The 57,671-nt window shown below is 39.7% G+C and carries 51 protein-coding genes (1 of these 51 only partly in view); 39 read left to right on the top strand and 12 right to left on the bottom strand.

The window, feature by feature from the left end; translation table 11 throughout:
- Positions 1 to 312 (top strand): hypothetical protein (locus DKZ56_RS08640; protein ID WP_208649612.1); only part of this gene is annotated, 312 nt, incomplete at its 5' end.
- 59 nt (positions 313 to 371) lie between these two features.
- Here the strand turns inward: DKZ56_RS08640 and DKZ56_RS08645 are convergent.
- Entirely contained in the window at positions 372 to 1,757 is a 1,386-nt protein-coding gene (locus tag DKZ56_RS08645) for a DHA2 family efflux MFS transporter permease subunit (protein ID WP_208652214.1), read from the bottom strand.
- Between the two features lie 162 nt (positions 1,758 to 1,919).
- Between DKZ56_RS08645 and DKZ56_RS08650 the strand changes: the two genes are divergently transcribed.
- The 21 genes from DKZ56_RS08650 (at position 1,920) to DKZ56_RS08750 (ending at position 23,297) form a co-directional block, all read left to right on the top strand.
- Complete coding sequence (locus tag DKZ56_RS08650) at positions 1,920 to 3,524, top strand: spore germination protein (RefSeq protein WP_208649613.1); 1,605 nt, start codon at positions 1,920 to 1,922, stop codon at positions 3,522 to 3,524.
- Positions 3,521 to 4,624 (top strand): GerAB/ArcD/ProY family transporter, encoded by a 1,104-nt coding sequence (locus DKZ56_RS08655; RefSeq protein WP_208649614.1) that lies wholly within the window; start codon positions 3,521 to 3,523, stop codon positions 4,622 to 4,624. Before DKZ56_RS08650 ends, DKZ56_RS08655 begins: the two co-directional genes overlap by 4 nt.
- Complete coding sequence (locus tag DKZ56_RS08660) at positions 4,621 to 5,823, top strand: Ger(x)C family spore germination protein (RefSeq protein WP_208649615.1); 1,203 nt, start codon at positions 4,621 to 4,623, stop codon at positions 5,821 to 5,823. The genes DKZ56_RS08655 and DKZ56_RS08660 overlap by 4 nt, the downstream gene beginning before the upstream one ends.
- Before the next feature lie 200 nt (positions 5,824 to 6,023).
- Positions 6,024 to 6,578: a bifunctional adenosylcobinamide kinase/adenosylcobinamide-phosphate guanylyltransferase gene (locus tag DKZ56_RS08665; RefSeq protein WP_245989395.1), complete on the top strand. Its 555-nt coding sequence runs from the start codon at positions 6,024 to 6,026 to the stop codon at positions 6,576 to 6,578.
- An 11-nt stretch (positions 6,579 to 6,589) separates the two neighbouring features.
- Entirely contained in the window at positions 6,590 to 7,366 is a 777-nt protein-coding gene (gene cobS, locus DKZ56_RS08670; protein ID WP_208649616.1) for an adenosylcobinamide-GDP ribazoletransferase, read from the top strand.
- Positions 7,336 to 7,935, top strand: a complete 600-nt coding sequence (locus DKZ56_RS08675) for a histidine phosphatase family protein (protein ID WP_208649617.1) — start codon at positions 7,336 to 7,338, stop codon at positions 7,933 to 7,935. Before cobS ends, DKZ56_RS08675 begins: the two co-directional genes overlap by 31 nt.
- Positions 7,887 to 8,294: a bifunctional adenosylcobinamide kinase/adenosylcobinamide-phosphate guanylyltransferase gene (locus DKZ56_RS08680; protein WP_208649618.1), complete on the top strand. Its 408-nt coding sequence runs from the start codon at positions 7,887 to 7,889 to the stop codon at positions 8,292 to 8,294. The genes DKZ56_RS08675 and DKZ56_RS08680 overlap by 49 nt, the downstream gene beginning before the upstream one ends.
- A gap of 299 nt (positions 8,295 to 8,593) precedes the next feature.
- Positions 8,594 to 10,390, top strand: coding sequence for a carbon starvation CstA family protein (locus tag DKZ56_RS08685; protein WP_208649619.1), 1,797 nt, complete (start codon positions 8,594 to 8,596; stop codon positions 10,388 to 10,390).
- Positions 10,391 to 10,643: 253 nt separating this feature from the next.
- Positions 10,644 to 11,681: a DmpA family aminopeptidase gene (locus DKZ56_RS08690; protein ID WP_208649620.1), complete on the top strand. Its 1,038-nt coding sequence runs from the start codon at positions 10,644 to 10,646 to the stop codon at positions 11,679 to 11,681.
- 223 nt (positions 11,682 to 11,904) lie between these two features.
- Positions 11,905 to 12,585 carry a M15 family metallopeptidase gene (locus DKZ56_RS08695; RefSeq protein WP_208652216.1) on the top strand — a complete coding sequence of 227 codons (681 nt, stop codon included), beginning with the start codon at positions 11,905 to 11,907 and terminating at the stop codon, positions 12,583 to 12,585.
- Positions 12,582 to 13,376 (top strand): M55 family metallopeptidase, encoded by a 795-nt coding sequence (locus DKZ56_RS08700; RefSeq protein ID WP_208649621.1) that lies wholly within the window; start codon positions 12,582 to 12,584, stop codon positions 13,374 to 13,376. The genes DKZ56_RS08695 and DKZ56_RS08700 overlap by 4 nt, the downstream gene beginning before the upstream one ends.
- Before the next feature lie 12 nt (positions 13,377 to 13,388).
- Positions 13,389 to 14,456, top strand: coding sequence for a mandelate racemase/muconate lactonizing enzyme family protein (locus DKZ56_RS08705; protein WP_208649622.1), 1,068 nt, complete (start codon positions 13,389 to 13,391; stop codon positions 14,454 to 14,456).
- Between the two features lie 28 nt (positions 14,457 to 14,484).
- Positions 14,485 to 16,323: a peptide ABC transporter substrate-binding protein gene (locus tag DKZ56_RS08710; protein ID WP_208649623.1), complete on the top strand. Its 1,839-nt coding sequence runs from the start codon at positions 14,485 to 14,487 to the stop codon at positions 16,321 to 16,323.
- A gap of 103 nt (positions 16,324 to 16,426) precedes the next feature.
- Complete coding sequence (locus tag DKZ56_RS08715) at positions 16,427 to 17,371, top strand: ABC transporter permease (protein ID WP_208649624.1); 945 nt, start codon at positions 16,427 to 16,429, stop codon at positions 17,369 to 17,371.
- Positions 17,371 to 18,345, top strand: coding sequence for an ABC transporter permease (locus DKZ56_RS08720; RefSeq protein ID WP_208649625.1), 975 nt, complete (start codon positions 17,371 to 17,373; stop codon positions 18,343 to 18,345). Before DKZ56_RS08715 ends, DKZ56_RS08720 begins: the two co-directional genes overlap by 1 nt.
- A gap of 11 nt (positions 18,346 to 18,356) precedes the next feature.
- Complete coding sequence (locus DKZ56_RS08725; protein WP_208649626.1) at positions 18,357 to 19,412, top strand: ABC transporter ATP-binding protein; 1,056 nt, start codon at positions 18,357 to 18,359, stop codon at positions 19,410 to 19,412.
- Positions 19,402 to 20,349: an ATP-binding cassette domain-containing protein gene (locus DKZ56_RS08730; RefSeq protein ID WP_208649627.1), complete on the top strand. Its 948-nt coding sequence runs from the start codon at positions 19,402 to 19,404 to the stop codon at positions 20,347 to 20,349. The genes DKZ56_RS08725 and DKZ56_RS08730 overlap by 11 nt, the downstream gene beginning before the upstream one ends.
- Positions 20,346 to 21,278, top strand: a complete 933-nt coding sequence (locus DKZ56_RS08735; RefSeq protein WP_208649628.1) for a S66 peptidase family protein — start codon at positions 20,346 to 20,348, stop codon at positions 21,276 to 21,278. The genes DKZ56_RS08730 and DKZ56_RS08735 overlap by 4 nt, the downstream gene beginning before the upstream one ends.
- An 8-nt stretch (positions 21,279 to 21,286) precedes the next feature.
- Complete coding sequence (locus DKZ56_RS08740; RefSeq protein WP_208649629.1) at positions 21,287 to 22,069, top strand: serine hydrolase; 783 nt, start codon at positions 21,287 to 21,289, stop codon at positions 22,067 to 22,069.
- A complete protein-coding gene (locus tag DKZ56_RS08745) occupies positions 22,066 to 22,875 on the top strand; it encodes a C40 family peptidase (protein WP_208649630.1) in 810 nt (269 codons plus the stop codon). The genes DKZ56_RS08740 and DKZ56_RS08745 overlap by 4 nt, the downstream gene beginning before the upstream one ends.
- A 218-nt stretch (positions 22,876 to 23,093) precedes the next feature.
- Positions 23,094 to 23,297, top strand: coding sequence for a hypothetical protein (locus DKZ56_RS08750; protein ID WP_208649631.1), 204 nt, complete (start codon positions 23,094 to 23,096; stop codon positions 23,295 to 23,297).
- An 80-nt stretch (positions 23,298 to 23,377) separates the two neighbouring features.
- On the opposite strand, the gene qoxD is transcribed toward DKZ56_RS08750, so the two are convergent.
- Genes qoxD through qoxA form a run of 4 tightly spaced genes read right to left on the bottom strand, consistent with a single transcriptional unit; the run spans position 23,378 to position 27,141 of the window.
- The gene (gene qoxD, locus DKZ56_RS08755) at positions 23,378 to 23,659 is read right to left on the bottom strand and encodes a cytochrome aa3 quinol oxidase subunit IV (RefSeq protein ID WP_208649632.1); all 282 of its coding nucleotides are present in this window, start codon (positions 23,657 to 23,659) and stop codon (positions 23,378 to 23,380) included.
- Position 23,660: 1 nt separating this feature from the next.
- Complete coding sequence (gene qoxC / locus DKZ56_RS08760; protein ID WP_208649633.1) at positions 23,661 to 24,257, bottom strand: cytochrome aa3 quinol oxidase subunit III; 597 nt, start codon at positions 24,255 to 24,257, stop codon at positions 23,661 to 23,663.
- Positions 24,254 to 26,203, bottom strand: coding sequence for a cytochrome aa3 quinol oxidase subunit I (gene qoxB, locus DKZ56_RS08765; protein ID WP_208649634.1), 1,950 nt, complete (start codon positions 26,201 to 26,203; stop codon positions 24,254 to 24,256). Before qoxB ends, qoxC begins: the two co-directional genes overlap by 4 nt.
- Before the next feature lie 47 nt (positions 26,204 to 26,250).
- Positions 26,251 to 27,141, bottom strand: coding sequence for a cytochrome aa3 quinol oxidase subunit II (gene qoxA / locus DKZ56_RS08770; RefSeq protein ID WP_208649635.1), 891 nt, complete (start codon positions 27,139 to 27,141; stop codon positions 26,251 to 26,253).
- 364 nt (positions 27,142 to 27,505) lie between these two features.
- Between qoxA and DKZ56_RS08775 the strand changes: the two genes are divergently transcribed.
- Both DKZ56_RS08775 and DKZ56_RS08780 read left to right on the top strand, forming a co-directional pair.
- The gene (locus tag DKZ56_RS08775; protein ID WP_208649636.1) at positions 27,506 to 29,395 is read left to right on the top strand and encodes an ABC-F family ATP-binding cassette domain-containing protein; all 1,890 of its coding nucleotides are present in this window, start codon (positions 27,506 to 27,508) and stop codon (positions 29,393 to 29,395) included.
- A complete protein-coding gene (locus tag DKZ56_RS08780) occupies positions 29,392 to 30,510 on the top strand; it encodes a conserved virulence factor C family protein (protein WP_208649637.1) in 1,119 nt (372 codons plus the stop codon). The genes DKZ56_RS08775 and DKZ56_RS08780 overlap by 4 nt, the downstream gene beginning before the upstream one ends.
- 133 nt (positions 30,511 to 30,643) lie before the next feature.
- Here the strand turns inward: DKZ56_RS08780 and DKZ56_RS08785 are convergent, their stop codons facing one another.
- Positions 30,644 to 31,540 (bottom strand): DMT family transporter, encoded by an 897-nt coding sequence (locus DKZ56_RS08785; RefSeq protein WP_208649638.1) that lies wholly within the window; start codon positions 31,538 to 31,540, stop codon positions 30,644 to 30,646.
- Between the two features lie 240 nt (positions 31,541 to 31,780).
- On the opposite strand from DKZ56_RS08785, the gene aspA reads away from it, so the two are divergent.
- Together aspA and DKZ56_RS08795 are read left to right on the top strand one after the other, a co-directional pair.
- Positions 31,781 to 33,187, top strand: a complete 1,407-nt coding sequence (gene aspA, locus DKZ56_RS08790) for an aspartate ammonia-lyase (protein ID WP_208649639.1) — start codon at positions 31,781 to 31,783, stop codon at positions 33,185 to 33,187.
- Between the two features lie 691 nt (positions 33,188 to 33,878).
- Positions 33,879 to 35,057, top strand: coding sequence for a coiled-coil domain-containing protein (locus tag DKZ56_RS08795; RefSeq protein WP_208649640.1), 1,179 nt, complete (start codon positions 33,879 to 33,881; stop codon positions 35,055 to 35,057).
- On the opposite strand, the gene DKZ56_RS08800 is transcribed toward DKZ56_RS08795, so the two are convergent.
- Positions 35,032 to 35,442, bottom strand: coding sequence for a glucosamine 6-phosphate synthetase (locus tag DKZ56_RS08800; RefSeq protein WP_208649641.1), 411 nt, complete (start codon positions 35,440 to 35,442; stop codon positions 35,032 to 35,034). The genes DKZ56_RS08795 and DKZ56_RS08800 overlap by 26 nt on opposite strands.
- A gap of 164 nt (positions 35,443 to 35,606) precedes the next feature.
- Here DKZ56_RS08800 and DKZ56_RS08805 point away from each other — a divergent pair, with 164 nt between their 5' ends.
- From DKZ56_RS08805 to DKZ56_RS08825, 5 genes are all read left to right on the top strand, one after another.
- Positions 35,607 to 37,739 (top strand): type IA DNA topoisomerase, encoded by a 2,133-nt coding sequence (locus DKZ56_RS08805; protein WP_208649642.1) that lies wholly within the window; start codon positions 35,607 to 35,609, stop codon positions 37,737 to 37,739.
- 621 nt (positions 37,740 to 38,360) lie between these two features.
- Positions 38,361 to 39,716 carry an aspartate kinase gene (locus DKZ56_RS08810; RefSeq protein WP_208649643.1) on the top strand — a complete coding sequence of 452 codons (1,356 nt, stop codon included), beginning with the start codon at positions 38,361 to 38,363 and terminating at the stop codon, positions 39,714 to 39,716.
- 291 nt (positions 39,717 to 40,007) lie between these two features.
- Positions 40,008 to 40,580: a DoxX family protein gene (locus DKZ56_RS08815; RefSeq protein ID WP_208649644.1), complete on the top strand. Its 573-nt coding sequence runs from the start codon at positions 40,008 to 40,010 to the stop codon at positions 40,578 to 40,580.
- 87 nt (positions 40,581 to 40,667) lie between these two features.
- Positions 40,668 to 40,913: a thymidylate synthase gene (locus tag DKZ56_RS08820; RefSeq protein WP_208649645.1), complete on the top strand. Its 246-nt coding sequence runs from the start codon at positions 40,668 to 40,670 to the stop codon at positions 40,911 to 40,913.
- A 111-nt stretch (positions 40,914 to 41,024) separates the two neighbouring features.
- On the top strand, positions 41,025 to 42,641 hold the full coding sequence (locus DKZ56_RS08825) for a Na/Pi cotransporter family protein (RefSeq protein ID WP_245989648.1): 1,617 nt from the start codon (positions 41,025 to 41,027) through the stop codon (positions 42,639 to 42,641).
- A gap of 867 nt (positions 42,642 to 43,508) precedes the next feature.
- On the opposite strand, the gene DKZ56_RS08830 is transcribed toward DKZ56_RS08825, so the two are convergent.
- Positions 43,509 to 44,633, bottom strand: a complete 1,125-nt coding sequence (locus DKZ56_RS08830; RefSeq protein ID WP_208649647.1) for an IS4 family transposase — start codon at positions 44,631 to 44,633, stop codon at positions 43,509 to 43,511.
- 199 nt (positions 44,634 to 44,832) lie between these two features.
- On the opposite strand from DKZ56_RS08830, the gene DKZ56_RS08835 reads away from it, so the two are divergent.
- The 3 genes from DKZ56_RS08835 (at position 44,833) to DKZ56_RS08845 (ending at position 47,444) form a co-directional block, all read left to right on the top strand.
- Positions 44,833 to 45,600: a TSUP family transporter gene (locus DKZ56_RS08835; protein ID WP_208649648.1), complete on the top strand. Its 768-nt coding sequence runs from the start codon at positions 44,833 to 44,835 to the stop codon at positions 45,598 to 45,600.
- Positions 45,601 to 46,013: 413 nt separating this feature from the next.
- Positions 46,014 to 46,406, top strand: coding sequence for a VrrA/YqfQ family protein (vrrA, locus tag DKZ56_RS08840; RefSeq protein WP_208649649.1), 393 nt, complete (start codon positions 46,014 to 46,016; stop codon positions 46,404 to 46,406).
- Positions 46,407 to 46,472: 66 nt separating this feature from the next.
- A complete protein-coding gene (locus DKZ56_RS08845) occupies positions 46,473 to 47,444 on the top strand; it encodes a 4-hydroxy-3-methylbut-2-enyl diphosphate reductase (RefSeq protein ID WP_208652217.1) in 972 nt (323 codons plus the stop codon).
- 355 nt (positions 47,445 to 47,799) lie between these two features.
- Here DKZ56_RS08845 and DKZ56_RS08850 read toward each other — a convergent pair whose 3' ends face one another.
- The gene (locus DKZ56_RS08850) at positions 47,800 to 48,507 is read right to left on the bottom strand and encodes a response regulator (protein ID WP_208649650.1); all 708 of its coding nucleotides are present in this window, start codon (positions 48,505 to 48,507) and stop codon (positions 47,800 to 47,802) included.
- A 9-nt stretch (positions 48,508 to 48,516) separates the two neighbouring features.
- Positions 48,517 to 50,133, bottom strand: coding sequence for an ATP-binding protein (locus DKZ56_RS08855; RefSeq protein ID WP_208652218.1), 1,617 nt, complete (start codon positions 50,131 to 50,133; stop codon positions 48,517 to 48,519).
- A 53-nt stretch (positions 50,134 to 50,186) separates the two neighbouring features.
- Here DKZ56_RS08855 and DKZ56_RS08860 point away from each other — a divergent pair, with 53 nt between their 5' ends.
- Positions 50,187 to 51,242 carry a DctP family TRAP transporter solute-binding subunit gene (locus tag DKZ56_RS08860; protein WP_208649651.1) on the top strand — a complete coding sequence of 352 codons (1,056 nt, stop codon included), beginning with the start codon at positions 50,187 to 50,189 and terminating at the stop codon, positions 51,240 to 51,242.
- A gap of 259 nt (positions 51,243 to 51,501) precedes the next feature.
- A complete protein-coding gene (gene dctA, locus DKZ56_RS08865) occupies positions 51,502 to 52,761 on the top strand; it encodes a C4-dicarboxylate transporter DctA (RefSeq protein ID WP_208649652.1) in 1,260 nt (419 codons plus the stop codon).
- Positions 52,762 to 52,814: 53 nt separating this feature from the next.
- Here dctA and DKZ56_RS08870 read toward each other — a convergent pair whose 3' ends face one another.
- On the bottom strand, positions 52,815 to 53,387 hold the full coding sequence (locus DKZ56_RS08870; RefSeq protein WP_208649653.1) for a DUF2642 domain-containing protein: 573 nt from the start codon (positions 53,385 to 53,387) through the stop codon (positions 52,815 to 52,817).
- A 302-nt stretch (positions 53,388 to 53,689) separates the two neighbouring features.
- Here DKZ56_RS08870 and DKZ56_RS08875 point away from each other — a divergent pair, with 302 nt between their 5' ends.
- The 3 genes from DKZ56_RS08875 to dacB all read left to right on the top strand — a co-directional run bounded on the left by DKZ56_RS08875 (position 53,690) and on the right by dacB (position 57,432).
- Positions 53,690 to 54,982, top strand: coding sequence for a DEAD/DEAH box helicase (locus DKZ56_RS08875; RefSeq protein WP_208649654.1), 1,293 nt, complete (start codon positions 53,690 to 53,692; stop codon positions 54,980 to 54,982).
- A gap of 15 nt (positions 54,983 to 54,997) precedes the next feature.
- Entirely contained in the window at positions 54,998 to 55,885 is an 888-nt protein-coding gene (locus DKZ56_RS08880) for a deoxyribonuclease IV (RefSeq protein ID WP_208649655.1), read from the top strand.
- Positions 55,886 to 56,010: 125 nt separating this feature from the next.
- Complete coding sequence (gene dacB, locus DKZ56_RS08885; RefSeq protein ID WP_208649656.1) at positions 56,011 to 57,432, top strand: D-alanyl-D-alanine carboxypeptidase/D-alanyl-D-alanine endopeptidase; 1,422 nt, start codon at positions 56,011 to 56,013, stop codon at positions 57,430 to 57,432.
- Between the two features lie 103 nt (positions 57,433 to 57,535).
- Here dacB and DKZ56_RS08890 read toward each other — a convergent pair whose 3' ends face one another.
- A protein-coding gene (locus DKZ56_RS08890; RefSeq protein WP_208649657.1) for an isopropylmalate synthase crosses the window boundary here: on the bottom strand, positions 57,536 to 57,671 show its 3' portion. 113 nt of this gene lie beyond the right edge of the window; 136 of the gene's 249 nt are visible here — the last part of the coding sequence; its start codon lies beyond the right edge, outside the window; its stop codon occupies positions 57,536 to 57,538.

Below are 57,671 nucleotides of genomic sequence, written 5' to 3' on the forward strand. Positions count from 1 at the left end.
GGAGCAGTATCCGCACGAAATGAGGAGGTAAACGCACGAAACGGAGCAGTATCCGCACGAAATGAGGAGGTAAACGCACGAAACGGAGCAGTATCCGCACGAAATGAGGAGGTAAACGCACGAAACGGAGCAGTATCCGCACCAATTGGAGGAATAAACGCACAAAAGGTGGAAGTATCCGCACTAATTGGGGGAGTAAACGCACAAAAGGTGGAAGTATCCGCACTAATTGGAGGAGTAAACGCACAAAATGGAAATTCATCCGCACTAAATGAAAATCCACCCCACCAAATAAGAAAAAAGACCGAATAGTGAAACTCATTGTTTTCTCCATTCGATCTTTTTTAAAACTTTTAGACATCTCGTTCTTTTTAAGTGTTTGGCATTTTCTTCTTAGAAAGGAAGAAGGATAGGATGAAGCCAATGAATGCAAATATAAATGCTACGAAGAAGGCCGTTTTAATTCCGTTTGAAATTTCATAGCCAGCTACTTGTTGAGCATTTCCAGCACTCATCACTGTTACAAGGAGCGCTGTGAAGATGGAGGCGCCGACTGTCCGGATCGTGTTGTGCATAGCCGTACCATGGGCAATCAATTCGCGGTTCAATGAATTGATTCCAGCGGTCATCAACGGCATGGAAAGCAATGCAAAGCCGAGCATTTGGATTGTAAACATGATAGACACGGCAACAAATGGAGTATTTTGGTCGATGAAGTTATACAAAACGCAGGCCAATACGATACAACCAAATCCGCTGATGGCTAATCCCTTTATTCCGAATCTGTCAAATAATTTTCCTGAAACCGGCGACATGGCACCTGTGATGATGGCACCCGGCAAAAGCATAACCCCAGAAGTGAGGGCAGAACCTTGTTGAATCTTCTGTACGAAAATAGGCAAGATGGTTTCAATGCCGATCAGCAACCCGAATACAACGATGGAAAGAATCGTCGTCAACGTAAATTCCTTGGATTGGAACACGGTGAAATTCAACATCGGCTGCTGCAGCTTAAATTGTCTTCTGATGAAGAATATTAATGAAAAACTACCGATGACGATGGAAAGAATCACGTTTGTACTTGCCCATCCATATGATCCTACCAAACTCGTTGCATAAAGGATGCCGCCCCAACCAAAGGAAGACAATATCACCGACAATACATCCAGTTTTCTTTCATGTTGTGTGGTCACATTTTTCATTAAAAAGATGGAAAGAATGAACACAATCAGCGTAAATGGCAAGACGGTAAAGAATAAAAATCTCCACGAAAAGTGATCAATAATCCATCCTGCAAGAGTCGGTCCAATAGCTGGAGCAAAACCAACTACAAGGCCGCTCATTCCCATGGCAGCCCCGCGTTTTTCCACAGGATAGATGGAGAAAATAACTGTTTGCATCAACGGCATTAACATTCCTGCACCAATCGCCTGAATAATGCGGGCAGCTATGAGTAGCCAGAAATTCGGGGTTATGGCTCCGATGAATGTACCGATGGCAAAGACGCCGAGGGCAAAAATTAATAATGCTTTACTGCTATATTTTTCAATGAGAAATGCAGTAATTGGAATCATCACTCCATTGGCCATCATAAACCCGGTCGTCACCCATTGGGCAAGTGATGGACTGATGGAGAATTCCTCCATAATTGACGGCAATGCCACAATAAGAAGCGTTTGGTTCAGCAAAGAAACAAAGGATGCCGCAAGCAAAATGCTGACGATTACATTGCGGTTATATGAAACTTTATTTACCATATCCAAATCAATTCTCCTTTGCTATAGAAAGGAAATAATAAAGAAAGCTTAAAATATTTCAGAAAAGAAATCAAGAAAAGAGAAATGAATCACATGTATGGAATATCTTTCTTCGAACATAATAACAGCAAAAACTATAAACAGATAGGCAGGTGATTTTGAATGTCACCATTTTTTAAGAAGAGCAATCACAATACAGATAAAACAGATGTATTTCTGGAAAGCAAGATTGTCAATGAATATAAAGAGAAACCACTCTCACCCCGACTTGAAGAGAATATCCAGATTTTGAAAAAAATTTTCGAAAAGGACATGGATTATTCCATTCGACGATTTGAACTTTTTCAAAAAACCCCATCAGCCATTGTGTATCTCAATTCATTGGTTGATAAAAAAGTCATCAATCAGGACATTCTCAAACAATTGCAAGAACATGTGATGACAGAGGAACAACACGCCAATTTACCACAGTATATTATGGAAAATATACTTTATTATAACGACGTGGTAACGGTTCAAAATCTATCCCAAGTGATTGGTGCTATTGTACAAGGGAAAGCCATTGTGATAATTGATGGTATCCAAGAAGCACTGGAACTCGATGTTTTAATAAAGGAAAAACGAAGCATCGAGGAACCGGAAACGGAGCGGGTTGTACGGGGGCCAAGAGATGGATTTATTGAACAAATACAAACAAATATTGCATTGTTGCGGTATCGTCTTCCCATTCCGGAATTTCGTGTGGAGGAAACGGAAGTGGGCGTTCGTACGAAAACGAAAGTGGTTGTTTGTTATATAGAAGATATAGCCAACCCCACTTTAGTACAAGAAGTGAAGAAAAGAATTGATGCCATTGAAATTGATGGCGTTTTGGATTCTGTCTATATCGAGCACTTTCTAGAAGATAATCCTATTTCTCCATTCCCTCAGCTGATTAACACAGAAAGGCCAAATCGGGTGATAGGGAATCTATTGGAAGGCCGTGTTGCCGTTTTAGTCGATGGAAGTCCATCAGCATTAATTGCTCCTGCAACGTTCAACGAATTTTATCATACAGAGGAAGATTACAATCAACACTGGGTGTTTTCCTCTTTAGTCCGGATATTTCGGATTATGGCGCTTTCATTTTCATTAACCTTTTCTGCCATATATGTAACCGTCTTTTCGTACCATCCGGAGTTGATTCCGGCCAAATATGTCGTTGCGGCTTCCACCGGCGCCCTCACCATTCCATTTCCAATCGTGTTTGAAGTACTAGTGCTGGAGTTTTCGATGGAAGTGTTGCGGGAAGCGAGTGTGCGAATGCCGCAACAAGTCGGCGGCGCTTTATCGATTGTAGGAGTGCTTGTTGTTGGGCAAGCTGCCGTACAAGCAGGGTTTGTAAGTCCCATCACCGTTGTTATTATCGGGATGTCAACGATTGCTTCCTTTGCTGTCCCTGCATATAATGCAGCCAATACGTTCCGCATGCTACGATTTCTTCTAATTATTTTAGCAGGTGTATTAGGGTTACTGGGAATTGCATTGGGACTCATCCTTGTAGCGAATCACATGCTCTCATTACGTTCTTTTGGCGTTCCATACATGTCACCTTATGCACCATTAGATATAAAGTCTTTAAAAGATTCCATTATTCGAGCTCCATATAGAAAAATGATGCAACGTCCAGCGAAAATTCATCCGCAAGATAAAACGCGAATAGGAGATGTACCAAAAGACTATACAAATTACAACTTTCTCAATAAAGAAGAAAGGGAAAAACTATGAAGCATTCGAAGCATACGGATTTAATTAGTTCAATTCAGTTTGCAGGTATTATTGCAAGTACAATTATCGGTGTTACTTTATTGGTTTTGCCGAGAATTATTGTGACAGAAGTAGGAGAAGCAGCCATTATAGTCAGTATTACTGGTTTAATGATTTCATTTATCAGCCTTATGGCGTTAATTCTGTTAGGAAAAAAATACCCAAATCATACGATTATGGGATGCAATCGGATGTTATTGGGCAAATTTATTGGAACGTTTTTCAATTGTTTGATTGTCATCTTGGCGATTATAATCATGAGCTTTGAAGTGAGGGAATTTGCGGAAGTTCTGGCAAACGGTTTATTGCCGAATACACCGATTGAAATTTCCATCATCTTAATGATTATCGTTTGTGCATTAGCTGGTTTTCACAATGTTTCTACCTTTGCCTATATTCACTTTTTTTATTTACCGTTTATATTGATTCCAATGATTTTATTTTTCCTTGCCTTTGAAGACATCAAAGTGTATCATTTTTTGCCTATTTTAGGCCATAATTTGTCGTTCAAAGAGTTTATGCATGGAGCTTTAAACATGGCAAGTGCGATTACAAATTTTTATGTGATTGCCATGTTGTCTCCATATATAAAGGATTATAACAAAAGTTTGAAACATGGAATTTGGGGATTCTTTTTGGGAGGAGTAACCATCATTTATACCATTGTAGTATCTCTAGGTGTTTTTGGGGTAGTAGAATTACACAAAATCTATTGGCCTGTTTTATCCCTTAGCCGAATCATCGAAATACCGGGAGAAGTGTTGTCGAGAGTGGATGCGATCGTTCTCATTAATTGGATTTTTGCGGTTTTTACAACATTGCTTTCTTATTATTTTGTCATTGTTCGGGGAACGGCAGAGATATTTCGTACAGACAAATATCACTTCATCGCAACTCTTATGGTTCCGGTTGTATTTATCGTAGCATTGGTTCCGAATAATATTTACGAAATATATCGCTATGGCATTAAAGTCGCTGGTTTCGCGATGATTTTATATATAATACTTCCAATTTCTTTATTAATCATCGGCCGTTTTCGTAAAAAGGTGGGAATGCAATGAAAAAGTTCCTTTTATCATTTGCATTGATGAATACCGTTTTGTTGTTATGCGGATGCTGGGACCGTTATGAAATAGAAGAACGGGCAAATATTTTGGCACTTTCCATTGATATTGCCGATGAAGGTGATGATATTGTGATGCATGAAGTAACCCATGCAAAAGGAGAATTTCCTGTAACAGAAGATCAAGTCGTTTATAAAATGACTGCTCAACTGGCAGTGCCAGGGAAAGTCATGCTAGGCCCTTCAGGAGGAGAAACGAATTCTGAAGAGACCGATTGGCTGTTGGTAGCTTACGGGTATTCGATGAAAGATGCGCTCTCCAATTTGCAACAAGAGCTGGCTGAAAGAATTTATTTGGGCCATATTCAAATCATCGTCGTAAGCGATAAAATTGCCAAAAGTGGTCTAAAAGATATTATGGATTTTTTAAGAAGGGATTTTGAAGTGAGAAGAACGTCTTGGCTAATGGTTACAGAAGGAGATGCACAAGAGATATTAAAAGCCACTCCTCCAGTTCAAACTGTTCCTTCTTTGTATTTGGCAAGTACGTTACAAGATGCCGTTCGATATGGAAAATTGCCGAGCGAGTATCTAGGGAAAATATGGATCGATTTTTCAGATATCGGCGTGGACGCCATGGTTCCACTCGTCAAATCGAAGGGAGATCATATTTTAGTGGACGGGCTCGCTTATTTTAGAGGATACAAGATGGTAGGAAAGCTGTCCCCAACCGAAACAGGAGCGGTGTTGGCATTGCAAGGAGAAAATCCCGCAGGTTATACGAATGTCGTGAAACCCGAGAATCAAAAAGGAGTTTACCTTGTAAAGCCATTACGAAGAAAATCCAAAATTTCAATAGACCTGGTGAATGGACAACCTAAAGTATCCATTCATATGAAAATAGAAGGTTTTATAGAAGAAGAACTTTATACAAAAGATTTAAATGAAAAAAAATTGGAGGAAATTGAAAAAACTATTTCCAAATTTGGTGAAAAGTCGTTATTGGCGCTGATGAAAAAATTGCAGGAAGATGAGTCCGATCCCCTTGGCCTTGGGGCAATGGTAAGAGCATATTATCCTAAATACTGGAATGAAAAAGTTAAAGACAATGAAGGATGGTATAAAGTGTATAAAGATTTAGACATTACCATCCATTTGGATTATAAAATCCGAAGAACTGGTTTGGAATGGGGTTAATCAGTTTAATTGTAGCTGCCTATAAATGATATACTCATTGTTAGGCAGTTTTTTTTTGAAGAGGCCCTGTGGGATTAATTGGAGGTAGCACGATAAACAGGAGCTGCCTATATTGTCGAGATACCTTTCAGATGAAAATCAGTTGAAAGAATTTTTCTTGGATGAAGGTGCTCTCGATAACAAAAAAAGGAGGGAGCAATTTGGGCAAAATCATTTTTATTACCGGTGGAGTTCGGAGCGGAAAAAGCGCATTTGCAGAACATTATGCAACAAACCTTTTTGAACAATATCAAAAAGGTTTATATTATATTGCTTCCGGCGTTCCTTTCGATGAAGAAATGAAAAAGCGCATTCTTCGCCATCAAAAAGATCGGGAACAATCGAACATGCCGTGGATAACAATGGAAGTTGAGGATGACTTACCAGCAATCACTTTTGAAAAGCATGATATTATATTATGGGATTGTATCACCACATGGATTAATAACATCTTGTATAAAACGGAAAAATTGAAAGATGAAAGATACTTGAAAATTCAGCAATACATTGAAAGCTTTCAAAAAAGAATCATGAAATGGAAAGAGGACGGATCGATTCTCATACTCGTATCGAATGAAGTGCTCGATGAAGCAGCTTCTCCCTTTGAGGAAGTTAATTTATATCGGGAACTGATTGGAAAGCTTCATCAATGGATTGTGGCGATTTCTGATGAAGCATATGAATTGGATTATGGATTAAGTGTACGTAAAAAATAGGCGGTGTTTGTGTGAAAAATTTAGTGACTGGGTTTTTATTAGCCTTGCAATTTTTTACGTCTTTCCCTATTCGAAAGACTTTACCGATGACGAATAAGAGCGTTACAGCCATGTTTGGTGCTATGCCTTTCGTCAGCTTGTTGATGGGACTAATCATTGTTTTTGTTCTAACGGTGAATAATTATTATTTTGAATTCTCCCCTTTGTTTTTGGCAATCCTTGTCGTTGTATTGAACATTGTGATGACAGGCGGTTTGCATCTCGACGGATGGATTGATTTGGGGGATGCGTATTTTTCCTATCGGGATCGACAACGACGGTTGGAAATATTGAGTGATTCCCGTGTAGGTGCTTTTGGGGCTATCGCTTTAGTCATCCTGTTGTTATTGAAAATCGGCATTTTTTATGACATGTTCCTTAAACGTCCATCGAATTTATATTACTATTTTCTTTTTGTGCCCGTACTATGCCGAATGGCGATGCTGATCTACTTTAATTTGTCGGTCAATGTGAAGGAATCGGGTTTGGCGTCTTTCTTTAAAAATCAAGTGATGCCGAAACGTTTATGGATATTTATTGAATGTTATTTAGTCTTTATCATAATCGCTGCATATTTGTTAAAAGATATCTTTTTGGTTGTTTTGCTTTTCAGCATGTTCATTGTTACTTTGTTATATCGTAAATGGACGTATGTGCATTTCGGCGGCATGACGGGCGATTTGCTCGGTGCATTATATGAAGGGATGGAACTGGTGTTATGGGGGGTTCTTCTGTTATTGTTCATTTGATTCGACATGAAAAAACGAAAGCGAATTTAGAGAGAAAATATATCGGATGGACGGATGAATCCATCGTTTATGATAAGGTGAATTGTATAGTTCCGATACATACCGATGTTGTCTATGGCAGCGACTTAAAACGCTGCTTGGAAACGGCTCGACTCTATTTTCCCAATGCCGTTTTTCATCCATTTTTCGAGTTGAGAGAATTGAATTTTGGAGATTTTGAAATGAAAACCTATGAAGATTTAAAAGATGATGAACGGTATCGGCAATGGATTGATGTTCCACAAAAGGTGACTCCTCCAAATGGTGAAGCTTTTACAGCTTTTCAAAAGAGGGTGTTGGATTGCTTTCAACAAATTGTAGAGCACCCTGGGATATATGTGTTTGTTGTTCACGGTGGTGTAATCCGATTGATTCTATCTAAATTTTGCGAGGAAAAAAACTTTCAGGAAGTGGTGGTGCAGCATCGAAATATATATACACTTTTCTGGGATGATATAGAGTCATTGAAAGGGGGAGAAGTATGCAATCGATTATCGGTGGCGCCTATAATGGTAAACGAAAATTTGTAAAACAATTATTAGAGGGGCAGCGGGTGCATTTCTTTGAAGGGGAAATTCCAGACAGACCTTTTACAAAAGAGGAATATGTCGTTATTGGCGGTTTTGAAAAAATGATTCCGATGTTTGGAGATTTGACGGAAGATGAAATTGTGAATCAACTGATGGACAAGTTAAGGAAATTGGATGAAGAGACGAATTTGATTTGCATTTGCACAGAGATCGGCCGCGGCATCGTCCCCCTTTCCAAGGATGACCGCCATTTGAGGGATACTTGCGGCAGATTGTACCAGCAGCTTTTTAAGCGAAGCGAAAAAGTCATTCGAGTATGGTACGGAATTCCAGAAATATTAAAAGAAAATAGGGAGTGACCAGCATTTCATGGTGGATGATAGGGTCGTTGAAAAAGTTAAAATATTAAAAAATATTAATTAATATAGAAAAATATGAATAAAGCAGAAATAAACCGCAAAAATGACTACTTATATTCCCTGGATAAAAAAATTTCTTCTATAATTATATGTATTTTTTCATATATAACAGAAGCAACAAAAAAATATTGTTATATAACAAAAATAATGCTAGGATATGTTTATATTAAAAAACTTTCTAGAAATAATTTTCAAGGGGATTTCTAAGGAAGTGGAGAAAGAAGAAGGGGGATGTAAGGATGAATGCGATTTCACTTGTAATTGGTGCAATCTGTATTCTAGTGATTGCCTATCGCTTCTACGGCATTTTCTTTACAAAGAAAGTGTTGAAAATCAATGATAATCAACCGACCCCAGCACATGTAAATAACGATGGGAGAGATTTTGTTCCAACCAATAAATGGATCGCCTTTGGACATCATTTTGCAGCGATTGCAGCGGCAGGTCCGTTGGTAGGTCCGGTGTTGGCAGCGCAATTTGGCTATCTTCCAGGATATTTATGGTTATTGATTGGTGCTGTTATTGGGGGAGCAGTACATGATGCAGTCGTATTATTTGCATCGATGATGAAAGGCGGAAAATCCCTTTCTGAAGTAATGAAAGAAGAATTAGGACCAGTTGCTGGTTTTTGTACAGGACTAGCCATGCTTTTCATCATTACGATTACAATGGCTGGACTTTCCATGGTGGTTTTAGGAGCATTGGCAGAGAATCCTTGGGGAACATTCGCGGTTGCTTCTACTATTCCAATCGCCATGCTGATGGGCTTAATCAATAAGTTTACTGGAAATATCAAATTATCCACTATCCTTGGTGTAATTTTGTTAGTTGCAGCCGTATTTTACGGACCAAATCTGCAAGGTACTTGGTTAGGGGAAGTATTGACATTAGATAAAGAAACTTTAGCGATGATCTTGCCGATTTACGCATTCTTTGCAGCAGCGTTACCGGTATGGTTTTTGCTTGCACCGCGTGACTACTTGTCCAGTTTCATGAAAATTGGAGTATTTATTGCGTTAATCATTGGTGTATTTATTATCAATCCAGCGATTCAATTCCCTGCTATTATTCCGGATTTTCTAAACGGCGGAGGTCCAATTGTCGCAGGTCCTGTGTGGCCGTTCGTATCCATAACGATTGCATGCGGTGCGATTTCAGGTTTCCACGCATTCGTAGGATCTGGTACGACTCCGAAAATGTTAAACCGATGGGAAGATATCCGACTTGTTGGATTCGGTGCCATGTTGGTGGAATGTGTTGTTGGGGTAATGGCTTTGGTCGCTGCAACTGTATTACATCCAGCCGACTATTTTGCAATCAATACTTCACCTGAAAGATTTGCTCAATTAGGTATGACTATCGTTGATTTGCCAGTGCTCTCAGAAGCGATTGGCATGGAACTTGAAGGACGTACTGGCGGTGCTGTGACATTGGCGGTAGGTATGGCATCCATTTTCTCAGGAATCAAATGGTTCAGCCATTTGACGGGCTATTTCTATCAATTCGTGATCATGTTTGAAGCTGTATTCATTCTAACTGCAATTGATGCAGGTACTCGTACAGCACGTTATTTAATCCAAGATTTCTTAGGAAATGTAATTAAACCGTTGAAGAAAACGGATTCGATGTTCGGTGCAATCGTAGCAAGCGCCTTGGCCTGCTTAATGTGGGGATATTTATTGAATTCCGGCGACATCGCATCCGTATGGGCACTGTTTGGTGTTTCCAACCAATTGATGGCCTCTATCGGTTTAGTATGCGGCGTTACATTTGTCTTGAAAATTGCCGACAAACGCATTTATGCTTTAACTTGCTTCATTCCACTCGCCTACTTATATGTATCAGTAAACGTGGCAGGCATCTGGATGATTAAAAACGTTTATTGGAACGAAGCGGCTGGAGGATATAATGTAGTCAATGGGGTTCTATCCGTAATTATGTTAATACTTGGCGTGGTCATTGTAATCACATCGATTATAAAGTGGAAAGAGCTTTGGTCAAGCCCACGCTTCAGCAAAGTGGCTGTAAATTCTTAATTCTATAGATTTAGGATGGGGAAATCAAGTTCAATTAAGGGGAAAAAATAGATATTGAAGATTGTTTAACATGAAACGCACAGGCATTCTGTGCGTTTTTTTAATTTTTAGAATGATGCCTATTATTATCATAAATTTATTATTGAATTTTTAAGAAAAAATGGAAAAATTATAATAAAATAAGAAATAATCATATTATTTCGAATTTTTTACCTTTTAAAATAATTAAACCTTATAGATTGGGGTTGGATATATGAAGGTAAGGGAATTAGGTATTAAGATTGGCAAATTGCCGGTTGGAAGAAAAAACTGCATTACAGATGTGGAGGGGGTAAGAGTAGGTCATGTAACCCTGGATTTTTCCATTGATGATAAAGGTGAATATGCATGCACAGGCGTAACGGCCATATTGCCCCATGGCGGAAATTTATTTAAAGAAAAAGTAACGGCAGCAAGCTATGTGATTAATGGTTTTGGAAAAACGACTGGCCTTGTTCAAGTAAATGAATTAGGCGTTATCGAATCCCCGATTATGTTGACAAATACCTTTGGCGTTCCTAATGTGACTCAAGGCACTTTGGAGTATATGCTGGAAGAAAATCCGGAAATTGGAATTTCCACGGGAACCATTAATATCGTTGTCGGCGAATGCAATGACAGCTATTTAAATTCGATTCGCAAATGTCCAGTAAAGCCTGAACATGCCATTGAAGCCATTCGAAACGCGTCGCAGGATACAGCGGAAGAAGGGGCGGTTGGGGCTGGAAAAGGAATGATTTGTTTTGGATATAAGGGAGGGATTGGCTCTTCTTCTCGAATCGTTGAAAACGGGGGGCTTACATACACAGTTGGTTGTTTAGTATTAAGCAATTTTGGGGAAAGCCATGAATTTCGAAGCGAGCAATACAAAGTGGAGAAATCACAAGAAAATGCCACTGTGAAACCTACAGACGGTTCCATCATCATGGTGCTTGCCACAGATGCGCCATTATCTAGCCACCAGTTGCTTCGCGTTATAAAACGGTGTGGAATTGGACTGGCGAGAACCGGAAGCCATTATTCCCACGGCAGCGGAGATATTGTTATTGGATTTACAACAGCCCACAAAATTCCTCATTTCACTGATAATATGGTGGAATCCAGAAATCAGCTCAGAGAAGATCATGAAGTAATGAATTTATTATTTACTGCTGCTATAGAAGCAACAGAAGAAGCTATTTTAAATTCTTTATCCCAGGCAGTGACAACAACTGGAAGAAACGGGCATGTTGTTCATGCGTTTAAATGGTAAGGAAGATGGATTGTGTAATCCTTAATATTACTTATTTTCCATAAAAAACAAATGAATAACTAGCAAAAATAAAAAAAGTATGCTATATTTCAGTTTAAATATTAATTATTCTAAAAATTTTGTGATTTTATAATATTGAAAAAATGTAATGTTTGAGGTGGTTTTCATACAGGATTTTTTACTTGCACCCATAGACGTTTATCAAACTCCATTACAACAAAGAATGTCGCAGATTATTGAATGCAAGGAACCGCTCATCAAAGTGCAACAAGAACCCAACAGATTATTTATTAAACCCATATATTTCCAACAAAATATACCATCTAGTATAAATTCCATTTATTTGCGCGAGGAGGTATATCTTCGTTTAAAAAAAGCTTTAGACCTTTTGGCGTGCCAATATAGTTTTATCCTCTATGATGGATTTCGCCCATATCAAGTACAAAAAGCTTTATTTGATTTGTTTTATGCGACAATCCAAAAGCAAAACAAAGAGCTTTCGGATGAAGAAATATTGCAAGAAACTTTAAAATATGTCGCCTTGCCGAGCATGGATCCATTCAAAACTTCTCCGCATATCACAGGGGGGGCCATTGATCTTACATTGGGTGACGAGAATGGAAATGAGCTCGACTTAGGAACACAATTTGATGAAATAAGCGAGAAATCCGCAACGAGATATTTTGAAAACCACCCTGAAGAAAATGCTGAAGCACTCCGAAATAGAAGAATTTTATACAACTGTTTGACAAAAGTTGGATTTAATAATTATTCGGAAGAATGGTGGCATTATGATTTTGGAAATATCTCCTGGGCAAGACGGGCAAAGGAAAAAATCGTGCGGTATGGTCCGATAATAGCAGAAATAAACAACCACGATGTAAAGGAGTATAGGTATTTATGAAAGTATTTATTAGTGCAGATTTAGAAGGGGTTGCGGGTTCAACCACTTGGATTGAGACGGAAAAAAATGCGCTGGATTATGTACCTTTTCAAAAGCAGATGACAAAAGAAGTGGAAGCTGCAATTGAAGGAGCCATCGCTGGCGGCGCAACGGAAATCGTTTTAAAAGATGCCCATGACTCTGCAAGAAATATTGATATTTCAAACTTGCCGGAAAATGTGAAAATTATCCGCGGCTGGACTGGCGATCCAATGTGTATGGTTGCCGGTTTAGATGAAAGTTTTGACCGCGCTATTTTTATCGGCTACCACAGTAAAGGCGGAAGCCATCGTAATCCATTGGCGCATACGTTAGTGGTCAGTGCCGATGTAAAAATCAATGGAGAATATGCAAGTGAATTTTTAATTAATACTTATGCAGCTGCACTGCATGGAGTTCCGGTCGCCTTTGTCAGCGGGGATGTTGGACTGACTGAGGAAGTGAAATCTTTAAACGAAAATATTGTAACTCTACCAATCAAAGAAGGCATTGGCGGTGCAACCGTCAGCATCAGCCCGAAACTAGCGTTGAAAGAGACTAAAAGATTAGTAGAGGAAGCGATGAAAGTGGATCGGAAATCTCTCCAAATAATGCTTCCAAAGCATTTCGTTGTGGAGATTATTTACAGAGATCATACGCGTGCTTATCGAAACTCCTTTTATCCTGGGGCTCAATATAAACCACATAATACCGTGATATTTGAAACAGACAATTATTTCGATGTGTTACGTGCATTGCAATTTTTAACATAAAGGTGGATTAGCATGAAAATTACAGACATCCAATGTTTTGATGTGGAAGTCCCTCTCATTACACCATTTAAAACGGCATTAAGAACAGTAGATAAAATCAAAAATATTGGGGTTTATATCTATACAGATGAAGGGCAGGTCGGCATAGGAGAAGCGGCTCCTACTGCTGTCATTACAGGTGAAACCCGCGAATCCATTATCGGGGCAATTCAACTATATATAAAACCTGCAATTATAGGCATGGAAATTGAAGAAATTGCTCTAATTATGGAGCGCATCGACCAATGCCTCCATAAAAATACAGGCGCAAAAGCAGCGGTGGATATGGCCATTTATGATTTATTTGCCAAGCGCTATAACGCGCCTTTATATAAAGTGTTGGGCGGCTACCGCAAAGAGCTTGTAACGGACATCACAATCAGCGTCAATGATGTCCAGACGATGGTGGATGACAGTTTAAAAGCAGTGGATCGGGGATATGAAATTTTGAAAGTTAAAGTAGGAAAAAATCAGGAAAAAGATGTTGACCGGGTCATTGCCATAAGAAAAGCTGTAGGACCAAAAGTAAAAATCCGTGTAGATGCAAACCAAGGATGGTCTCCTAAAGAAGCTGTCAGAATTATTCGTAAATTAGAAGATGCCGATGTCAACATAGAGTTAGTAGAACAGCCTGTTCACTATGCTAATTTGGAAGGCTTGCAATATGTCACAGCCCATACCGAAACCAACATATTAGCCGATGAAAGTGTGTTTTCTCCAAAAGATGCATTGAAACTTATCGAGATGCGCGCCTGCGACTGCATCAATATTAAATTGATGAAAACAGGCGGGATTTACCAAGCCCAGAAAATTGTTCACATTGCTGAAGCATATGGCATAGAGTGCATGATCGGCTGCATGTTGGAAACAAAAATCAGCGTAAGTGCTGCAGCGCATTTTGCTGCATCACAAAAGAACACTACAATGGTGGATTTAGATGGGCCAAGCCTTTGTTTGAAAGATCCTGTAACAGGTGGTCCAACATTCGAAAACCAATGGATAAGAATGTCTGATGCCCCTGGAATAGGATTTTCAATATAAAATTTTTTAGAAATATAGGGGGGTCAAAATGAAGAAAAGCTTGAAAATGTACTTACTCTTTTTGCTGGCTTGCATTTCTCTTATTCTAGCAGCATGCAGCGAAGATGAGGAAGAAACAAAAGAAAAAGAATCTGTATACCGCATCGTGTACTCAGGTGAAATTAAAACGCTGAACTATTTAAAAACATCTGAGACAAATGAGTTTGCTGTTGCTGCAAACTTGGTGGATGGCTTAATCGAGTATGACAAATACGGGGTTCCTCAACCAGGTTTAGCTGAATCTTGGGAATCAAATGAAGATGCTTCCGTATGGACATTTAATCTTCGAAAAGGCGTTAAATGGGTGGATTATGAAGGCAATGAAGTTGCTGAAGTAACTGCTCATGACTTCGTGGATGGTTTGAAATATGTGCTTGATGCGAAAAATGAATCTTCCACAGCTTGGATTGCAACAGTCGTGAAGAATGGTAGTGCCTTTTACGACGGAGAAATTACAGATTTTTCACAAGTAGGTGTAAAAGCTCTTGACGATTATACGCTCGAGTACACATTGGAAGGGCCAACTCCTTATTTCCTTTCCATGTTGAACTATGTATGTTTCTTCCCGGTTTATGGAGAGTTTTTAGAAGAAAAAGGAGATGCCTTTGGTACTTCCAAAGAAAACTTCTTGTACAACGGAGCTTATTTATTAACTGATTTTGAACCGCAAAATAAACGGGTATTGACGAAAAACCCTACTTACTGGGATAAAGACAATGTATTTATCGACAAAATCGAGTACAAGTATAACAAAGAAGCAGCGAACGTAGCGCCGGAATTATTCTTGCGCGGAGAAGTGGATGAAGCTGCTATCCCAACGGCAATTTTAGATGATTGGTTCAACGATCCTAAGAAAAAAGATTTAATTCGTCAAAGTACAACAAGCTTCTACTCTTATTTCTATGCATTCAACTTCGATCCGCAATTTGATGCAGAATATGAGCCAGAAAACTGGAAAGTGGCAGTGAATAACAAAAACTTCCGTAAATCTTTATTCCATGCCCTTGACCGCGTTTCTGCCATGTTGACAGAAGAACCTTATGAACCAGAATCATTATTAAACAATACCATCACACCTAAAAACTTTGTGGATGTAGATGGTGTCGACTATACACAATTAGAACCGTTGGCGAAATTTACAAATAATGATTCCTTTGATAAAGACCTAGCGCTTGAATATAAAGAAAAAGCGATGGCTGAGCTTCAAGGAAAAGCAACTTTTCCTGTGAAAGTCTTAATGCCTTACAACTCTGGAATGCCAGACTGGGCAAACCGTGCGCAAGTGATTGAACAACAAATGGAAAATCTATTAGGCAAAGATTATATTGACATTATTGTGTATGCAGGACCTTCAACAGGATTCCTTGGCGAAATCCGCCGTCCAGGTAAGTTTGCCTTTATGGAAGTGAACTGGGGTCCAGACTATGCGGATCCATCCACTTACACAGACCCATTTACTACAGGCGGAACATATAACAAACCAGAATTAGCAGAAGGATATACAGATACAAATGGCCAACCAATCTATGACAATATGGTCAACAAAGCAAAAGCAGCTATTGACCCGAAAGAGCGTTATCCATTATTTGCTGAAGCGGAAGCATTCTTAATTGAAGAAGCATTCGTTGTTCCATACAAAGTAGGTGGTTCAGGATATATTGCATCAAGATTGAATCCATTTGATGCACAATACTCTCAATTCGGCGTTTCCAACGAGAAATTCAAAGGCCGCAAATTGTTGGACAAACCAATGAACAACGAACAATTCAAAGAAGCAAAAGCACAGTGGGAAAAAGAACGTGCTCAAGCTTTAGCTGAAGCGAAATAAAACATTTATTCAATGAATTGATTCATAGAATTGCGTTTGAAGAAGGAGATGGCCTAGTATCATCTCCTTTCTTCACTTCTATAGGCAGCAAGGGGGGACGAAAATGATAGAGTATATCTGGAAAAGGCTTTTGCAGTCGGTAGTGACGCTATTTATTATTGTGACCGCGGTGTTTTTATTACTGCGTTTATTGCCTGAAGAAGGCTATTTAGGTGCTGCTGCTGATAAAATGACGCCGGAACAACAAGAAATTTATTTAACGAATTTAGGGCTGCGGGATCCAATACTCGTTCAATTAGGAAACTTTTACATAGATTTATTGAGAGGTGATTTTGGAAAATCCATTACCTACCGTACGGATGTACCTGTGATGGATATTATTTCAGATAAAATCATGTATTCTTTAACTTTTGGAGTGGCTGCGGTCATCGTTTCCATTCTCATTGGGGTTCCATTAGGGATTTTAATGGCCCAATTTAAAGGAAGATGGCTAGATCGACTAGGGACAGGCTATATTGTTTTTATTGTGGCAGTGCCTTCCATGGTTTATTTCTTGCTTATCCAAGTCTATATCACAGATTTTTTCAATTTGCCTATGTTGTTTGATGAAGATAGGCCAATTACTTGGGTTTTGCCGCTCATTTCATTATCTTTGGGGCCTATCGCTTCTTATGCCATGTGGATGAGACGTTATATGGTGGATGAATTAAATAAAGACTACATTAAATTGGCAAGAGCAAAAGGTGTTAAAGAGCGTACAATCATGTTTCGCCATGTATTAAGAAATGCCTTTATACCACTTTCTCAATATTTGCCAGCGACAATTTTATTAACAATAACGGGTTCAATTTATATTGAATCTCTATATTCCATTCCAGGAATGGGTGGCTTGCTTGTAGATGCCATCCAGCGTCAAGATAATCCCCTTGTTCAAGCACTTGTCTTGATCTTCTCATCTTTAGGGATCATCGGCCTATTTTTAGGTGATGTTTTAATGGCCCTCGTTGATCCTCGCATTAAATTTGGAAAAGGGGAGAGTGTTCGCTGATGGGCTTATATTCAGAAGAAATTCGCAATATTACAGACAAATCGACGGAACAATTATTTGAATTTGCTGCGCAAGATGAAGATCAGGCAGAAAAAATAGGCTATTCCAATTATTCTTATTGGCGGTCTACTTGGCAGTCTTTTTTAAAAAATAAAGTGGCCGTAACTTTGCTCATTTTAGTTCTTGCCCTAGTATTGTTTGTTTTAATTCAACCTTATTTGCCAAACCAAAAATCGCCAACAGAAATCTACTTGGATCCGGATACAGGCTATCAAGCTCGAAATGTCAAACCGAACGAAGATTTTTGGTTCGGGACAAACTCCATTGGCCAAGACTTATGGTCGCGCATTTGGGCAGGAACTAGAACTTCATTATTTATCGGTGTCGTTGTCGCCGTTGTGGAAGCCATCATTGGCATTGCGGTTGGCGCCCTTTGGGGATATTCCAGAAAATTAGAAGGTACCATTACCCATGTTTATAACGTGTTCGAAAATATCCCAACGATTATCGTATTAATCTTAATGTCTTTAATATTACGCCCTAGTATCTCAACCATTATTATTGCGATGTGCATCACCGGTTGGGTGGAGATGGCAAGATTTATCCGAAACCAAATCGTCATTTTGAGAGATCGGGAATATAACTTAGCATCAAGAACATTGGGAACACCAACATCCCGCATTATTTTGAAAAACTTATTGCCGTATTTAATTTCGATTATTATGCTGCGAATGAGTTTAGCGATTCCTTTCGCCATAGGTTCAGAAGTATTTTTAACTTACATCGGCCTAGGGCTACCGGTAAGCGAACCATCTTTAGGAAATTTAATCAATGAAGGTCGAGTATTGATGATGTCTCCGGATTTGCGATATCAGCTTCTATTCCCAAGTATCGTATTAAGCTTTATAACGATTTCCTTCTATATTATAGGAAATGCCTTTGCTGACGCAGCTGATCCGAAAAATCACGTATAGGAGGCATTCAGATGAAAGAGACAAAGGAAAAAATCTTATCTATAGAAAATTTAGTCATTAAGTTTTCATTGCGCGGTAAAGTCCTGACAGCGATTCGCGACGTATCTTTAGATTTGTATAAAGGCGAAAGTTTAGCCATCGTAGGTGAATCTGGGTCGGGAAAATCGGTTCTAATGAAATCTATAATGGGATTATTAGATAAAAACGGCTACATTGCGCAAGGTAAAATTCTCTATCAAGAAAAAGATTTAGCCCAATTCAAAACGGAAAAGGATTGGTTAAAAATCCGTGGGAAAGAAATTGCCATGGTAACCCAAGACCCGATGACTTCCCTCAACCCTCTAAAAAACATCGGGAAGCAAATAGAAGAGGCGGTTGTTTTGCATCAAGGATTAAAAGGTAAAGAAGCCTATGAAAAGGTGCTTCAATTGCTTCGAGATGTGGGCATCCAAGATCCGGAAAGGCGATACAAACAATATCCCCATGAATTTTCTGGTGGAATGCGTCAACGAATTGTTATCGCCATCGCCATTGCCTGCAATCCAAAAATATTAATATGCGATGAACCAACTACGGCTTTGGATGTAACGATTCAGGCTCAAATTTTAAACTTGCTGAAAACGCTTCAGGAAAAATATCAGTTAACTACGATTTATATTACCCATGACTTGGGGGTCGTTGCAAAAGTAGCCGATCGGGTTGCGGTCATGTATGCAGGCGATGTCATTGAATTTGGAAAAACGGATGAAATCTTTTTTAATGCAAAACATCCGTATACCTGGGCTTTAATTTCCGCCCTTCCACAATTGGGTGAAAAAGGAAAAGAATTATATTCCATTAAAGGAACGCCTCCAAATCTATTTAAAGAAATCAAGGGTGATGCTTTTGCCCCTCGCAATCCGTATGCGTTGAAAATTGATTTTGTAGAAACCCCACCCTACTTTAAAGTAAGTGATACGCATTTTGCGAAAACTTGGCTGATGCATCCCAATGCCCCAAAAGTAGAGCCTCCTGAAGTGTTAAAAAAATTCTTTGAAGAAGGGAGACTGTATGCCCATGGGGGATAGAGAAGTATTGCTGGAAGTGAAAAAATTAAATGTGACTTTTGGAAAAGGCAAGAAAAAATTTGAAGCCATAAAAAATGTAAGTTTTCAAATCTACAAAGGCGAAACCTTTGGATTAGTAGGGGAATCAGGCTCTGGAAAAACTACGATTGGCAGAGCCATCATGCGTTTAAATGAGGTAACCAGCGGCGAAATTTTGTTTAAAGGCAAGCGCATTAATGGAAAAATACCAAAAGATTGGGATCGTGAAATCACCCAAAAAATCCAAATGATTTTCCAAGACCCAATGGCTTCTTTAAATGAACGGGCAAAAGTAGAGTATATTATTAGCGAAGGTTTAATCAATACAAAGAAATATTCCAATGCAAATGAACGGCAAGAGAAGGTGCGGGATGCATTGCTGCAAGTTGGGCTTTTGCCGGAGTTTGCTTCCCGCTTTCCCCATGAATTTTCCGGCGGCCAGCGCCAGCGGATTGGGATAGCCCGTGCTTTAGTCATGGAACCAGAGTTTATTATTGCCGATGAGCCCATTTCTGCACTGGATGTTTCTATTCGGGCGCAAGTTTTAAATCTATTAACTAAACTGCAGCAACAAAAAAATTTGACTTATCTTTTCATTGCCCACGATTTATCCATTGTCCGCTTCTTCACTGATCGGACAGCTGTGATTTATAAAGGAAACATTGTGGAATTGGCAGAGACCGAGAAAATATTTTCCAATCCTCTTCATCCATATACTCGTGCATTGTTGTCCGCTGTTCCTGAACCGAATCCATACAAGGAACGCAGCAAAAAAATGGAAATATACGATCCTTCTCAACATCACTACGATAAAATGCCTCCTTCTTTTGTTGAAATTGAAGAAGGTCATTTTGTCCTTGCCAATGAAGAAGAAGTGGAACGATACTGTGAAATTCTAAAAATGGGGGTAAGCATGTGAGAATTCCAAAATCGTTAAAAAAAGGAGATACCATTGGTTTAATCAGCGCGTCAAGCCCAACGCCGCCAGAAAATTTGCCAAAAGCCATTAAATCGGTGGAAGACCTTGGCTTTAACGTCGTTGTAGGGGAAACATGCAAGGAAAGACATGGGTATTTAGCCGGGAAAGATGAATTGAGAGCAAATGAAGTCAATGAAATGTTCCGCAATCCTGAAATTGACGGGATTTTCTGTATACGTGGAGGATATGGCGCTGCAAGAATTTTGCCACTATTAGACTTAGAAATGATTAAACAAAAGCCGAAAGTCTTTGCAGGCTATAGCGATGTAACAGCGCTTCATATTGTATTCAATCAAAAATGCGATTTTGTTACATTCCATTCGCCGATGCCTTCCACAGAATTTATCAAAGAAGAAATGGATGAATATACGTGGAATTCCTTTTTATCATGTGTAATGGATACGGAACGGTCTGATTATGTGTTGGAAAATGCGGATGGAAAACCGATGACGGTTCTTGTTCCTGGCGAAGCAACTGGGGAACTGGTTGGCGGAAATTTAACATTAGTGGCTTCCTCATTAGGCACTCCTTACGAAATTGATACAAAAGGAAAAATTTTGTTCTTGGAAGATATTGATGAATATGAACGAAGTGTAGACCGGATGCTGACGCAGCTGAAACAAGCAGGCAAGTTTGATGATGCAGCGGGCATTTTGTTAGGCGGCTGGACAAATTGCGGTCCGCAAAATCCGGAAAAGCCTGAACAAAGCTTGCGATTACTAACAATCTTTGAGGAAATTTTAGTACCGACAGGCAAACCGATATTAATGGACATTACATGTGGTCATGTGTTGCCTACGATGACGCTGCCATTAGGCAAGAAGATTACATTTAATACCGAAACGAAAACGATTAAAGTGATTGGATAGGTGGCAAGATGGAACAAATCCGAACCTTGTTGAAACAAGTGGATTGTAAAACACATCTTTTTGTGAAAGATTTAAAAACGAACGAATACCTAATCGCTGAAAAGATGGATGAAGTTTTCTCGAGCGCAAGTATTATTAAAGTTCCGATTTTATGCGCCGTCCTTCATTACGTACAGGAGCATCAGCTTTCCTTAAATCATTCAGTCGATATTTCACCTGAAAATAAAGTGGACTTCAGCGTCATTACAGAACAGGATTTAACCACAAGCACCATTTATGAGTTGCTCTATTGGATGACTGTTGTAAGCGACAACTCTGCCACTAATGTATTGATTGATTTACTTGGCTTTGATTATTTGAACACATATTTCCATAATATCGGCTTGAAAAATACAAAGCTGCAACGGAAGATGATGGATTTTGACCGGTTGAATCAAGGATATGATAATGTCACAACAGCAAGGGATATGGCAGATTTATTTACAATGATTTCCCAACAAACATTATTGCCTGAAAAGCTAAATCGATTAGCAATTGACATATTATGCAAACAAACAGACTATGAACGTTTAAAGAGATATATTAAAGATGCCCGAATCGCCCACAAAACGGGCAGTCTGGATACAGTATGCCATGATGTGGGAATTGTGTATCATCGAAATGGGAACTATATCATCGGTGTATTTTTGACAGAAGTGAGAGACTTTGAAATGGGAAAACGATGGATTGGACGCATTTCAAAAATGGTGTATGACTATTATGAATCAGATAAAGGGGGAGAAACCCTATGAAAGCCATCGCGAACGAGATGATTGTGACGCTGTATAAAGAACCAGATGCAGCTTCTGAATGCATTGATGAAGTATTATATGGAATGGTCGTTGACATTTTAGAAGATGTCAATGAAACATGGGTATATGTCCAAACAGCCTATCGATACGAAGGTTATTGTTTAAAAGAACAACTGCTGGTAGATGATAAGAAGGCAAATCAATGGAATGAGGACGCAAAGCATATTATTATCCAAAACTTTGCGGATGTTTTAAAAGAACCGAAAATTCAAAGCAGCAAACTAGCGACCTTGGCAAGAGGCTCTCTTATTACAATGATCGAAGACCCGGAATCGGAAGAGTGGTCAAAAATACAATTGGCGGATGGAAAAATTGGATATACTCGAACTTATTGGATTCGCAATAGAATCGTAGAAAATCTTTCTGAAGAAGAATTCAGGGAAAAGGTAGTCCAAACAGCATTGAGTTATTTAAAGACGCCTTACCGTTGGGGAGGAAAAACACCCCTTGGCATTGATTGTTCAGGATTATGTTCCATGGCTTATATGTTAAATGGGGTGTATATTTACCGGGATGCTCAAATTGTGAAAGGGTTTCCAATTAAGGAAATTTCCTTTGAGCAAATCCAAAAGGGAGACTTGCTCTATTTCCCTGGACACATCGCCATGTATATGGGAGATGGACTCTATGTGCATTCTTCCCTCGGCGGAAATGAAGTAAGTATCAATAGTCTTGATGCCAATCATCCACAATATCGCAAAGATTTAGCAACTTCCATTACGGCGGTTGGAAGTCTTTTTGGATAGATAATCGAAATGATAATGGACTGGTTAGAATCATTTAGATTTTCTAATCAGTGCATTATCTATTCAAAAAAATTCGAATAAAACAGAAAAAATCTTCATATAAAACAAATTTGTTGTTTCAAATGAGAAAAAAGAATTGTATAATGTTACTATTAAATTTTGGCTAAATTGTGAACGGGATGGGGTTCACCTTTGATGACTCAAGGGGGTAGGGCATAATGAAATATTTTATCAATATGTTCGCATTAATATTAATTTTAGGGTTGATATTGCTAGGAATAAGCTTTGTTTCCAATCTTTCCTTCTGGTATGGAGTTAGTTTCGTCCATGGCAGCTTTTATGTATTGCTTACGGGGCTTTTTCTTCTTTTAATCGAGGAATATGAAATGAAGACAAAAAAGAAGAGGTTTGGACAAATCTAAAAAACATCATTTTCTCCAAAGAGAAACTGATGTTTTTTAATATGTTATTTGGTTTATGTCCCAGCCTCTTCTAAACTTGATTACATATCCCAAACGAAGATTAATAGAGAACCGATAATTGTGACAACAGCAATTATAATCCCATAAAGTATATTCGTATAAATGGCTGTTCCATCCTCTGTTTCACCGGCATGCATAAACAGCACGAGCTGCACTGTCGCTTGGACAAAAGCCGTTACAAGCAGAATCGTCATCGCTACCGGGAAAGAGAAATCCATAATATACACAAGCAAAGCTACAATCGTCAACACTAATGAAAAGATATAGCCGCCGACTTGTTTTGCTGGAAACAATTCTTTCATCTTACATCATTCCTTTCAAATAGATGAAGCTGAAGATGAAAATCCAGACAACATCTAAGAAGTGCCAGTATAGAGAAAAGATAAAGGATTTATTCGCTGTTCTTGGATTGATGCCATCTTTTGCAACTTGGATCAGGATGCATAATCCCCAGAAAAATCCTAGAGTTACGTGTGCTCCATGGGTGCCGAGCGTCGTCAAAAGAGCTGCGGTAAATCCGCTCGTTTGATAAGTTGCACCCACATGATAGTAGTGAATAAATTCATTGATTTCTGCTGAAAGGAATGCGACGCCAAGCGCAAGGGTAATTCCTAGGAAGGCAAGCATCGCTTTTTTATGCCCAATGCGCATCGCATGTACCGCAAGACCAATCGTGAAACTGCTTGTTAACAAGATAAAAGTTTCAAAGAGGACTGGAGAAATTTCGAAAATTTCCGGTCCAGTTGGTCCATTGCCAGTTCGATTTTCCATAATGAAATAAGCTGTGAATAATGTGGCAAACAACATAATTTCCGCGCCAAGGAAAATCCAGAAACCGAGGATATTCAATTGGTTTTGCTGTGTACTATATTCAAGAGGCTGCGTGTGATCGATTTTCATGAATGAGCACCTCCATACGTGCTTTCAGTCGCTTTAATTTCCTCTACAGAAATGTGGCGTCCGTCATCTTTTTCAAAGGAACGCAGAACCATGCAAGCAAAGATGCCGATTAGTGCGACAACTGCTGGCACCCATAAGGCGAAGACGAAGGAGAAGCCAGCTATGAAGAAGATTACCCCCATAATAAACGGAACACCGCTATTATTTGGCATGTGGATTTCTTCAATTTCGCCTTTAAATAGTTCATGTCCACGTTTTTTCGCATCCCAGAATGCTTCGCTGGATGCTACATGTGGTGTGCGGGCAAAGTTGTATTCAGGCACTGGATTGTGTGTCGCCCATTCTAAAGTGCGGGCATTCCATGGATCTTCTCCTACATTTCTTGGAGAGTTTTTAAAGCTATAAATAATGTTAAAGACAATGATGCAGAAGGATATCGCCATTAACCCTGCGCCGATAAATGCCACAAAGTTTAAAGTTCCAAAACCTGTTGCTTCAGAGTAAGTGTACATGCGGCGTGCTTGTCCATTTAAACCAGTGATGTACATTGGGAAAAAGGCAAGTACAAATCCGATTGAAAGGAACCAGAATCCCCATTTCCCAATACGTTCATTCAACATAAAGCCAAACATTTTTGGCCAGTAGTATGTGAGTCCAGCCAACATCGCAAAGACTACGCCTGGAATAATCGTGTTATGGAAGTGGGCGACTAAGAACATCGTATTATGATATTGGTAGTCTGCTGCTGACATGGCAAGCATAACCCCAGTTACCCCGCCGACTGTAAAGAGTGGAATAAATCCAATTGAGTAAAGCATTGGAACGGTAAATCGAATTTTCCCTTTCCACATTGTCAAAAGCCAGTTGAAAATTTTCACCCCAGTTGGCACCGCAATAGCCATCGTTGAAATGGAGAAGATGCTGTTTGTTAATGCACCTTGGCCCATTGTAAAGAAGTGGTGGGTCCAAACAAGGAATGATAGTAGGGAAATAATGACCATGGAACCGACCATGGATTTATAGCCGTAAAGATTTCGGCCAGAGAAAGTGGAAATCACTTCACTGTAAATACCAAAAGCTGGCAAGATCAAGATATAGACTTCAGGGTGTCCCCAAACCCAGAAGAAGTTTGCCCAAAGCATATCCATACCGCCGTTTGTTGACGTAAAGAAGTTTGTTGCAAATAAACGGTCAGTCGTTCCCATTAATAACGCAATAGTTAATACCGGGAAGGCAAAAATGATAATGACGCAAGCCATAAAGCTGGCCCATGTGAACATTGGCATTTTCATCAATGTCATGCCAGGGGCGCGCATTTTTAATATGGTTGTAATCATATTGATTCCGGTCATTAAGGAGCCAATCCCGGAAATCTGAATGGCAATCATGTAATAGTTCGTTCCGACAGATTCACTAAATTCCGTTCCGGCAAGCGGGAAGTAAGATGTCCATCCTGCATCCGGTGAACCGCCGATGACGAAGGAAATGTTAAATAGCATCGCCCCAGCAGCAAATAACCAGAAGCTGATGGCATTAAGTCTAGGAAACGCCACATCCCGCGCCCCGATTTGCAATGGAACAACGAGGTTCATAAAAGCGAAGATGAACGGCATTGCCATAAAGATAATCATAATAATTCCGTGGGTTGAAAACACTTCATTGTAGTGCTGAGGGTCGAGCAGTTTATTATCCGGTACGGCAAGCTGAGCCCGCAACATCAGGGCATCCACTCCACCACGGAACAGCATTAGTATTGCAGAGATTAAATACATCATCCCAATTTTTTTATGGTCCACTGTTGTCAGCCATTCCCGCCATAGGTAGCCCCATTTTTTAAAATAGGTTAAACCAAAGATAATAGCGAGGGAAACCACAACGATTGCGACCATTGAAGCATAGATGGCTGGATTTGGATTTGGCACTGCAAATCGTTCAAAAAATTCCATCGATTTTTCTCCTCTCAAACGTTCATAAAAATGAACAAGATTTATCGTTACTCATGTGCAGCGTGTTCAGAATGCATTTCGTGTTCAGCATCCATTTCATCATCAGCAGTATGCTCATGTTCTGGCGCGGGTGAGAAATCAAGATGCGTTCCAGTAAACGTCATGCGTCCGAGATGGCCAGGTTCTAATAATTGATTGAATTCATCTTCTGTTAACGGTTCCGCTGTTTCATGTACTTCATCCACCCATTCATCAAATTCCGTTTGAGTCATGGCTGTGACGGTAAATGTATTTTCAGCAAAGCCTTTGCCGTTGAAGTTAGCATTTCGTCCTGTATATTCTCCTGGGGTTTCTGCCGCTAAGTGAAGCGTTGTTACCATGTCTGCCATGGCATATTTTTGTCCACCTAATTGGGGAATCCAGAAACTTGTAATAGGGCCGAAAGAATAAAGTTTGAATTCAATTGGTCGATTGGTTGGAATATACAAATAATTCACCGTTTCGATTTCTTGTTCAGGGTAGCTGAAATGCCATTTCCAGTTGGAAGTTGAAGCATAAATCACCAGTGGCTCCTGGTCTTCATATCCTTCTGGGATGTTTTCTACAATATAGTTGCTTTTCACTGTAACTATGGATAGAAAAGCGACAATAATGATTGGAACTCCAATAAGAATACCTTCTAAAATAGGATTTCCTTCGATATGAGGAGGCTCATAATCTTCTGGAAGTTTAGAAGCCCGATATTTAACGAGCATGTATACAAGCAAAACTAAAACGACAATAACAATAAACGCCATAATCCAAATGGAAATCATGATGTCGTGTGCTTGTCTTTCCGCTTGTGGGCCTTTTGGATCTAACACAAGTAAAGGTTCACAACCGCTAAGGAAAACTACAAGCATGGATAGCAATAACAGCAGTGCTCCTTTGAGTTTCATTGAAGTGCTCCTTTCGAAGGTCAAAAAGAAAATCACTTTTCGACGTTCATAAAATATGTTTGAGTCAATAATATATCAAAATAAAAAAATTAAAAGTGTTTTCACTGTGTGAATAGTAAAAATTCACATTTCGGACATGCTTTTATTCACAATTTGTCAATATTTGTTCCAAATCATAACCTTTTTTATTAGGCACTATCTAAATATGGGATATATTGTTATTTGTTTTTCTAGAATAATTTTTTAATTCTAAGGTGCTAACCATAATTGCAGAAAAAAGAGCGAAAAGACTTCATGATGTACGTCTATTAAAATTTCTATATAATATAGAAAGGAATTTTATATTGAAAGAGAAGATGGGATTATGAGTCATTTAATTGTTTCGAATTTAACTAAAAGTGTTGGAGATAAAACCCTTTTTAAAAATGTGGAATTTACAATTTATGAAGGGGAGCGGGTTGGACTGATTGGCATAAACGGAACCGGCAAGTCCACATTGCTTGCCATTTTGGCAGGAGAGTTGGAAGCCGATTCAATTGAAATGGACCACCCAAACAAATACCGCATTGCCTATTTGCCGCAAAAACCGGTATTTGAAGAAGAGGTGACGGTGCTGCAAGCCGTCTTTTCTGGAAATTCCCCGATTATGGAATTAAACCGGGAGTATGAAGAGGTAGTCAAAGCTTTAAGTCTTCATCCTGAATCAGAAAAATTGCAAAATCAATTGTTCCAGCTGCAACAGCGGATGGATGCAGAAAAAGCATGGGATGTCAATGCCCTTGCGAAGCAGGCATTAACGAAGCTCGGCATTGACCAATTTAATGAAAAAGTATCCAATTTATCCGGCGGCCAGCAAAAACGTGTAGCTTTGGCTAAGGTGCTTATAGAACCGGCAGACCTTTATCTCTTAGACGAGCCGACAAACCATCTTGATGCTGAATCAACAGAATGGCTTCAAGAGATGATTTTGCGGTTAAAAGGGGCAATCATTTTCATTACCCATGACCGATACTTTTTGGATGAAATCGCAACACATATTTATGAATTGGCTGACCAAACCCTTTACCGCCATAACGGCAATTACGCAGCCTTTTTGGAAGCCCGGGCAATTCGGGAAGAAAATAAACAGGCGACGCAAGAAAAACTTCGCAACCGCTACCGCAATGAATTAAAGTGGATTCGCCGAGGGGCAAAGGCGAGAACAACAAAGCAAAAGGCGAGAATTCAGCGGTTTGAAGAGCTGGAAAAGAAACTTGAACGCCATGTGGAAGATGCGAAACTGGAAATGTCTTTAGCTTCTACCCGATTAGGAAAAAAAGTTTTGGAGGGAATTGCTTTATCTAAATCATTCGGCGATCGGGTGATTTTAAAAGATTTTAATTTTTTAATCCAACAAGGCGACCGCATCGGCATTGTCGGGGCAAATGGCTACGGAAAATCTACTTTATTAAAAATCTTGGCAGGCGAATTAAAACCGGATGATGGAGAATTGATTGTCGGCCCTACGGTGAAAATTGCTCACTTTCATCAAGTGCTTCCTGAGATGAATGAAAATCAGCGGATGATTGAATATATTCGGGAAGCTTCCAATGACATTACCGACTCTGAAGGGATCCGCTATTCTGCGGCGCAAATGTTGGAAAGATTTTTATTCCCGTTACATACCCATGGAACGCCTATCGGGAAATTGTCCGGCGGCGAACGGAAACGGCTTCATCTGTTAAGACTGTTGATGGAGCAGCCGAACGTCTTATTGTTGGACGAGCCGACCAATGATTTAGATATTGAAACCCTCGGCGTATTGGAAGATTTCATTGAACATTTTCCAGGTGTTGTAATTACGATCTCCCATGACCGTTTCTTTTTGGACCGGATTGCAAAAAAATTGTGGATTTTAGATGGAAAAGGTAATGTAGAGGTGAGCTACGATTTATATACAGAGTATTTGGCAAAGAAAGCTGTAGCAGAGAAAGTGGAGAACAAAACAGAGAAACCAAAGCAAGAAAAGCCGAAAACGGAAAAACGAAAACTGACTTATAAAGAACAGAAAGAATGGGAAACCATCGAAGAAACCATTACCCAAGTGGAGCAGCAAATCGCAGAAATGGAAGAACAGATGGCAGAGTGCGGCTCTGATTATGTGAAACTGCAAGAGTACACAGAAAAATTAAACGAACTCAATGCAGAATATGAGCGGCTCATTGAAAGATGGACCTATTTAGATGAAATTGTAAATGGAGGGAAAGACGCTTGAAAATTGTTACGATTGAACCAACACCAAGCCCAAACTCAATGAAAGTTGTAGTGGATGAAGAGCTGCCTTTTGGTAAAAGTTTTAATTATACAAAAGAAAATAAGCAAGAAGCGCCAAAGGAAATCCAAGATATTTTAAACATTGAAGGGGTAAAAGGCGTTTACCGTGTAGCGGACTTTTTAGCAGTGGAACGGAATCCAAAATACCAATGGGAATCAATTCTATCCCAAGTCCGTAATGCCCTTGGAGAACAAACAGAGCAAATGGAAAAAGAGGAGCAGGCAGTTGACCATTATGGAGAAGTGTTTGTCCATGTACAAATGTTTCGGGGATTGCCGCTTCAAATTAAAGTTTTTGATGCCAACGGGGAACATCGTATTTCTACAGGAGAGCGCTTTGTCAATGCCTTTCATCAAATCAAAATTGACAAAACCGATGAAAACTACATTTTGGAGCGGACATGGGCCGACTTTGGCGTTCGCTATGGAGATAAAGAAGAAATTGCCCAAAGCGTTTTAAAGGAAATTGAAGCAACTTATCCCGATGAACGCATTGCCCGCATTGTGGAAGCGGCCAATGCCAAAAAGCAGGAAACGGTGAAGCGCAGAAAAATTACGGTGGAAGAATTTAGCGTCGATGATTGGAAGGAACGCTTCCAAATGCTGGACCAAATCCCGGACCCGGATTTAGACGACTTGCCGCTTTTAGAAAAAGCCCTTGAAGATGAGCAAATGTCCATCCGGAGACTTGCCACAGTATATTTAGGTATGATTAAAGATAAAGCGGTTGTGCCATTATTGATTCGTGCGCTGAAGGATAAAAGCCCAGCTGTTCGCCGTACAGCAGGGGACTGCATGAGCGACCTTGGCTTTGTGGAATTTGAACCGGCTATGATGGAAGCGTTGAAAGATCAAAATAAATTGGTGCGTTGGCGCGCGGCGATGTTTTTATATGAATCAGGTACAGAACGATGCCTGCCTGCCTTAAGAGAAGCAGAAAATGACCCTGAATTTGAAGTAAGGCTGCAAATAAAAATGGCCATTGCCCGAATAGAACAAGGAGAGGAAGCGAAAGGCTCCGTCTGGAAGCAGATGATGGAGAGAAATAATCAATAAAATGATGCTGGGTTTATCTAGAAAAAGGTTTCATTCTAGGTAAACCCAATTTAATTGAATAAAAAGCGGGATTGTCGGAAATTCCGCTTTTTCTAAAAAATCAATAACCTGCTATGTATTCGCCAATAAAAAATTATTGTGCCAGCTTCTTTTGCTTGCGAGTTTCTGCAGAACTTGCTGGCTTCAAAACGGTATATAAAATACCCCCGAAAATAAATAAAATTCCTACGCACTGAAGCCATGTCGGCCTGAAACTGAGAATGGTTATATCTAGTAAAATCGCCACCACTGGATCGACGAAAGTCAATACCGAAACTATAATCGTCGGCAAATGGCGGATGCTGTCAAAGAATAAATAATAAACAAAGCCGGTATGGATAATGCCGGTGCCTAAAATAAAGAAAATATTTTTTGCCGATAAACCGTGGAATACCGAAAAATCACACATGGATAGAAGCATCACAATGCCGACAATTGTCTGCAAAAAGGTTGTGGCATAGGGCGATAAATTTTTCAGCGTTTTGCTTAAAAACATAGTCATCGCATAACAAAATGCAGAAAGCAACGCCCATAGAAAACCTGAATTCATAAAGGCTTCTATTGAATGTAAATGCTCAATCCCGGTAATGAAAATCGCTCCCATAAAACATACAATAATGGCCGCTACATTTCCAATCGTAACCCGTTCCCTCAAAAAGACTGCACCTAAAATCAACACAATAATCGGCGCTAGATTATAAATGGAAATGGCGATGGAAATGGACATTTCTTCAAATGCCTTAAATAAAAACACCCAGTTCAAAACGAGAAATACCCCGCAGCATAGTATTTGAATGGCCTCTTTCCGATTCCAGGCTTCTGTTTTATGTCCACCCGTCACAAACCAAAGACCGCCTAAAAACAATGTTGCACAAATGCAACGGACAAATACCAGCTCTATTGCTGGGATTCCTGCATTGACGGTAAATAAACCAATGGAACCGAAAATGGCCATACTTGCTGCCAATTTCAAAATAGCTGATACGTTCACAAAGTATTCCCCTTATCACAAATTTTGCGAAAAATCGGAAATAAAGCAATATAAAATCTATTAAATTACATTTATATCAATTTGGCAATACTATTATAAATTACTATGAAGAAATAAAGCAGAATTAATATCTTTTATCCTAAGAATAGTGTAGACTTAGGTTATCAGCAGATAAGTACAATTTCAACAATGTAAACGTTTACTTTAAGTTTTTTATAGTTGAAAAGGAGACTGTTTTTTATGGAAAAAAATGTTCGCATTGAAAAAGATTTTTTAGGTGAAAAAGAAATCCCGATAGATGCTTATTACGGAGTGCAAACAATGCGCGCCACTGAAAACTTCCCAATTACAGGATATCGTATTCATCCTGAATTAATTAAGTCGCTTGGGATTGTAAAAAAAGCAGCCGCACTAGCGAACATGGAAGTAGGTTTATTAGATAAAACAATAGGGGAATATATTGTAAAAGCAGCTGATGAAGTCATCGAAGGTAAATGGGATGACCAGTTTATTGTGGACCCGATTCAAGGGGGAGCTGGTACTTCCATCAACATGAACGCTAATGAAGTCATCGCCAACCGTGCGTTGGAATTAATGGGAGCAGAAAAAGGGAACTATTCCCTTATCAGTCCAAACAGCCACGTGAATATGTCCCAATCTACAAACGATGCTTTCCCAACGGCTACACATATTGCCGTGTTAAGTTTATTAAATCAATTAATTGACACGACCAAAACAATGCAACAAGTATTTTTGAATAAAGCTGATGAGTTTGCTGGAATCATTAAAATGGGCAGAACGCACTTGCAAGATGCTGTTCCGATTTTGCTAGGGCAAGAATTTGAAGCCTATGCACGCGTCATTGCCCGGGATGTTGAACGCATTTCCAATACAAAAAATAATTTATATGAAGTGAATATGGGGGCAACAGCCGTAGGAACAGGTTTAAATGCAGAGCCTGAATATATTAAAATCGTAACTGAACATTTAGTGAAATTGAGCGGCCATCCATTAAGAAGCGCAAAACATTTAGTCGATGCAACGCAAAATACGGATTGCTATACAGAAGTATCTGCTGCATTGAAAATTTGCATGATTAATATGTCCAAAATCGCCAATGACTTGCGCTTAATGGCATCTGGTCCACGGGCAGGATTATCAGAAATTATCCTTCCAGCCCGCCAACCAGGTTCTTCTATCATGCCGGGTAAAGTAAATCCAGTAATGCCAGAAGTGGTGAACCAAGTGGCATTCCAAGTCATCGGTAATGATTTAACAATTTCAGCCGCTTCCGAAGCAGGACAATTTGAGTTGAATGTAATGGAACCGGTATTATTCTTTAATTTAATCCAATCTATTTCCATCATGAACAATGTGTTTAAAACATTCACAGAAAACTGCTTAAAAGGTATTCAAGCTAATGAAGAACGGATGAAAGAATACGTTGAAAGAAGCATCGGCATCATTACAGCCATCAACCCGCATGTTGGATATGAAACAGCAGCAAAATTAGCACGCGAAGCATACCTCACTGGCGAATCCATCCGTGATCTTTGCATTAAATATGATGTATTAACGGAAGAACAATTAAATGAAATTTTAAATCCTTATGAAATGACACACCCTGGCATTGCAGGAAAACATTGATATGAATTGGCAAAGGGCACAATAAATGGCCCTTTGCTTTTTTGTGCGCCCGGCATGTACATGAACGATAGGGTGTAAGTCCCGAACGCGGAAGACAGAAGTAGAGGTTAGCTCAACGCAAGGGTGTCCGTGGTGACGCGGAATCTGAAGGAAGAAAGCGGCAAACTTCCGGTCCGAGGAACACGAACCTCATATAAGGCTAGGTATGATTGAGTGAGTTTGCAAAACAAAACAAAGCTCTTTCTGTCGAAGGTCATATCGAGTAAATGAGGCGGATAGATGGTGTGAAAGTGCATGTACTTACCCGGGGAGGTCTGGCGGATAGGTGAAGTACGCTTCATAACCTACTTAGTGATAAGTAGCTGAACCGTCAGAAGTCAGCAGAGGTCATCGTATTAGTTGGTTTAGAACTACTAAGAAGGACCGAACAATGAAGAGAGAAAAGCCCTTGGCATTCAGTGAGTCATGATGAACACAGAAAACGCAGTACCTCACTTGAGGGAGGAGGCGGTGAATCCCGTGGGGGACCTCTTGGAGGGTGGAGTGACCACTGGCATAAAGAGAACAGCTATTCACGGAAGTTATAAAAACTTGCGTCAATGATCTTAATTGAACCGCCGTATACGGAACCGTACGTACGGTGGTGTGAGAGGACGGGAGTTCATCGCTCCCTCCTACTCGATTTGGAAGGATGGATGGAGTACAAAATGGGGGAATATGCGAACCAATGGGAGGAGCAAACGCACGAATCGTGGCAGTATCCGCACGAAATGAGGAGGTAAACGCACGAAATGAGGAGGCAACCGCGCGAAATGGAGCAGTATCCGCACGAAATGAGGAGGCAACCGCCCGAAACGAGGCAGTATCCGCACAAAAGGAGAAGGTAAACGCACGAAATGGAGTAGTAAACGCACGAAATGGAGCAGTATCCGCACGAAATGAGGAGGCAAACGCGCGAAATGAGGCAGTATCCGCACGAAATGAGGAGGCAACCGCCCGAAACGAGGCAGTATCCGCACGAAATGAGGAGGCAACCGCCCGAAACGAGGCAGTATCCGCCCGAAATGAGGAGGCAAACGCGCGAAATGGAGCAGTATCCGCACGAAATGAGGAGGTAAACGCACGAAACGAGGCAGTATCCGCACGAAATATGGAAGTATCCGCACGAATGGAGAAGGCAACCGCACGAAACAATGCAGTATCCGCACCAAATGAGGAGGTAAACGCACGAAATGAGGCAGTATCCGCACGAAATGAGGAGGCAAACGCGCGAAATGGAGCAGTATCCGCACGAATGGAGAAGGCAACCGCACGAAACGAGGCAGTATCCGCCCGAAATGAGGAGGCAAACGCACGAAATATGGAAGTAAACGCACGAATTGGAGTAGTAAACGCACGAAACGAGGCAGTATCCGCACAAAAGGAGAAGGTAAACGCACGAAACGAGGCAGTATCCGCACGAAATATGGAAGTATCCGCCCGAAATGAGGAGGTAAACGCACGAAACGAGGCAGTATCCGCACAAAATATGGAAGTATCCGCACGAATGGAGAAGGCAACCGCACGAAAGAGAGGAGCAACCGCCCGAAACGAGGCAGTATCCGCACAAAAGGAGAAGGTAAACGCCCGAAACGTGGCAGTATCCGCCCGAAATGAGGAGGTAAACGCACGAAACGAGGCAGTATCCGCCCGAAATGAGGAGGTAAACGCACGAAACAATGCAGTATACGCACGAAAGGAGCCAACAACCACACCAAATAAACCAACTGAAGCAGCAACCAACACCTTAAAAAATAAACAGGGAACCAGATTGATTCCCCATGCACACATATCTATATTTCTTTTTAAGGAGCAGCTATTTCCGTTTTAGATAAAAGTTCCTTTAAAAACTGATCCCGCAGTTCAGGGGATTGCTGCTCTCCATCAAGAAGCATAGCACCTACCGTAAAATCCGATAAATCCTTCTCCACAATAAATTGCAAGTTCACATTTGCTTTCTTCTCTCCATTTACCGGGCAAGCACCTTTAAACTCTACTACATTCTGGCGATTATTGGTTCTAAAATAGACCCATTCTTCCTCGTCACATTGCCCATTCAAAGCATTTTCCAAATTCACTGATCCATTTTCCAAAGTCGCGCTTTTTATATAAGATATATATTCTTTCCCTTCATCAGGTTTAGTCATATACCACAATATAAATATGATGAGAAGTGGAACAATCCATAAAATCGTTCTTTTAGATACATTCTGCATAGCTTAAAATTCCCCCCACCTTTGTAATGAAATTATAACATTACAAAAATACTATTTCTATAAAAAGTTATATTCTTGCTCTTAAAAACAGAAAATATCTGGAACAACACAAATAAGCCTTATTTGTAAAAAAGCATTATAATAAAAACAGGTGATGCTAGACAATGAAACTTATTTTGACCGAAAAACCATCTGTAGCGAAAAACATTGCAGATGCATTAAACATTAAATCAAAAAAAGACGGATATTATGAAGGAAATGGCTATATTATTACGTGGGCGTTTGGGCATCTACTTGAACTATATGATGCCAAAGACTATGACCCGAAAATGAAAACGTGGAGAATGGAATATTTTCCTTTTATCCCATCCCAATTTCAATACAAAGTAAAAGGGGATGTTGGCACAAAAAAACAACTGAAAATCATTCAAGAGCTCATCCATCGCCAAGACGTAGAAATGATTATCTCCGCCTGCGATTACGATCGGGAAGGGCAGTTGATTGGGGATACAATCATATACAAGATGAAACCAACAAAACCCGTATACCGTATGCTGCAAAATGAATGGACACAGGAAGAAGTGCTGAAAGGACTCCAAAATATAATTCCCAATACCAAAATGCGACCGCTTCTAGATGCAGGCATATGCCGCCAATGGGCAGATTGGGTCATTGGCATTAATTTAACTTCTGTTGCCACATTGAAATATCAGAAAGGCTCTGGCAGCGCGTTAAACATTGGAAGAGTGCTGCTTCCGACATTAAAAATCATTTATGACCGGGACAAGGAAATCGAATCATTTGTTCCAGAAGAGTATTTCAAATTAGAAGCCGCTTTTAAAACAAAAGAGGGCAAAGAATATAAAGGAATCTATGTTGAAGAGAAAGAAGAAAAATTCAAAGAGCGGTCTCCCCTTGAACGCATACAACAGGCGCTGGATGGCCAAAAGGCTCGAATCATTGAAAAAACAGTTGAAAGGAAAAAAGAATATCCGCCCTATTTATTCAACTTGACGAATTTGCAAGGGTACATAACAAGCAAATATAAAGGTTGGACTTCTGATAAAGTACTAAAAGTTGCCCAATCTCTTTATGAAAAGAAATATATTACATACCCACGCACAGCAAGCGTCGTGTTGGAAGAAAGTTTAGTAGAAAAAGCGAAAAAAGTGCTCCATATCGTCAAACAAGGCTTGCCTTATGAAGATGAAATCGTGTTTGCGAAAACAAAGCGGGTTTTTGACAATTCCAAAGTGGAAAGCCATAGCGCTATCATTCCGACCTATGTGAAACCGTCCTCCCTCTCGAAAGATGAAGCCATTGTGTATGATGCTATAAAGAACCGCTTTATTATGCAATTTATGCCTGTTGCTGAGCATGAAGAAACAAAAATCGCTACAAAAGTGGAACATAAAGAAATTTCTGGAATATTTATATCAAGGGGAAGAGTTCAAGTGGTGGAAGGATGGCGGAAAGTTGAAAAAGTCGAAACAAAAGATACAATCCTTCCCCATGTTACCATTGGTGAACAAGCGGAAATTGTGGACCATGAACTTACTGCCCATGTAACAAAACCGCCGAAGCACCATACGGAAAAAACTTTATTAAAAGTGATGGAAACGTGCGGAAAAGGAAAAGAACAAGATGAGGATAACGATGCCATGATGGCAAGTGTACTTTCAGGCTTTAGCATCGGTACACCTGCAACAAGAGCTGAAACCATCCAAAAATTAAAAACAGTCGGCTACATTACAACAAAGAATAAATATTTAATGTGTACGGAACTTGGCAAAAGATTAGTCGAAACATTTCCAGTGAAAGAACTATTTGATTTGGACTTTACCGGCAGACTTGAAAAAACCCTGGCAGACATTGAGAAGCAAAAATTCCATCGGGATCAATTTCTGCAATTGATTTTTGAATTTACAAAAAATGCAGTACATCTCATAAAACAAGAAGAAGAAATCATATTAAATCAAGTGGAAAAGAATAAATTTGAATCCCTTGGAAAATGTCCTATCTGCGGTCATGATGTCATTGAAGGGAAAAGAGGCTTTGGCTGCAGCAACTGGAAAAAAGGCTGCAAATTTGTTATTTGGAAAGAAGATAAATTTCTCGCTTCCATGAAAAAGAAACCAACCAAAACGATGGTGAAGCAGCTGTTGAAAAAGGGGAACGTGCTCGTAAAAGGGCTTGTCAGCAAAAAAGGAAATAAATTTGATGCCATATTGCGTTATGAAAAACATCCTGAACAAGATACATTCAGTTGGAAAATGGAATTTCCGAAGAAACAATAAACTTATAACATCTATTCATGAAATTAATAAAATTTATCCATAAAAAACTATTTATTTATTTTCGATTTTATCTAGAAAAATCAAGATAATATTATATAATAAAACTAAAATTCAAAGATGGTGTGTAATGCAAAATAAAAGTGCAGAGTATTGCCATACACTTGGCGTTGGGACTTTACATGGAGCGCCGAGCATGATAGCCTCGTTCAGGCAAAAGCCAGCCCTTGATATTGCTGGCTTCGAGGCTTTTTAATCATGCTCGCAGAGGCTCCATGTCAAGTTGCAACACTATGCATTTGCAATTGCACAACTGTGTACTTTTTCATTGCAAAACACAGATGGTCTTTGCATTAAACTTTTGCCATGTTAAGAACAATCGTGTACATCTATTTTTCAATAGGTGTGCACGGTTTTCTTTTCAAAAATGGTAGGCAATAACGCAGCCTGTTTTATCCATCTACATATAATAGGTAAAATTAGTTGTACTGTATAAAATTTTGCAAAAATTTTAATCTTTTTGATTAAATAGTCTTGACGTTTTTTTAAAAAATTTGTACACTGTGGAAAGTCAAATGTTTTTATGGAAAATACAATCTTGGAAAGTAAGGATTTGATGATGAGATGATAGTGTGTAAATTTGGTGGAACTTCAGTTGCAAGTGCAGAACAAATTCAAAAAGTGGCAAATATTGTGAAAGAAAATCCAAAAAGAAAAATTGTTGTGGTATCTGCACCTGGAAAACGTTTCAGCGATGATATTAAAGTGACGGATTTATTGATTGATTTAGCAGAGGCAGTGCTTCAAAATAGTGAAGTGGAAGAAAAATTGCAAATCGTTATTAATCGATATAAGGACATTGCTGAAGGGCTCGGCCTCGACCATAAAATTTCTGAAGTAATCGAAAAAGACTTGCGTGAACGCATTTCATCAAAATTAGATAAAGATATATTTATTGATAATTTAAAAGCAAGTGGAGAAGACAATAATGCTAAATTGGTGGCTGAGTACTTCAACTCCATTGGATTGAAAGCAAAATATGTCAGTCCAAAAGAAGGGTTGATTGTAAACGATCCGCCTGAAAGAACGTTTGCACTGCCAGAAACTTATGAAAATTTAAAAGACCTTGGAAAAGGCGAAGAAATCGTTGTTTTCCCTGGATTCTTCGGATATACAAAAGATGGTGTTTTGCGCACATTTGACCGCGGCGGTTCCGACATTACAGGCTCCATTTTAGCTGCTGCAGTAAGAGCGGAACTGTATGAAAACTTCACAGATGTGGATTGCGTTTTTTCCGCCAATCCAAAAGTGGTAAATGACCCAATCGGCATCGAAGAAATTACCTATCGTGAAATGCGCGAACTTTCTTATGCAGGCTTTTCTGTATTCCATGACGAAGCCTTAATCCCAGTATTCAAATTTGGAATTCCAGTTAATATCAAAAATACTAACAATCCTGCTGCACCAGGAACACGAATCATGCCAACGCGCAAACCAAATGGCCGTCCAGTCATAGGCATTGCCGCTGACCATGGATTCTCTACTTTATATGTTTCCAAATATTTAATGAACCGTGAAATCGGCTTTGGAAGAAAACTATTGCAAATTATCGAAGAAGAGTATATTTCCTATGAACATACGCCATCTGGAGTGGATGATATTTCGGTTATTATCCGTTCCAATCAATTAACGCCGGAAAAAGAAGAACGCATTGTGAAACGAGTGAAGGAAGAACTTCATGCGGATGATGTATATTTCCGCCACGGTTTTTCCATGATTGTCATTGTCGGGGAAGGCATGCGCAAAAACAAAGGGTTGGCAGCGCGGGCCGCTTCAGCTATCTCCAGAACAGGCGCAAACATCGAAATGATCAACCAAGGTTCTTCTGAAGTGAGCCTTGTATTCGGCGTTCTTCAACAATATGAAGATCAATGTTTACGAGCATTATATGAGGAATTTTTTACACCCGTAACCATCTAACAAAATGAGCGGATTGGAAAGCAATGAGTTTTCCGGTTCGCTCTTTTTAATAACCCATTCCTTTTCTCCATTTCTATAGTCCTCTGCAGCATCGAATTTTTCTGTTTTCAAATGTATATCAAAGCTGAAGAAACAAGTAAAATATAAAATTTAAAGAGAAAAAATGCAAATATTAGAAAAGTTTATGAATTTTTCTGAATAATGAATTATTAGTAGAAAAAATATTATATATTAATAAAGATAGTAGAAAGTAATAAAAAAATGTATAATAAGTTTAGGAGGAGTGAAATCATGGAAAAAAAGGGGATTTTTTTATATCCAGAAAATCCTGTAACTCGCTTTTTGTTCAATGATACGCGTTCTGCGGCCATTTGGCTCATTATCCGAATTTATTTAGGGTGGGCTTGGCTTCAAGCGGGATTCCATAAAATCTTTGATGATGCATGGACAGGAAAGAATGCTGGAGCAGCGGTAAGTGGCTATTTGAAAGGAGCAATTGAAAAAGCCTCAACAACCAATGATGTACCAGGGTGGTATGCATTATTTCTGGAATACGTTTGCTTGCCAAATGCAAAAATCATCAGCTTTTTAGTGGCATTTGGTGAAGTGCTTGTTGGTCTAGGGCTTATTGTTGGATTATTTACAGCCATTGCAGCCTTTTTCGGCGCATTTATGAACGTTGCTTTCTTATTTGCAGGAACTGTCAGCACTAATCCTCGTTTATTGCTGCTAGAAATACTTATCTTGCTTGCTTGGAAAGTAGCGGGATGGTATGGTTTGGATCGCTGGGCATTATTGAAGCTAGGCACACCTTGGGGAAAAATCAGAGGCGAAAAAAATCAAACAACTATATCCAATACATAGCACTTATGGTAGAATATTTTTACATAATAACATCAAAAAAAACGTTGCTTTCTTGGCAACGTTTTTTTATGGAAAAGGTGAAAAAGGATGAACGTCGTATTTGTATTAACTTCAACAGGACAGGAATTGCTTCAAATGGTAAGCCACGATGTAGCCGGCCTTCTTGCAGCGGTGAAGGGGGAGTATGTGACATTTCCTTTTGGCACATATAAATACGATTTCCACTCCCTCGACTTTTATTTAGAAAATAACGAATATCGTCAAGAATTAGTCATTTATTTAAAAGAAGATGAAAAAGAGCCTGTAAACGATTTTGTAATTGATGCTGAATAGACAGCTTTAATATGATTGAAAAATTTTTAATCCTTTTGTATTTGTTGAGGAACCCAATTTGTTTTCTTTTGTAAAATCATGCTAGAACTGTATGCCTTCATCACAAATGAGGTGTTTTCATTGATTAATGCTATTGGTGGAATTGGGATTTTTTTATTGGGCATGTCGATGTTGACAAACGGCCTGAAAGGAATTGCAGGAGAAACGTTGAAAAAATGGCTCCATACCTTCACTAAAGGCACCTTCACTTCTCTGTTAACGGGATTTTTGATGACTATTTTAGTGCAATCTTCCACCGCCACGACCATTTTAACTGTCGGGTTTGTAAGTGCGGGATTATTAACGTTTATGCAGTCTATAGGAATCATTATCGGTGCCAATATTGGAAGCACAAGCACCGGTTGGATCATCTCCTTATTAGGTTTTAAAATCAGTCTGCAAGCAATGTCGCTGCCCATGATTGCATTTGGGGTATTCATCCAATATGTGGCCCCGAGCGACTTTAAAAAATATGGAGGCGTATTCACCGGCTTTGGGCTTTTGTTTTTAGGTATTGATTTATTGCAGAAAGGTATGGAGTCCGCTCAAAATTGGATTAATTTTGATTCGTTGAATACGGATTCGTGGCTTTCTGTCTTTTTATTAATTGGCATTGGGATTGTTATGACCATCATTATGCAAGCTTCCAGCGCAGCGATGGCAGCGACCCTTACCGCCTTATTTGCAGGGGCAATTGATTTTGAACAGGCAGCGTTTTTGGTGGTGGGGCAAAATATTGGAACAACAGCAACAGCCATTGTGGCATCCATCGGTTCTTCCATTGCAGCAAAGCGGACGGCAGCGACCCATTTATTGTTTAATGTTGTGACGGCTGTCATCGTGACAATTTTTATAGGTTATATTTTGCAGTTTGTGAAATTCTTGACGGTTGCGCTGGTGGGCAGCTTCGATGAAACGGTGGGGCTTGCGCTGTTCCATACCCTTTTCAGCGTGTTCGGCGCTATCATTTTCGTGCCGTTTACGAAGCAGTTCTCCATGCTGCTTTTGAAGCTGCTGCCGGAAAAGGCCAATGCGCTGACCCGCAACCTCGACGATCAATTGGTATCCATTCCATCGGCCGCCTTGGAAGTGGCTTATCAAACGCTGCTTCAAATCATGGAGCAATTGACCGATGCGATTTTGGAATTGTTAGATGCGAAAAAGGTCACGAGCAGTTTTGAGAAAAAGGTGAGGGATGTGGAGGAAGCGATTCTTTCCGTTCGTAAATTCCTTAATGAAGTGCAGTCCGATTCAACGAAGTTACGCAATCAACATGTCGCCATCATTCATGTATTGGATCATATCACACGGCTAGTGAGTGTATTGAGGGAGCAGCAAAAGGTGGAAGGCATTTTCCATCACGAAAAATTGATGAAGAAATGGCATAAAACACTGGAGCAGATTAATGAAAGTTATGCCAGCGAAGAAAAATTGATCGAAATGGAGCAGGTGTTGGAAAAAACGGCCCATAAAATTGCGGAGGAAAGACGCACCCGCAGAAGAAAATATTATGAACGCACGGCTGTAAGAGAGACAAAATTGGATGTGGCCATGTCCAAAGTACAGGCGCTGTTGTGGATTGACCGCCTTGTCTATCACTATTGGCGCGCTTTTTCCAGATTGGTGGAGTTTAAAAAAGGTGCGGAAATCGAGGAGTCGACAAATTTCCGTGATGTGGAGACGATGTAGGGGAATGAAATATGGTTTCATTTTAAACGCTCGGGTGTCTAGGACATCCGGGCTGTTTTTTGTAAAAGAAGATATTCTGAGTTGGAAAATATGATAAAATATTCCTAAATCCATTCTATTTTTTCGGCTGGTTGTCAAGATCATCCAGTTTCAAAGTTGTTTAGTAGATAATGATTTGGAAAGGTTGGTAGTTTGTATGGGTATTTTGACAAAATTATTTAACCGCAATAAAAATCAAAAAAGGAAACCATCGAAAAAGGCATGTTATTTTTGTAAACGTCAAACCAATGATATGAGAACTTACAAAAATGAGTATAATCAGACAATCAAAGTATGCCCATTATGTGTGGAGTATGCTGAGAGAAGAGCGTATATAAAACCGTAACAAATAACACATAGCAATGTGGTGTACATACGTAATGAATGAAGTGGCCTTTGATGCCCCTTTGTTCTTGTCGAGTAAGTAATTGTTCAAGTGGCTTAGAAAAGCAAATATATTATCATGGCAATAATGGGGGATTTTCAGTTTTTATCAACTTGTAAAATATGAAGGACATTTTGATAGGCTTATTCTAAAATTGAAGCAGAACCAAATGTAAAGCAGATTGCAGATTATAAAGAACAATCACCCCATTAAAAGTGGGGGCAAGGGGGAAAAGTCATAACACTTTTACTTGAATCAAATTCATAAATCATAGTATTTCTGAAGTATAGAGTACCCCACTACCGTCGCATAAATGATGTCTGAATTTTCAGTTTTATTTTTTTCTGGACTTTAGAGAAAAAACGAAAACACCTAAGCGAGGGTAGTAAACATCCATTTTTTTACTATAACCTATGACTTGTGCAACAACGACTGGCAAACCTTTATGGGACGCCGTTTCCTTCGATTTTTCGTAACCAAATGTGAGCGGATTTCCACAAAGAAGCCTTCAAATAGCGACTAATTTGTAAGTAACTGCGTTCGCTATTCGTGTTCAACTGAGCTAAAACATTCAGACAGTACACTATCATGGCTACGTACACTTGATGATGTACAGCTTGTTCACTGTGACCAAAAAACTTTTTAATGTTCAGATGTTGTTTCATCCATTTGAAAAAAAGTTCGATTGCCCAACGTGATTGGTAGATTTCTGCAATTTCATCTGCGTCAATGTCAAACCGATTTGTCAGTAAATGAAGCTCATTTCCTTTTGTATCATGCAATTTGAGTAAGCGAAACACGTTTTCAGAACGATTTTGTGGTGTTCCAATGACAACCATTTCATCAGAGAATACGGGTGAATCTTTTGGTAACGAAAAGGATTCTAACACTCGGACAACAGCGTTTTTACGCAAACGGGTCACAAAGAAATAGCCATCTTCCGTCATTTGATCAAAGCGCCTATAATCCAAGTAACCACGATCAAACACGTACATGCATTGTTTGTCATCCACGAATACTTCTAGTTGACCCCGATCATGTTCGTTGGCGTTCGTGAGTACGGCTTTATCTGGATAGGAGAGTCCTTTTTCCATAAAAACAAGTCGTAAGTGAAGCTTTACTCCTGATTTTGTTTTTCGAAACTCTGCCCACTTATGATTGGTCAAATGAAGCGGTAATGTACTCGAATCAATGATTTTCAAAGGCGTTGTCACTTTTCTTCTTGTTTGGAAATTGGTTTTCCGGTGAATTTGTGCCACTAAATCGAGAAAAATCGTTTGAAAGAACTCAGTTGGGATGGTATTGATTCGTCTCCCTAACTGTGAAAAACTAATCGATTCCAATCCCGTTGCTCGTTGTAATTCTTCTAAAAAGACAGCGTCACTCAACGCCCGTAAACTCTCGGTTTCATGGAGTTGGGCATATAAAAGCAGTTTCATAAATGAAGCCATATAAAGCTTCTTGGTATAGTGATTTAATTGATGTGTTCTCACTAGGTCGTCAAATAATGGACGATGAATCGGTGAAAACCATTGTTCAAATGATGTTTTTCGTGTAAACTTATCCATGCTTTTGTCCTTTGTATTGGATTTGGATGGTTTACTACCACCCAACCATTATAAAGGATTTTTTTGTATTTAGATTATATTTCAGAAAATTCGGTTTATTTAAAGGTGTTAAATTATTTTAATGCGACGCTAGTGATTATTTTTATATGTTATATTGGTATAGTCGTTAACAATTGTATAGGAAGGTTGCTGAATATTCATGTTAGATATGGAATTATCATTAATTATTACATTATTTCTTTTTGGTTTTTTAGCGGCCTTCATCGATTCGGTAGTTGGGGGCGGTGGACTGATTTCATTACCTGCTTTAATGTTTACTGGCTTAAGTCCATCAGCAGCGGTCGCCACAAATAAATTGGCAGGAACTCTCGGTTCCCTTACGAGCACAATCTCTTTTTATCGATCTGGAAAGATGGATTTACATACAGTAAAACACCTTTTTCCTTTTGTCTTTATAGCAGCAATGATTGGTGCATGGACCGTTCACTTAATGGATCCTAATATTTTAAAACCATTAATGCTAGTCATGTTAGCTGCTGTCGCTATCTATACTATTTTCAAAAAAGATTGGGGCAGTATCTCAACTTATCAGAAGTTATCTACAAAAAAGTATATTGGTTTCTTCTTGTTAGTTTTTGCTATCGGATTTTATGATGGATTCCTTGGCCCTGGGACCGGTTCCTTTTTAATTTTTGCCTTTTTATTAATTGGTTTTGATTTTTTAAAAGCGGCTGGAAATGCAAAATTTTTAAATTTCGCAAGCAATATCGGTGCTTTGATCATGTTCATTTTTCTAGATCAAATCAATTATAGTTATGGGATTATTATGGGGTTTGGTCAAATTATCGGTGCTATTATTGGTTCAAGTTTTGCAATCAAACGAGGTTCTGGTTATGTACGAGTTTTATTTATCGTTGTTACAGTTGCGTTACTTGCAAAAAATACATACGACTATTTTATAGGATAGAAAAAGAGGCTGGGACAAAACTAGCTTCTAGATAGGAAAAAGGAGAATTTGAGCCAACTCAAATTCTCCTTTTTTCCATTTATCCCCATTGTTTTTGGTTATTTTCAATTGCCAAACAAAAACACCTCCTCTGTAATCGATAACTCTATCTTACAGGGAGGTGCGATTGGTTGAAATGCGTCGTTTGAATTCGGGTTTACTTTCCGCTGGCCCGGCTAGACTCTCCTCTGAGTTATCCCTTCGCTCCTCGTGGTCTTGAGAGGGCTCGTCGCAGGAAAGCTATAACACTACGAAATCCCTGTCAACGAAAAGCCGTCCAAATATGGCAGATGGGAACGTATGGTGCTGTACCATTCATTCACAGTTTGCATATGATAGCTAATAGAAGGCTTATGTCAAGAAAGGAGATTTCCATGCGACCACCTCATTATCCTTACCAGATGCCGCCGGGAAGACCGAATTATTTCGCACCAAGACCTCCACAATACGGTTTTAGACCAGGACCATACCCGCCACCAATGCCACCAGGTTTCCAAGCGCCAAAAGGAACAGCCAAAATCGATTCCATTTTGGAAACAGCCAATCGATTTTTAGCGACAGCCCAAAGCTTCCAGCCATATATCCAACAGGCTGCACCGATGCTTCGGAATTTGCCTGCATTGTGGAAATTATATAAAGGATTTCAAGGAATCCCCTCGCCAGGCAGCCCATTGAATGAAGAAAAAAGAAAACCATCCAGAACATCTAATGAAAGCAAGCCATCCATGCCAAAAATCTATCAACCTCCTTACGATAATCTAGAATAGATGCTTTGTAATCATAGGTCAGCTCCGGTATAATAATACTATGTACCAACAGAAGGAGTTGACATGATGGAAGTCATCAAAATAAATCCTCGAGGCTATTGCTATGGCGTAGTGGATGCAATGGTTATCGCAAGAAATGCTTCATTGGATAAAACATTACCAAGACCAATTTATATATTAGGAATGATTGTTCATAATAAACACGTTGTAGATGCTTTTGAAAAGGAAGGAATTATTACCCTTGACGGTGAAAATCGAAAAGAAATCATCGAGAAAGTGGATAAAGGGACCGTCATCTTCACGGCTCATGGGGTTTCCCCGGAAGTACGTGAAATTGCGAAACGAAAAGGTCTTGTTGCGATAGATGCAACTTGCCCGGACGTGACTGTAACCCATGATTTAATTCGGGAAAAATCGAGCCAAGGTTATGATATTATATATATCGGCAAAAAGAATCATCCGGAGCCTGAAGGGGCAATTGGAGTTGCGCCAGAACACGTGCATATAGTGGAGAAGAAAGAAGATATTGACAAATTGAATTTGCAAAATGAAAAATTGCTCGTGACTAATCAAACAACGATGAGCCAATGGGATGTTAAACATTTAATGGACTATATTAAAGAAAAATATCCAACTATCGAAGTCCATAAAGAAATTTGCATGGCTACACAAGTGCGCCAGGAAGCAGTTGCGAATCAGGCAAAAGATGCAGATTTGCTCATTGTTGTAGGCGATCCTCGCTCCAACAATACTAACCGGTTAAAACAAGTGTCGGAAGAAATTGCGGGAACACCCGCATACCGAATCGCCGATCTATCCGAATTGAAAATCGAATGGTTAATGGATACGGAGAAGGTGGCGGTGACGGCAGGAGCTTCCACACCAACGCCGATTGTCAAGGAAGTCATTGCATTTTTGGAGAAGTTCGACAAAAATGACCCATCGACCCATGAAATTAAACGCACAGTTACTCTTGATAAAATCCTTCCGAAAATCAAAGAACCGAAACCGGTGAAGAAAATTCTGCCCGAAGAATAATGGGAGAAAATATAAAAGAGGCTGGGACATAACTAATAAAATGAACGAGCTGCAAAAAGAATTTTTTGTAAAAATTGATATCGTAGAAAATTGATAGGAGTGACGGGGCGAGTTTCTGTCGCGCACGCTTAGTCGCAAAGCGGAGCAAGTTTAAGGAAGTAAATTCAAAGCTTTCCTGCGACGAGCCCTCTCAAGACCACGAGGAGCGAAGGGATAACTCAGAGGAGAGTCTAGCCGGGCCAGCGGAAAGCGTCCCCGGAACGGAAATCAATTTTCTTCAATTATCAAAAAAACACCATTTTCTCAAGTGAGAAAATGGTGTTTTTTATCTTTTGTCCCAGCCTTTTTTTTGTGCTTAATTTCCCTTCTGAATAAAGTATTGGTTGATGGGTCTTCCGATGCCGCCATAATGCACATCGACACTCACCATATTTTGCTTTTCCAAAAAATCCAGATACCGTCTTGCCGTGACTCTTGCCACCCCGATGGCTGCCGCCACATCATCGGCGGAGGCCCCATTTTCTGCTTCTTTCAGATAGTGGAGGACTTTATTGAGCGTTGAACGGTTGAACCCCTTCGGAAGTTCCTCGGGCAAATGGCCGCTCTTTGTTTCCCGATTTTCCATGTTCCCATGGGGATGAATAAGGTTGTCCAACTCTTCCTGATTCAAAATCCGTGTTTCGGCGCTGACATGTTTAAACTTTTTATAATTCAACAACGTTTGCTGCATCCGTTCGAAGGTGAAGGGTTTCATAATATAGTCGTACACGCCCAAGTGCAAAATTTGCTGAATGGTTTGCAAATCATTCGCCGCTGTGACGGCAATGCAATCCACAGGCAAATATTCCGACCGGATTTTTCTTAAAGTGGAGAGTCCGTCCTGTTCGGGCATGAATATATCCATGAATACCAAATCCGGTTTACATTCCAGGATTTTTTGAAAACCTTCGACGCCATTTTTGCACATGGCAATGACTTCAAAGTCTTCCACTTTTTCAATAAATTGCCGATTGACTTCCCTAACCATTGGATCGTCTTCGATCAATAACACTTTAATTGCCATGAAATCCTCCTAAAAATTGAATGTTATCAAGAATGTGGTTCCTTTGTCAGGTTCGCTGTACACTTCGATGACACCATTTCCTTTTTTCACAATTTCTTTCACCAGGTACAACCCGATTCCACGATTTTCTTTTTCTTTTGTAGAAAAACCTCTTTCAAAAATTTGCGACTTCACTTCTTCCGTCATGCCGATGCCGTTGTCACTCACTTCGATCGCGAGGACTTCATCCCGGTCATCGATTGAAATGTGGATTTCTTTTTCGTCTTTATTGGCCATGATCAACGCATCAAAGGCGTTTTCAATCAAATTGCCCAATAATACCACAAAATCATGATAATCCAGCTTTTCAGGAAATCTGGTAAAATGGCTTTCTTTATCGATGGTAACCTTAATCCCCAATTCCTGTCCACGGATGATTTTGCCTAACAATAGGCCGGAGATATTCTCATTATAAATCCTTTCATTCAGAAATTTTGTGACATTATCATGTTGGCTCGATACTTGGGATAAGTATTCGAGCGCTTGTTTTGTCCGTCCTAAATGCAACAGCCCCGCAATGGTATGGAGTTTGTTTTTGTATTCATGGGTTTGGACACGCAATGCTTGTACATAAGCTTTGACGCCCGTCAATTCTTCCGCCATTTTTTTGAAGGCCGTCAAGTCTTTGAATACCGCCACGGCTCCCACCACTTGCCCATCTACGGAAATGGGGATGCGGTTGCTTAAAATGCTGTGGTTGTTCACAAAAATTTCCTGGTCATACACCGGTTTTTTGGAGTACACAATTTCCGGCAGCCTTGTGTCAGGAATCACGTCTTCGATCCTTTTTCCGATGCATTGGGAAGGTTCCAGATCCACGCCCAAGATTTCGCAAGCCTTTTGATTAAAAATGGTGATTTTCAAATCCTGGTCGATGGCAATGATTCCGTCATGCATGGAATTGAAGGTTTCCGTCCGCTCTACATAGAGTTTTGCAATTTCATGGGGTTCAAGTCCAAAAATTTGTTTTTTGATATGCATGCCAAGGGCTTTCGCTCCAAATGCGCTAAACAACATTGACAGGGCAAAAGTGATTAAAATCTCATTTGAATACTCAGAAAAAAAGTCTGAGAAAGTGGGCAGCGAGTAACCGACCACTGTTACGCCAATTTGTTTATTTTCATCCATGATTGGAACAAATGCCCGCAACATGATTCCTTTTTCACCTTTTGCCTTTGAAAGATAATAATGTTCCGCAAAGGCTGCATTGATATCGGTGGACTTGCTTATTTGTCCGATTTGATTTTTGGACGGATGGGAATATTTGATCCGGTTCATATCCATCACAACAATATACTCTGCGCGGTTAATGGTGCGGATTTCGTCAACGATTTGATTGATTTTCTTTGACGCCTCACCGAAGTTTTCGTTTTGGAGAGAGGTTTTCAATTCGGGCAGATTGGCCACCGTTCGTGCAACGAGCATGGCCCTTTGCCCAATTTCTTTTTCCCTTTCCTTTATCATACTACCAAGGACAAAACTGCCCGCAATAAAAAAGGAGAAGGCAATAATGAAAAAGGTGAGGAACATGATTTTCGAATTCATTGATAATTTTCTTCTTTTCAATTCATTGCCCTCCGAATGCATTTTTGCCATAATGGCTATAATCATATTATATTACAGTGGCTATGGTGAAACGTATGAAATATTTTTTGGGTAGTGCAGTTTTGACGATTCTGCTTGTCATAGGATTGATCGCATATCAGCAAGGGGCATTTTCAAAAGAAAAAATAGCCTATGATGATGAACAAGTGGGATTGGATGATCAAATCATCATCAATTTCAGCCATGTTGTGGCGGAAAATACGCCAAAAGGGATGGCGGCCAAAAAATTTGCGGAACTGGTGGAAGAAAAAAGCGGGGGTCGGATCATGGTGAAAGTGTATCCTGACGGCATGTTGTACAGCGATTATGATGAATTGGAAGCCTTGTTGGATAATGAAGTGCAAATGATCGCCCCGACCACTTCCAAAATGACCGAACGTTTGCCAAGTTGGCAGGTGCTGGATTTGCCCTTTGTCATCGAAACCAACGAACAGTTGAAGGCCGTTTTGACCGGGGAGTTGAGCGGCAAGCTGTTGGAAGAATTGTCAAAGCTTCATATCAAAGGGCTCACTTTTTGGAGCAACGGATTCAAGCAAATCTCTTCCAACCAACCGATTATCCGTGCGGAAGATTTCAAAGGGAAACAGATCCGGACGATGGGCAGCGATATCATTAAAGAACAATATCGCAAGCTAAATGGGGAGCCGATCCCTTTAAATTTTGATGATGTCTATTATGAAATTCAAAACCAGTTGATTGATGCCCAGGAAAACACGATTTCGAATATTTATTCGAAAAAATTTTATACAATGGAAAATCACATCACCCTTTCCAATCATTGCATCATGGCCTATGCGGTGATGATGAATGAAAATTTTTGGAATAGTTTAACGGAAGAGGATCAACAAATCATCATCGAATCATTGGAAGAAATGCAAGAATGGCAATTTGAGTTGGCTGAACGGATCAACGGGGAATTTTTGGAGAAGCTTTATAAAGAACCGAATGTGGAAATAATCCAATTGAATGAACAAAATAAAAAGCAATGGATGCAATCTGTCAGCCCCCTTTACGAATACTTTAATCAAAAGGTGAATGGCACATATTTCAATCTGCTTCTGCAAGATATCGATAAAGTGGAAGATTTTTGAAATTGAACAAAATGAACAAAATGAAGGTTTCCTTGAAAAAGGGGACCTTTTTTATTTTTGTTATATAACAAAAGAATTACTTTAAAGATCAGTCATATAACACGAAAACCCTTGAAACATCAGGGTTTTTAAGGATTCTTCCGGATAATGAACAAAACAAACGAAATAACCTTTATAAACGAAAAACTAATTTTCAAATAATTTTTATTATTATAGATTCAAGCATAACAACAAATCAATTTTTGACGGGGATGATGATATGAAAATATTGAAAAATCTTACAGTTCAAGTGATTATAGCAATCATCTTGGGGATTATTGTAGGGGCGGTTTGGCCTGAATTTGGGGCAAAGTTGAAGATACTTGCGGATTTATTTATTAAATTGATCAAGATGTTGATTGCCCCAATCATCTTTTTGACGGTGGTCGTTGGAATCGGCAGCATGGGGGATGTAAAGAAGGTCGGAAAAATCGGCGGCAAAGCGCTGATCTATTTTGAAATCGTTTCCACTATTGCCCTTGCCATGGGAATCATCGTTGCACTAGTCATTCAACCAGGTAAAGGATTGGATACCTCTGCTGCAGGAAATGTCGACATTTCAAAATACACTTCGGCGGCTTCCGAATCGGAGCATGGGCTTGCACATTTTATTTCCAGTATTATACCTGACAACTTTGTAGGGGCATTGGCCAATGGCGAATTATTACCGACGTTGTTTGCGGCGGTGTTGTTTGGACTTGCGGCGGCGGCTGTCGGAGAGCGGGCGAAACCTGTGATTACCTTTTTTGAAAACGTTTCAGAAATCTTTTTCAAAATGGTCGGCATGGTGATGATCTTTTCACCGATTGGGGCATTTGGTGCAATGGCCTATACGATCGGCAACTTCGGAATCAAGTCTTTGGCAAACTTGGGGCTTTTAATGGTTTCCGTTTATACGACCATGTTTATATTTATCGTGTTCATTTTAGGTTCCATCGCCAGATTTTATGGCATCAATATCTTAAAATTTATTGCCTATATCAAAGAAGAAATTTTCATCGTCATCGGGACATCTTCATCTGAATCGGCATTGCCTTCTTTGATCAGAAAGTTGGAACAGTTTGGTTGTTCCAAACAAACAGTCGGATTGGTCGTTCCAACCGGCTACTCCTTCAACTTGGATGGAACAGCGATCTATTTGTCGATGGCAACTTTATTTATAGCGCAAGCCTATGGCATTCATTTAACATGGGTTCAAATTGTTACCATCCTGGCCGTGTTGATGATTACGTCCAAAGGGGCTGCCGGGGTGACGGGCTCCGGATTTATCACACTTGCGGCGACACTCTCGGCATTCCCGATGATTCCGATTGAAGGGATCGCCCTGTTGATCGGTGTGGACCGCTTTATGTCAGAAGCCCGTTCCGTGACGAATTTGATAGGGAATGCGTTATCAGCGGTCGTGATTTCAAAATCGGAAAAAGAATTTGATGTGGCGAAATACGAAGAATTGAAACAGCACAAATTGGAAGCCCACTAATAAGAAAAAGGCTTTTAAGAAGGTAAAGAACTTTCTTGAAAGCCTTTTTTCCATTAAACTAGTTGAAGGGTTTGAATGTGGGAGAGATTAAAATAAGTGAGTTTCGATTTTCCGTTTTCTATACTGATCAACTGATTGTTTACATTGATGACTTTCCCGATGTGGGAAAAATCTTTCCCCAAATTCAATATAGCCATTTGATTTTTCAATTCAGCCAGCTGGGAAACGAAAGTGCTTTGAAAGGTTTCATCGTTTGCCGATGCGAAATGCTGAAATTCTTTCTCGCTAAGGCCATAAGGTAATTGGTTCAAATGTGGTATCAGCCATTTCAAATGGTACTGGGCAATGAACATCCTTTTGTAAACAGGCGACTCGAATACAAAATAGTCGTCTTTGATGGTTGTGATCACACCATGCAGGGGTTCGTTTTTGGCGACCATGATTTCCACGTGGATGCCCTTCGCCAATGTGAGAATATTTTTAAGCGTCAAATTTTGGTTGACCCGCGAAATAAATGCCGGGATTTCTGATGGAGTTTGAATATTATTTTCGTTTTCGAAATCTTTATAGAATGATTGGATATGTTCAAATGGTATATAGACAAATTTATTCCCATCATATAGCACGATGAGTTCATCACTGGAATCGACAACGGAGCCGTTTAAGCGTTTTCCGCCAGATATTTCAATGACGATAATCTCTTTTTGCAGACTTTGGAATATGTTCCTTCCTCCTTTCCAATACTGATCTTTCTCTTGTTATCCCGCATTCCAGAAATGTTTAGTACTAGACATTATATTATGAGTCGTCTTTTTATATTCCAGTTCAGAAAGGCGGCAATTGATAAAATTCGCACGCAAAAGCTGTAATCATTGTTCTATGACATAGGGTGATGTTACAATATAACTTATGTTAGGAGGGACGAAGGATGTCGAACTTTACAGAATTTCAATTGAAACCTTTTATTATGGACGCCATTCAAAAACTCGGCTTTAAAGAACCAACTCCGATTCAAAAAGAAATGATTCCGTTGATTCTGGAAGGGAAAAGCGCCATTGGACAAGCCCATACCGGAACTGGGAAAACCCACGCCTTTTTATTGCCGATCGTTCAACGGATTGATGTAAATAAACAGGAAGTACAAGCTGTCATTACTTCTCCAACAAGAGAATTGGCGACACAAATTTACGAACGTTTAAAAGAAATCATTGAAGGCACAGAAATTACGTCGAAATTATTGATCGGCGGTACGGATAAGCAGAGATTGATGGAAAAACTGAAAACTCAGCCTCATATCGTGGTGGGGACACCTGGGCGTATTCATGATTTAGTGAAGGAAAATGCGCTCTTAGTCCATAAAGCGCCGATTTTAGTCGTGGATGAAGCAGACCTAGCTTTCGACATGGGATTTATTGAAGAAATTGACGGGTTCGCTGCCAGAATGCCTGAGAAATTAGAAATGTATGTGTTTTCAGCGACCATTCCTGTAAAATTGCAGCCATTTCTGAAAAAATATATGGAATCTCCTGTCCACATTAAAATAAATGATCGGAGACCGGTCGCAGAAGGCATCGAATTTTTCCTTGTGCCAATTCGCTCAAAAAACCGGAAGGACAAATTGTTGGAAGTATGCAACACCATCAATCCATTTTTGTGCCTCATTTTCTGCAATACGAGAAAAACAGCGGATGAAGTGGCAAGCTTCTTATCCGAAAATGGAATCCGCACCGGAGAAATTCATGGGGATTTAACGCCAAGAGAACGCAAAAAAATGATGAAGCAGATTCGCGATTTGGAATTCCCATATATTGTTGCCACTGATTTGGCAGCAAGGGGCATTGATATTGAAGGCGTTTCCCATGTAATCAATTATGAGCTTCCGGAAGATTTGGAGTTTTTTGTACACCGCGTTGGAAGAACGGCGCGTGCAGGTTTGGAAGGAACAGCGATCACTTTATATGGTCCGGATGATGAGGACGATTTGGACCGCATTGATGAAAAGCTGGGCATTCCATTCAAACATCGGGATATTAAGGATGGAGAATGGGTCGAATTAAAAGACCGCCAAGCACGCAAGAAACGTATTAAACAAGAAAATGAATTAGATAAAATTGCCAAAGCGATTGTCCGAAAACCGAAAAAAGTAAAACCTGGATATAAGAAACAAATGCGCATGGAAATGCAAAAAATTAAGAAAAAGTTGAAAAAGAGTCATCGATAGAAAGGGAAATTGGGAATGTTAATTGGTTCACACGTATCCATGAGCGGCAAGAAAATGCTCCTTGCTGCCAGTGAAGAAGCCGCATCTTACGGAGCAACAACCTTTATGATTTATACAGGTGCTCCCCAAAATACTAGACGAAAAGCCATTGAAGAATTGAATATTGAAGCGGGGCTAAATCATATGAAGGAAAACGGCATCTCCAATATTGTTGTACATGCCCCATATATCATCAACATCGCCAATACGGTAAAACCGGAAGTCTTTGCTTTAGGTGTAGAATTTTTGCAAAAGGAAATGGAGCGCACAGAAGCAATCGGCGCCACACAAATCGTTCTCCATCCCGGTTCCCATGTGGGCGAAGGAGAAGAAAAAGGCATTAAAAAAATTATTGAAGGGTTGAATGAAGTGCTTTCGGTGGATTCCGAAGTGCAAATTGCCCTTGAAACGATGGCTGGAAAAGGTTCGGAATGCGGAAAAACCTTTGAAGAAATTGCGCAAATCATCGAGGGCGTAACGAACAATGAGCGCCTTTCCGTTTGCTTTGATACATGCCATACCCATGATGCGGGCTATAACATCGTTGAAGATTTCGATGGCGTGTTGGAAGAGTTCGATAAGATCATCGGTCTTGACCGCATTAAAGTGGTTCATATCAACGACAGCAAAAACGAACGCGGCGCAAGAAAAGACCGCCATGAGAATCTAGGTTTCGGCCATATTGGATTTGACGCGCTAAACTACATCGTTCATCATGAGGTATTTAAAGATATCCCAAAAATTCTTGAAACGCCTTGGGTTGGTTCAGATTCTAAAAATAAAAAGGCTCCATATAAAGAGGAAATTGAAATGTTGAAAACAGGAGAGTTTCATCCGGAATGGATTGATGCTTTGAGAAAGTAAGAGCGGGAAAAATTCTCGCTCTTTTTTTTCGTTTTATTTTATAGACGAACTAGTTCATTACCATATAAAAAAAGGAAATGTTGGCCAAACTAGAAGGGTAAGGAAATTGAATGAAGGTGGCTGGCATGAAGAAAAGATATATTTTGGCGTTTTTAGCATTATTCATTTTTTTCTATATTCATCCAGTACAAGGAAAATCGTTGGATGAAACAGTGAAAACAAATTTAGGGACTTCGAATATAAGCGTTTCGATTCGGGATATGGAAAGCGGAAAAATAGTATATGAAAAAAATGGAGATGTGGGAATGAAGCCAGCATCTACATTGAAATTGCTGACCGCATCTAGTGCATTACATACATTAGGGGAAGATTTCCGTTTCCAGACAGATGTGTACCTTGATGGCCAAATCGAAAACGGAGAATTAATTGGGAATCTTTATTTGAAAGGGCAAGGTGACCCGACGTTTCAAAAGAAGCATTTCTTGCAAATTGCGGATTTTTTTAGATTGTTGGGCATCCATTCCATTCGTGGCAATTTATATGGCGATGATTTTTATTTTGATGGTGAGCAACTCTCTCCAGGCATTGCAAAAGAGGATGAGAGCTATTATTATGCTGCAAGAATCAGCGCCCTCACCATGTCGCCGGATGACGATTACGATGCCGGGACAATTATTGTTCATGTCAAACCGACAACAATAGGTGAAAAACCAACGATTGAATTTGAACCAAATGATAGCGGCATGATTTTTGTGAATGAAGCAAAGACCGTATCTTCAAACGAACGAAACACAATCGAAATCATCCGGAAATATCGTTCTAACAAGATTGTCATTTCTGGAAATATTCCGATGGGAGAACCTTATAAAGATTGGGTGACGTTGTATAATCCAACGGTGAATACCCTTATAGCCTTCAAGAAAACATTGGAGGAAGAAGGTTTTGTTTTTTATAACACATCCATCGAAAGAAAACCTGTGACCGAAAATGCAGTGCTGGTTTATTCCAAACCATCCCAGCCTTTAGAAGACCTCGTCCATCCATTTTTGAAATTGAGCAACAACAGCATTGCGGATATTTTAGTGAAAACAATGGGACAAAAAGTATATGGAGAGGGCAATTTTGAAAGCGGGTTGAAGGTGATTCGAAATTATGGAGAGCAGCTTGGCTTAAATATGTCAGATTGGCAGTTTGAAGACGGTTCTGGTATATCCCATCAAAATCGAACAACTGCCAATGAGTTGACGAATTTATTAGTAAAGGTTCGAAGCGAGTCGTTTTTCCCTATCTTTTTTGAAAGTTTGCCTGTAGGGGGAGAGAAAGACCGCACAATCGGCGGATCGCTCCGGGAAAGATTTTTGGAAGACCATTTGAAAGAACGAATTTTTGCAAAAACTGGCCATATTACAGGAGTGTATACATTAGCCGGATATGTGAAGGCAAATAGCGGGAAAACGTACGCTTTTGCAGTCATGACTCAAAATCAGACGAGAAATAAAATCCATGAGATAGATAAAGTAGTCGAAACGATAATCGAGCAGTTTTAACCCAGCGTTTGGACAGAGGGATTATAGATTTTTGCAAATCATTCCATTCATAAAAAAAGAGCGATGGGTTCGAAAAATTTCCATTCGCTCTTCTTTTCATGCATTATCTCCATTCATCGAGCATTTTTTTATATTTTTTATATTTCTTTGAACCTAAAATTTTTTCCGCTTCCTTCAACACCCGTTCAGGGATTCCCGTTACAAGCCAAGTGATATTAGCCTTTTGGGCAAGGGACCGA

Source organism: Ureibacillus thermophilus, from assembly GCF_004331915.1.
GTDB classification, from domain to species: domain Bacteria; phylum Bacillota; class Bacilli; order Bacillales_A; family Planococcaceae; genus Ureibacillus; species Ureibacillus thermophilus.

Excerpts from the sequence above, each read along its gene's own strand:
- DKZ56_RS08860 (WP_208649651.1), top strand. The coding sequence starts at position 50,187 with ATGAAATATTTTTTGGGTAGTGCAGTTTTGACGATTCTGCTTGTCATA.
- DKZ56_RS08715 (WP_208649624.1), top strand. The coding sequence starts at position 16,427 with ATGATAGAGTATATCTGGAAAAGGCTTTTGCAGTCGGTAGTGACGCTA.
- dacB (WP_208649656.1), top strand. The coding sequence starts at position 56,011 with ATGAAGAAAAGATATATTTTGGCGTTTTTAGCATTATTCATTTTTTTC.
- DKZ56_RS08875 (WP_208649654.1), top strand. The coding sequence starts at position 53,690 with ATGTCGAACTTTACAGAATTTCAATTGAAACCTTTTATTATGGACGCC.
- DKZ56_RS08850 (WP_208649650.1), bottom strand. The coding sequence starts at position 48,507 with ATGGCAATTAAAGTGTTATTGATCGAAGACGATCCAATGGTTAGGGAA.
- DKZ56_RS08830 (WP_208649647.1), bottom strand. The coding sequence starts at position 44,633 with ATGGATAAGTTTACACGAAAAACATCATTTGAACAATGGTTTTCACCG.
- DKZ56_RS08705 (WP_208649622.1), top strand. The coding sequence starts at position 13,389 with ATGAAAATTACAGACATCCAATGTTTTGATGTGGAAGTCCCTCTCATT.
- DKZ56_RS08685 (WP_208649619.1), top strand. The coding sequence starts at position 8,594 with ATGAATGCGATTTCACTTGTAATTGGTGCAATCTGTATTCTAGTGATT.
- aspA (WP_208649639.1), top strand. The coding sequence starts at position 31,781 with ATGGAAAAAAATGTTCGCATTGAAAAAGATTTTTTAGGTGAAAAAGAA.
- DKZ56_RS08880 (WP_208649655.1), top strand. The coding sequence starts at position 54,998 with ATGTTAATTGGTTCACACGTATCCATGAGCGGCAAGAAAATGCTCCTT.
- DKZ56_RS08740 (WP_208649629.1), top strand. The coding sequence starts at position 21,287 with ATGGAACAAATCCGAACCTTGTTGAAACAAGTGGATTGTAAAACACAT.
- dctA (WP_208649652.1), top strand. The coding sequence starts at position 51,502 with ATGAAAATATTGAAAAATCTTACAGTTCAAGTGATTATAGCAATCATC.
- DKZ56_RS08805 (WP_208649642.1), top strand. The coding sequence starts at position 35,607 with ATGAAACTTATTTTGACCGAAAAACCATCTGTAGCGAAAAACATTGCA.
- DKZ56_RS08810 (WP_208649643.1), top strand. The coding sequence starts at position 38,361 with ATGATAGTGTGTAAATTTGGTGGAACTTCAGTTGCAAGTGCAGAACAA.
- DKZ56_RS08855 (WP_208652218.1), bottom strand. The coding sequence starts at position 50,133 with ATGCATTCGGAGGGCAATGAATTGAAAAGAAGAAAATTATCAATGAAT.
- DKZ56_RS08675 (WP_208649617.1), top strand. The coding sequence starts at position 7,336 with ATGGGGGGTTCTTCTGTTATTGTTCATTTGATTCGACATGAAAAAACG.
- qoxD (WP_208649632.1), bottom strand. The coding sequence starts at position 23,659 with ATGAAAGAATTGTTTCCAGCAAAACAAGTCGGCGGCTATATCTTTTCA.
- DKZ56_RS08720 (WP_208649625.1), top strand. The coding sequence starts at position 17,371 with ATGGGCTTATATTCAGAAGAAATTCGCAATATTACAGACAAATCGACG.
- DKZ56_RS08660 (WP_208649615.1), top strand. The coding sequence starts at position 4,621 with ATGAAAAAGTTCCTTTTATCATTTGCATTGATGAATACCGTTTTGTTG.
- DKZ56_RS08700 (WP_208649621.1), top strand. The coding sequence starts at position 12,582 with ATGAAAGTATTTATTAGTGCAGATTTAGAAGGGGTTGCGGGTTCAACC.
- DKZ56_RS08750 (WP_208649631.1), top strand. The coding sequence starts at position 23,094 with ATGAAATATTTTATCAATATGTTCGCATTAATATTAATTTTAGGGTTG.
- DKZ56_RS08845 (WP_208652217.1), top strand. The coding sequence starts at position 46,473 with ATGGAAGTCATCAAAATAAATCCTCGAGGCTATTGCTATGGCGTAGTG.
- DKZ56_RS08645 (WP_208652214.1), bottom strand. The coding sequence starts at position 1,757 with ATGGTAAATAAAGTTTCATATAACCGCAATGTAATCGTCAGCATTTTG.
- DKZ56_RS08655 (WP_208649614.1), top strand. The coding sequence starts at position 3,521 with ATGAAGCATTCGAAGCATACGGATTTAATTAGTTCAATTCAGTTTGCA.
- DKZ56_RS08775 (WP_208649636.1), top strand. The coding sequence starts at position 27,506 with ATGAGTCATTTAATTGTTTCGAATTTAACTAAAAGTGTTGGAGATAAA.
- DKZ56_RS08680 (WP_208649618.1), top strand. The coding sequence starts at position 7,887 with ATGCAATCGATTATCGGTGGCGCCTATAATGGTAAACGAAAATTTGTA.
- DKZ56_RS08815 (WP_208649644.1), top strand. The coding sequence starts at position 40,008 with ATGGAAAAAAAGGGGATTTTTTTATATCCAGAAAATCCTGTAACTCGC.
- DKZ56_RS08745 (WP_208649630.1), top strand. The coding sequence starts at position 22,066 with ATGAAAGCCATCGCGAACGAGATGATTGTGACGCTGTATAAAGAACCA.
- DKZ56_RS08730 (WP_208649627.1), top strand. The coding sequence starts at position 19,402 with ATGGGGGATAGAGAAGTATTGCTGGAAGTGAAAAAATTAAATGTGACT.
- DKZ56_RS08820 (WP_208649645.1), top strand. The coding sequence starts at position 40,668 with ATGAACGTCGTATTTGTATTAACTTCAACAGGACAGGAATTGCTTCAA.
- DKZ56_RS08690 (WP_208649620.1), top strand. The coding sequence starts at position 10,644 with ATGAAGGTAAGGGAATTAGGTATTAAGATTGGCAAATTGCCGGTTGGA.
- DKZ56_RS08725 (WP_208649626.1), top strand. The coding sequence starts at position 18,357 with ATGAAAGAGACAAAGGAAAAAATCTTATCTATAGAAAATTTAGTCATT.
- DKZ56_RS08795 (WP_208649640.1), top strand. The coding sequence starts at position 33,879 with ATGGATGGAGTACAAAATGGGGGAATATGCGAACCAATGGGAGGAGCA.
- DKZ56_RS08695 (WP_208652216.1), top strand. The coding sequence starts at position 11,905 with ATGTCGCAGATTATTGAATGCAAGGAACCGCTCATCAAAGTGCAACAA.
- DKZ56_RS08800 (WP_208649641.1), bottom strand. The coding sequence starts at position 35,442 with ATGCAGAATGTATCTAAAAGAACGATTTTATGGATTGTTCCACTTCTC.
- DKZ56_RS08650 (WP_208649613.1), top strand. The coding sequence starts at position 1,920 with ATGTCACCATTTTTTAAGAAGAGCAATCACAATACAGATAAAACAGAT.
- qoxA (WP_208649635.1), bottom strand. The coding sequence starts at position 27,141 with ATGAAACTCAAAGGAGCACTGCTGTTATTGCTATCCATGCTTGTAGTT.
- DKZ56_RS08835 (WP_208649648.1), top strand. The coding sequence starts at position 44,833 with ATGTTAGATATGGAATTATCATTAATTATTACATTATTTCTTTTTGGT.
- vrrA (WP_208649649.1), top strand. The coding sequence starts at position 46,014 with ATGCGACCACCTCATTATCCTTACCAGATGCCGCCGGGAAGACCGAAT.
- DKZ56_RS08710 (WP_208649623.1), top strand. The coding sequence starts at position 14,485 with ATGAAGAAAAGCTTGAAAATGTACTTACTCTTTTTGCTGGCTTGCATT.
- qoxC (WP_208649633.1), bottom strand. The coding sequence starts at position 24,257 with ATGAAAATCGATCACACGCAGCCTCTTGAATATAGTACACAGCAAAAC.
- qoxB (WP_208649634.1), bottom strand. The coding sequence starts at position 26,203 with ATGGAATTTTTTGAACGATTTGCAGTGCCAAATCCAAATCCAGCCATC.